Here is a 54,223-nt window from a genome sequence, read left to right on the forward strand (position 1 = left end):
TCCGCTCATCAGCCTGCCCGCTGCGGCAAGCTGATCCGGCACAGTTCGGAAGGCACGGCGATCGCATAAGCTACACCACCTCTCGGGACATCATCCCACCTCGTGCATTGCGGCGTCACGGCTTCATTGCGAAGAAGGGTCTCTTCGGGAGCAGGTGGTTTGCCTGCGCCCGCTCTTTCTCGCGCGTGGGCTGTACCTGGCAGCTGCTCCCGGCGCAGTCGGTAGACGTTTTCCGGCGCGGTCGCCGATGCTATGCCTCGATATCAGGAATCATGTGAGGCGACGATGCGCGCTTATCTCGACCTGCTGCGTCGTGTGCTCGACGAGGGCGTGCGAAAGGACGATCGGACCGGCACGGGCACCCTGTCCGCCTTCGGTCACCAGATGCGGTTCGATCTCGCCGAGGGGTTTCCGCTCGTCACCACCAAGAAGCTGCATCTGCGCTCGATCATTCACGAGCTGCTGTGGTTCCTGAAGGGCGACACAAATGTGCGCTACCTGCAGGAGAACAAGGTCACCATCTGGGACGAGTGGGCTGACGAGAACGGCGACCTCGGCCCCGTCTACGGCAAGCAGTGGCGCGCGTGGGAGGGCGCCGACGGCCGGACCGTGGACCAGATCGCCTGGGTGGTGGACGAGATCCGCCGCAACCCCGATTCGCGACGCCTCGTGGTGTCGGCCTGGAACCCGGCCGAGCTCGACAGGATGGCGCTGGCGCCCTGCCACTGCCTCTTTCAGTTCCATGTGGCCAACGGGCGCCTGTCCTGCCAGCTCTACCAGCGATCGGCCGATGTCTTCCTCGGCGTGCCCTTCAATATCGCGAGCTATGCTCTGCTGACGCACATGATGGCGCAGGTCACGGGACTCGTGCCCGGTGACTTCGTCCATTCCTTCGGCGATGCGCATCTTTATCTCAACCATCTTGACCAGGCGCGCGAGCAGCTCTCGCGAGAGCCGAGGCCGCTGCCGCGTCTGGTGCTGAATCCGGCCGTGCGCTCGATCTTCGATTTCGCCTTCGAGGACATCCTGATCGAGGGCTACGATCCGCATCCCGCCATCAAGGCCCCCGTCGCCGTCTGAGGAGCCGCCCCGCGCGGTGCTGTCCGGAAGAAACCCCCATGTCTCTCGTCATCCGTCCTGCACGTCCGGCCGACGTCGGCCTCGTCACGGCGCTCGTGCGCGAGCTTGCCGAATACGAGAAGCTGGCCCACGAGGTCGAGGCGACGGAGGGCCATTTCGAGGCGGCCCTCTTCGGACCCACCCCCCGCGTCTTCTGCGACATTGCCGAATGGGGCGGGGAGCCGGCGGGCTTCGCGCTCTGGTTCTACAATTTCTCGACCTTCCTCGGTCGCCACGGCATTTATCTCGAAGACCTGTTCGTGCGCCCGGCCTTCCGCGGCATGGGCATCGGCAAGGCCCTCCTCGCGCATCTCGCCCGGCGCTGTGTCGCAGAGGGGTTGGGGCGCCTCGAGTGGTGGGTGCTCGACTGGAACGAGCCGGCCATAGGCTTCTACAAGCGACACGGCGCGCGCATGATGGACGAGTGGACCGTCTGCCGCGTCACCGGCGAGGCGCTGACGAAACTGGCGGAGGCGGCGCCGTGAGCACCTGCGCCCCCGTCTCGCTCGCCATCATTGTCGCGGCGGCGGACAACGGCGTCATCGGTCGGGACAACCGCCTTCTGTGGCGGCTGCGCACCGACATGCGCCGCTTCCGCAGCCTGACGATGGGCCATCCTGTCCTGATGGGGCGCAAGACGTTCGAATCGATCGGCAAGCCTCTCCCAGGCCGCGAGACGATCGTGCTCACGCGGGCGGGTGCGGACCTGCCGGCGGGCGTCATTCGGGCGTCCAGTCTCGAGGAGGCGCTGGCGCTCGGGCGCGAGGCGGCAGAGCGCCTCGGCGTCGGGCGGCTGATGGTGGCTGGCGGCGCGCAGGTCTATGCGGAGTGCCTGCCGCTGGCAGACGAGATCCTGCTCACCCGTGTCCATGCCTCGCCGGAGGGTGACGCCGTTTTCCCGGCGATCGACCCCGACCTCTTCGAGGAGACGGCCCGCGAGGCGCATCCGGCCGGCTCCGAGGACGAGCATGCGTTCACCTTCATCGATTACAAGCGCAAACGTGAACGGTCGCGGGAGGTTTCGGCCGCGGCGAACCGTTGACGTTTCGCTTTCCATTCCCCACTTCCGGCCTTGACAGGCCGGGGATGGACAACCCATCAACGCTGGCAGATCGTTGCAATGTTGCGGCTGCGGCCGCTCCCGGAAACAGGTGAGGAACGTCTCAGCATGCCTTGGAGCAACCAGAGCGGCGGTCCGTGGGGCCAGAGGCCCGGCGGTCCGTGGGGTACGGGACCGCAGGGCGGTGGGGGCAGTAACCCTCCGGACCTCGAGGAATTGCTCCGGCGCAGCCAGGACCGCCTGAAGACGATGCTGCCGGGTGGCGGCATGGGCGGACGGGGCATCGCGTTCATCGTGCTGGGTGCCGTCCTGCTCTGGCTGGCGACGGGCTTCTACACGGTGCGGCCCAACGAGGTGGGCCTCAACCTCATCTTCGGCAAGTATGTGGGCAAGACCAACGAGGGCCTGCGCTACAACCTGCCATATCCCATCGGTACGGTGCTGAAGCCCGAGGTCACCACCGTCAACACCATCGAGGTGGGCATGCGCACGGGCGACACCTCGCGCCGTGTCTCGGCCAGCCGTGAGGTGCCGGAAGAGAGCCTGATGCTGACGGGCGACGAGAACATCGTCGACATCAACTTCGCCGTTCAGTGGCAGATCGACCCGGCGCGGCCTGAGGACTACGTCTTCAACCTGCAGAACCCCGATGCCGCCATCAAGGCCGTGGCGGAGAGCGCCATGCGCGAGGTCGTGGGCCGGCGCAACATCCAGAGCGTTCTGACGACGGACCGTGTTGCCATCGAGGGCGAGGTCCGCCAGCTCATGCAGGAGACGCTCGACAGCTACGGCGCGGGTGTGCAGGTCCGCCTCGTGCAGCTTCAGAAGGTCGACCCGCCGCAGCAGGTCATCGATGCCTTTCGCGACGTGCAGGCGGCCCGGCAGGACCAGGACCGCATGCGCAACGAGGCCGAGACCTACGCGAGCCGCATCGTGCCCGAGGCCCGCGGCCAGGCGGCGCAGATCCTGCAGTCCGCCGAGGCCTATCGCGAGCGCGTCGTGGCCGAGGCGCAGGGCGCGGCCTCCCGCTTCATCCAGGTCTACGAGTCCTATCGCGCCGCGCCCGAGCTGACGCGTGAGCGCATCTTCCTCGAAACCATGGAGCGCGTGCTGGGCGGCATGGACAAGGTGATCATCGACCAGAAGGAGGGTGGCCAAGGCGTGCTGCCGTATCTGCCGCTGAACGAGCTCATGCGGTCGCAGCCGCAACAGCCGCAGACGCGCGGCAATTCGCAGCAGGGAGCGGCCCGATGAACGGTAACGTCTGGAAGATGGGCGGCCTCATCCTCGCCGTCGTCGCCGCCATTCTCGTCTACGCCTCGACTTTCGTCGTCTATCAGACGCAGTCGGCCCTGGTGCTGCGCTTCGGTGGCGTGCGCAACGTCATCACGGAGCCGGGGCTCTATTTCAAGGTCCCGCTGGTCGAGAACGTCGTCTACGTTGACAAGCGCGTGCTCGACCTCGACCTGTCGGAGCAGGAGGTCATCGCCGCTGACCAGAAGCGTCTCGTCGTCGATGCCTTCACGCGCTACCGCATCACCGACCCGGTGCGCTTCTACCAGACGGTGAACAACGTCGCAGGCGCCAACCTGCGCCTCGGCAACATCGTCAACTCCACGGCCCGTGCCGTGCTCGCGGATGCGACCTTCACCGACATCGTGCGCGAGAAGCGCGCCGCGCTGATGCGCGAGATCCGCGACGACGTGAATGCCCAGGCGCAGGGCTTCGGCATCAGCGTCGTCGACGTGCGTCTGCGCCGCGTGGACCTGCCGCAGGCCAACAGCCAGGCGGTGTACCAGCGCATGCAGACGGAGCGTCAGCGCGAGGCCGCGGACATCCGCGCCAACGGCTCGCAGATTGCACAGAGCATCCGCGCCCGCGCGGACCGCGACGTGGTGGTGATCAAGGCCGAGGCCGACCGCAAGGCGCAGGAGCTGCGCGGCCAGGGCGACGCCGAGAGCAACCGCATCTTCGCCGAGGCTTACGGGCGCGATCCGGACTTCTTCGCCTTCTACCGCTCGATGCAGGCCTACGAGACGAGCTTGCGGGCTTCGGACACGCGGCTCGTGCTGGCGCCGGAAACAGACTTTTTCCGCTACTTCGGCAACGCCTTCGGCCGCAATTCCACTCCGGCCCGGGGCGGTCAGTCGCCTGCGCCGCAGCAGCCCGCGCCCGGTCCGCAGTCGAGCCTGGCCACTCCCTGACGGTGCGAACGAGGGGGGCGCTGTGGCATGACGGATTTTCTCGCAGCGCTCGGCCTCGTGTTGGCTATCGAGGGACTCATCTTCGCGGCCTTCCCGAGCGCGGCCAAGCGGGCGCTGGCGGAGGCCGCCGAGGCGCCCGTCGAGCGCATGCGGATCGTCGGCATCGTCTCGGCGATCGTCGGGGTCATCGTCATCTGGTGTGTGCGGTGGGGCGGCTGGTAAGGCCGGTTCCTCCGCGCCGGACAGGTGGCGGTTGCCGAGGCCGGCCCTGCGCCGGAGCCTTGCGACGGAGGGCGCAATCACGCACAGTTGCGCGTGCGAGCCGCTGTTCCGCCGTAATTGAAGACTGAAACCTCGCAGACCGGAGGGGGCGGCGGTGCGGGCCGCCGCCGGGCAACCAGTGACGGGTGGCGCAGGCCAGCGCCCCCAGGGAACGAGGATCACAATGACATTTCTTCCGCCCATTCCACGCGCTCTCGGCGGCACGGGGCTGCGGCGCGCGTTCTCCGCCATCGCGGTGGCGGCCATCATGGCCGTGCAGCTTCCGGCCGCCGCTTTCGCTCGCGGACCGGAATCGCTGGCCGATGTCGCGCAGGAGGTCATCGACGCTGTGGTGAACATCTCGGCCTCGACGACCGTGGAGACGCGTGGCCCGACCTTTCCCCAGCTGCCGCCCGGTACGCCGTTCGAGGATCTGTTCGAGGAGTTCTTCAACCGGCGCGGCCAGGGTGACGCGCCGCGTCAGCAGCGCCGCTCCAACTCGCTCGGCTCCGGGTTCGTCATCGATCCCCAGGGCATCATCGTCACCAACAACCACGTCATCGGTGAGGCCAACGACATCACCGTCGTCTTCACCGACGGCAGCAAGCTGAAGGCGGAGATCGTCGGCAGGGACAGCAAGCTCGACCTCGCCGTGCTCAGGGTGAAGCCCGACAAGCCGCTGAAGGCCGTGCGCTTCGGTGATTCCGAGGCGCTGCGTATCGGCGATTGGGTGCTCGCCATCGGCAACCCCTTCGGTCTCGGCGGCTCCGTGTCGGCCGGCATCGTGTCCGCCAACAAGCGCGACATCGATTCCTCGGCCTTCGGCAACTACATCCAGACCGACGCCGCCATCAACAAGGGCAACTCGGGTGGCCCGCTGTTCAACATGAACGGCGAGGTCATCGGCATTAACACCGCCATCCTGTCGCCCACCGGCGGCTCGGTCGGCATCGGCTTCGCCGTGCCGTCGTCGCTCGCCGAACCCACGATCCGCCAGCTCATCGAGTTCGGCGAGACGCGCCGCGGCTGGCTCGGCGTGCGCATCCAGAACGTCGACGACGCCACGGCCGAGGCTCTGGGCCTCGACAAGGCGCGCGGCGCCCTCGTTGCGGGTGTCGACGAGAAGGGCCCGTCCAAATCCGCCGGCATCGAGGTCGGCGATGTGATCGTCTCCTTTGACGGCAAGCCGGTGGCCCAGTCGCGCGATCTGCCGCTGATGGTGGCGCAGACGCCGGTCGGCAAGGAAGTCGACGTGGTCGTCATCCGCAAGGGCAAGGAGGAGACCAGGCGCGTCAAGCTCGGCCGCCTCGAGGAGGCGACGGACGAGTCCTCCCCGAGCCAGGGCGGACAGAGCGAGAAGCCGGCCGTCAGCCAGGTGCTGGGCCTCGAGCTGTCGAGCCTCAACGGCATGCTGCGCCAGCGCTACAACATCAAGGAAGACGTCAAGGGCGTGGTCGTTACCCGCGTCGATCCCAACTCGGCCGCTGCCGACAAGCGCATCCAGCCCGGTGACGTGATCGTCGAGGTAAACCAGGAGCCGGTGGCGAGCCCGCGGGATGTGACCAAGCGCATCGAGGCCGTGAAGAAGGAGGGCAAGAAGTCGGTTCTTCTGCTCGTCTCTTCCGCCCAAGGAGAGGTGCGTTTCGTGGCGCTGAGCCTGCAGTGAGCCGGCCACGTTCTGAAGCAAAAGGGGCGGCCCTCGGGCCGCCCTTTCGTTTTGGCCTCAGTCCACGAACTCGTCGCGGCGGTAGCCCTGCAGATAGAGGAGGGCGCTGAGGTCGCCGTGGTCGATGCGGGCATGGGCGGCGGCGGCCACTGCGGGCTTCGCGTGGAAGGCGACGCCGAGCCCCGCTTCGCCGAGCATGGCGAGGTCGTTGGCGCCGTCACCCACGGCAAGCGTCTCGCTGTCGGCGAGGTTGAAGCGGGCCCGCAGCTCGCGCAGCGTCGCAAGCTTGGCCTCGCGCCCGAGGATGGGCTCCTCCACCCGGCCGGCGAGGATGCCGTTCTCCTCGACGAGGCGGTTGGAGCGATGCTCGTGAAAGCCGATGCGGGAGGCGATGGGGCCGGTGAACAGGGTGAAGCCGCCGGATACCAGGCAGGTGTAGGCTCCCTGCGCGCGCATGGTGCGCACAAGCGCGGTGCCGCCCGGCGTCAGCGTGATGCGCTCGGCAATGATGCGGTCGATGGCGGAGACGGGCAGGCCGCCGAGAAGCGCGACACGTTCGCGCAGGGCAGGCTCGAACGGCAGCTCGCCGCGCATGGCCCGCTCCGTGATGGCTGACACCTGGGCCTTGAGGCCCACCATGTCGGCAAGCTCGTCGATGCATTCCTGCCCGATCATGGTTGAATCCATGTCGGCCAGGAACAGGCGCTTGCGCCGTCCGGCGCGCGGCTGCACGACGATGTCGACGGGCGCATCGCCGAGCGCCTCGCGCAGGCTCGCCGCGGCATCGACGCCCTCGCGCGGGGAGAAGGGGATGTCGGCCGCCACGCCTTCGTCCAGCCAGACGGGCGCCGAGCCTGCCCCGAGGTGCCGGGCAGCCGCCTCGACGAGATCTTGGCTGAGGACGGGCGTGGCCGGATTGGTTATGAGAGTGGCGACGTGGGTCAGGGTCTCAGTCATTGCCGGAGAAGATCGTGACGGAAAGGATGCGAGCCGTCCTCATCGCAGGGCCGACGGCTTCCGGCAAGTCCGCATTGGCGATCGCCCTCGCGCAGGAGCACGGCGGCATCGTCGTCAATGCCGATTCGATGCAGGTCTACGAGGACCTCAGGATCATCACCGCCCGGCCGACCGAGGCCGAGGAGGCGATGGTGCCGCACCGGCTCTACGGCCATGTGGATGGCGCGGTGAACTATTCCGTCGGGCGCTATCTCGCCGACGCCGCGACGGTGCTGGCGGAGGCGCGGGCGAAGGGCAGAATGCCCATCTTCGTCGGCGGCACGGGGCTCTACTTCAAGGCCCTCTGCGAGGGGCTGTCGGAGATCCCGCCTGTGCCGGACGAGGTGCGGGCGGCGGTGCGCGCCGCGGCAGAGGGCAGGGAGACGCCGCTGCTCTATGCCGATCTTGCGGCGCGTGACCCCGTCACTGCCGCGCGCCTCAACCCGACCGACCGGCTGCGTATCCTGCGTGCCCTGGAGGTTTTTGCGGCGACGGGCCGGCCCATCGTGAGCTTCCATGGCCGGCGCGGACGTCCGCTCCTCTCGGGCTGGCGCCTCGGAAAGTACTTCCTCGCACCCGAGCGAGCGGCGCTCTTTGCGCGCATCGACCGCCGCTTCTCGGCGATGATGGAGGCGGGGGCGCTCGAGGAGGTGAGGGCGCTCGCCGCGCGCGGGCTCGATCCGGCCCTGCCGGTGATGCGGGCTCACGGCGTGCCCTGGCTGATCCGTCACATCCGCGGCGAAGTGAGCCTGGAGGAGGCAGTCGGCAAGGCGCAGGCGGACACGCGCCATTATGCCAAGCGGCAGTTCACTTGGGTGCGTCACCAGCTGCCGGATTTCGCCTGGCTCGCGCCGGAAGTGGCCGAGGACGCGATCGGCGAGGCTCTGCGGGGCGCAGATCCTGCCGATGAGCAGCGATCTTCTGCTTGACCGGCTGGCGAGCCTCGTTTAGCGTGCCCGCCACAGACGTGGAAGGAACGTGCGGCTTATGCGCGCAATTCTTATTGTAACGGGGGCGCCATCGACGGAGCGGAGATGATCCGCAGGTCCGGCTGGTGGCGCATGCAGGGTCCTTCGGGGCCCTTTTTTATTGCCCCCGGTCCGACCCGTCCGGCCACGCCGAGGAACGGAGAAGACGATGAGCGAGACGATGACCGGCGCCGAAATGGTGGTTCGTGCGCTGCAGGATCAAGGGGTGGAGTACATCTTCGGTTATCCTGGCGGTGCGGTGCTGCCGATCTATGATGCGCTGTTCCACCAGGACAAAATCCGGCATGTGCTCGTGCGCCACGAGCAGGGCGCCGTGCATGCGGCCGAGGGCTATGCACGCTCGTCGGGCAAGGTCGGCGTCGTGCTGGTGACGTCGGGCCCCGGCGCGACCAATGCGGTCACCGGCCTCACCGACGCGCTGATGGATTCGATCCCGATCGTCTGCCTCACCGGCCAGGTGCCGACGCATCTCATCGGTTCGGACGCCTTCCAGGAGGCCGACACCGTCGGCATCACGCGCCACTGCACGAAGCACAACTATCTCGTCAAGCGCATCGAGGACCTGCCGCGCATTCTGCACGAGGCCTTCTATGTGGCGGCGAACGGCCGGCCCGGCCCGGTGGTCATCGACCTGCCGAAGGACGTGCAGTTCGCCACCGGCACCTATGTGCGTCCGGCGAGCAACCAGCACAAGACCTATCGCCCGCAGGTGCAGGGCGACATGGACAAGATCAAGGCTGCCATCGAGCTGATGGCCTCGGCCAGGCGGCCCGTGTTCTACACCGGCGGCGGCGTCATCAACGCCGGGCCGCAGGCCTCGGCGCTGCTGCGCGAGCTGGTGCGCCTCACGGGCTTCCCCATCACGTCGACGCTCATGGGCCTCGGCGCCTATCCGGCTTCCGATCCGCAGTTCCTCGGCATGCTGGGGATGCACGGCACCTACGAGGCCAATCTGGCGATGCACGGCTGCGACGTGATGATCGCCATCGGCGCCCGCTTCGACGACCGCATCACGGGCCGGCTCGACGCCTTCTCGCCCAACTCGCGCAAGATCCACATCGACATCGACCCCTCGTCGATCAACAAGAACGTCAAGGTCGACATCGGCATCGTCGGCGACTGCGCCCACGTGCTGGAGGACATGGTGCGCCTGTGGCGCTCCTCGGCGCCGCAGGTGGACAAGGCGGCACTCAAGGCGTGGTGGGATGACATCGCCGGCTGGCGGGCCCGCAACTGCCTCGCCTATCGCCAGTCCGGCGACGTCATCAAGCCGCAGTACGCCATCGAGCGGCTCTACGAGCTGACGAAGGACCGGGACGTCTACGTCACCACCGAGGTGGGCCAGCACCAGATGTGGGCTGCCCAGTTCTTCAAGTTCGAGGAGCCGAACCGATGGATGACCTCCGGCGGGCTCGGCACCATGGGCTATGGCCTGCCGGCCGCCATCGGCGCGCAGCTTGCGCATCCGGGCTCGCTCGTCGTCGACATCGCGGGCGAGGCCTCGATCCTCATGAACATGCAGGAGATGTCGACCGCCCTGCAGTATCGGCTGCCCATCAAGATCTTCATCCTCAACAACCAGTACATGGGCATGGTGCGCCAGTGGCAGGAGCTGCTGCACGGCGGCCGCTATTCGGAGAGCTACTCGCATTCGCTGCCCGACTTCGTGAAGCTGGCCGAGGCCTACGGTGCCGTGGGCATCCGCTGCGAAAAGCCCGACCAGCTTGACGATGCCATTCGCCAGATGATCGACACGCCCCGTCCGGTCATCTTCGACTGCATCGTCGACCAGGCGGAGAACTGCTTCCCCATGATCCCGTCGGGCAAGGCGCACAACGAGATGATCCTGGGCGACGCGGCCGAGGACATCGGCTCCGTCATCGACGCCAAGGGCAAGATGCTCGTTTGAGCGGACGCGCGGGTCGCGGGAGGCGGCAGATGACGATCGGCCTGATCGGCGGCATGAGCTGGGAATCGACTGCGGTCTATTACCGGCTCATCAACGAGCGGGTCCGCGCCCTGCGCGGGGGCCTGCACTCGGCCGACGTGCTGCTGCATTCCCTCGACTTCGCGCCCATCGCCGAGATGCAGGCGAACGGCGACTGGGCGGCAGCGGGCGACATCCTGGCGGACAGCGCGGGCCGGCTGGAGCGGGCGGGTGCCGACTGCATCGTGCTGTGCACCAACACGATGCACAAGCTCGCTGACAGGATCACGTCCGCGACGCGGCTGCCCTTCCTCCACATCGCCGACGTCACCGCGGCGGCGATTCTGGAGAGCCCGTCGCGGCGGCCGCTGCTGCTTGCGACGCGTTTCACGATGGAGGAGGACTTCTACCGCGAGCGGCTCGCCAGCAGGGGCATCGACGCAATCATCCCCGGTCCGGCGCAGCGCGAGGATGTGCATCGCATTATCTACGAGGAGCTGTGCCGCGGCCGGATCGAGCCCGCCTCGAAGCAGCGCTACCTTGACATCGTCGCCGAGGCCGTCGCTGCCGAAGGTGCGGACGGGGTGATCCTCGGCTGCACGGAAATCACGCTGCTCGTATCGCAGGTCGACTTCGCCATTCCGGTCTTCGACACCACGGCGCTGCACGTGGAGGCTGCGGTCGCCTTTGCGGAAGCGCAAGAAAGTCGCGCGGCATGACGCCGGTCTGCCATCCGAGGGGGCTGCGCGGCGCCGCGCCGTCGCGGACGGCGAGCCGGCGGTTTGTGATCGTTCGCCTCACATCGCTTGATTGGACGGGCGCGGGGCGCCGCCCCAGTCTGGGCGCCCCACAGACGAAACCGGACGAAGGCCCATGAAGCTCGTCATCGCCAACAAGTGCTATTCCTCCTGGTCGCTGCGCCCGTGGCTCCTCATGCGGCACTTTGGAATCGCGTTCGAGGAGGTGCAGGTGCCCTTCGGCCCCACCTTCGACGATCCGGCGTGGAAGGCACAGATCGCGCGCTATACGCCGGCCGGCAAGGTGCCGGCGCTGGTCGACGGCGACATCACCGTCTGGGAATCGCTCGCCATCATCGACTATCTGGCTGACACGCACCCCGAGCTGCCCATCTGGCCGCGCGAGCGGGCGGCACGGGCCATGGCCCGTGCCATGGCGGCGGAGATGCACGCGGGCTTCGCGGCGCTGCGCGGGGCGTGCCCGATGAACCTCGGCAAGAAGTTCCCCGCCAGGGATTATGGCCCTGCGGTCGCGCGGGACGTGGTGCGCATCGCCGTCGCCTGGCGCGAGGCGCGGGAGCGCTTCGGCGCTGGCGGCCCCTTCCTGTTTGGCGCGTTTTCGGCGGCCGATGCGATGTACGCCCCGGTCGTCACGCGCCTGGAGACCTATTCCTTCCCGGTCGATGCGTCGACGCGCGCCTATATGGACGCGATCCTCGACCTTCCCGCCTTCCGCGCATGGCGCAAGGAGGCGCTGGCGGAGCCATGGATCGTCGCCGAGGACGAGGTGGACGCCGAGCCCATCGCCAATTATCGCAGTAGTGCGTGAGGACTATCATGCAGCACGTTCAGCCCCCTTTTGCAGGTCCGCCGATGAAGTCTCACTATTCAGATGCCCCCGCCGCCGAGCCCATCGCCCGCCACACGCTGGCGGTGATCGTCGACAACGAACCGGGCGTGCTGGCGCGCATCGCGGGCCTGTTCTCCGGCCGTGGCTACAACATCGAGAGCCTCACGGTTTCCGAGACCGAGCACGAGAAGCATCTCTCGCGCATCACCATCGTGACGACGGGCACGGCCAACGTCATCGAGCAGATCAAGGCGCAGCTCGCGCGCCTGGTGCCTGTGCACCGGGTGAACGATCTGACGGTCAGCGGCGACGCGATCGAGCGCGAGCTGGTGCTGGTCAAGGTGGTGGGCAAGGGTGAGACGCGCGTGGAGGCGATGCGCCTCGCGCAGGCCTTCGGCGCCCGCACTGTCGATGCGACGATGACGTCATTCGTCTTCGAGCTGACGGGCACGAGTGACGAGACGGAGCGCTTCATCAACCTGATGACAGGCTGCGGGCTGACGGAAGTGGCCCGCACGGGCATCGCGGCCATGGGCCGCGGCGCCGATCCGATGTGAGAGCGGGGCGCCGGCCGGGCCGTGGTGCCTGCTGGCGCCGACGCGGGCAGGGCGCTCGCCGGGCTTCCGGCGTGCGCTAGCCGGAAAAGCCGCCGCTCGTGAGGAAGGCGGCTTCCTCCTCCGTCATGGTACGGCCGAGGATGGGGTTGCGGTGCGGAAAGCGCCCGAAGCGGGCGATGATGTCGCGGTGCTCGACGGCGTGAGGTTGCCCCCGCTTGTCTCCCGCTGCCTCGTAGAGGGCGACGCAGCGCTCCTGGTCCGCGAGGCTCTCCGAATGCATGAACGGCAGGTAGAAGAAGCCCCGCATCTCGGGCGGCACCTGCCGATCAAAGCCGTTCGCCAGGGCGCGGTCGGCGATGGTGCGGGCCAGCGCATCCGTTGCGAAGGCGCGCGGCGTGCCGCGGAAGAGATTGCGCGGAAACTGGTCGAGCAGGATGAGCAGGGCGAGCGCCCCCTCTGCCGTTTCCTCCCAGCCGCTCACCGCACCGGCTGCGGCCGCCTCATGGGTGGCGAGAAAGCGCTGGCGGATCTCCTCGTCGAAGGCCTCGTCGCGCGTGAACCACCGTTCGTAGCCCGCGTCCCGCCAGAAGGAGACCACCTCGTCGGCCTTTGCGACAACCATGATGCGATCTCCCCTTCTCGTTGTTTCATATTGCGGACCGTCGGTGCGCGTTTCGGACCGCTCGCCGCCTTGGGCGCCGAATTTTACTTGACCCACAGCCCTTCTCGGGCTTTACCGCCGTCTCACAAACGTTCCACGACGCGACCCGTGACCTGACGACAGGCTGGGCCGACGTGCCATCATAACCACCTTGCCAAGGAAAGGGCCCAACATGCGTGTGTATTACGATCGCGATGCCGATCTCAATCTGATCAAGGGCAAGAAGGTGGCCATCGTCGGCTACGGCAGCCAGGGCCATGCCCACGCGCTCAACCTGCGCGACAGCGGCGTCAAGGAAGTGGCGGTCGCCCTGCGCAAGGGCTCCGGCTCGGTCAAGAAGGCCGAGGCCGAGGGCTTCAAGGTGATGGAGGTGGCCGAGGCCGCCAAGTGGGCCGACGTCGTCATGATGCTGACGCCGGATGAGCTGCAGGCTGACATCTACCGCGACCACCTGCACGACAACATGAAGCAGGGCGCCGCGCTGCTCTTCGCCCACGGTCTCAACGTGCACTTCAACCTCATCGAACCGCGCGCCGACCTCGACGTGCTCATGGTGGCGCCCAAGGGCCCCGGCCACACGGTGCGGTCGGAGTACCAGCGTGGCGGCGGCGTGCCGACGCTCATCGCCATCCACCGTGACGCCTCGGGCAACGCCCATGATCTCGGCCTGTCCTACGCCTGCGCCATCGGCGGCGGCCGCGCGGGCATCATCGAGACGACCTTCAAGGAAGAGTGCGAGACCGACCTCTTCGGCGAGCAGGTGGTGCTGTGCGGCGGCCTCGTCGAGCTCATCCGCGCCGGCTTTGAGACGCTGGTCGAGGCGGGCTACGCCCCCGAGATGGCCTATTTCGAGTGCCTGCACGAGGTGAAGCTGATCGTCGACCTCATCTACGAGGGCGGCATCGCCAACATGAACTACTCGATCTCGAACACGGCCGAGTACGGCGAGTACGTCACCGGCCCGCGCATCATCACGGCCGAGACGAAGGCCGAGATGAAGCGCGTGCTGGCCGACATCCAGTCCGGCAAGTTCACGCGCGACTGGATGCTCGAGAACAAGGTCAACCAGACCTCGTTCAAGGCCACCCGCGCCCGCGTCAACGCCCATCCGATCGAGGAGGTCGGCGAGAAGCTGCGCGCCATGATGCCCTGGATCAAGGCCAAGGCGCTGGTCGACAAGTCGCGGAACTGAGGTTCGACTGCCTTGCCCGCGTGGCCGCGACGCCGGCCACGCGGGTGTGGCGTGCGCAGCGAGGCGCGGGCTGGACAGGCTCGCGCCTTTGCCGTGTTGACCCCTTGCCGTTCTAGAAGAAAGGAAGGGCGAAGGCTCCGGGGGCGAGCAGCACGAAGGCCCACACCATGGCCGAGGCGATGTTCGCCATCTGGAACAGGAACTGCGGCATGGCGAAGATGCCGGCAATCAGCGGCACCACTGCCCTGAGCGGCCCGAAGAAGCGGCCGATGAAGATGCCCCAGGCCCCCCAGCGCATGAAGAAGCTGTGGCCGCGCTCCACCATCTGCGGGCGGCGCGACAGCGGCCACACCCGCGTCGCCGCGTCCTTGAAGTGAAAGCCGATGAGGTAGGACACCCAATCGCCGAGGCTCGCCCCCGCGGCGGCGCCGAGCCAGACCGGCCAGAATTCGAGGCCGCTGGCGCCGACGAGGGCGCCGATGCCGACGAGGATGCCCCAGGCCGGCACAAGCAGCGAGATGAAGGCGAAGGATTCGGCGAAGGCGAGCCCGAAGACGATGGCCGGGGCCCACTCGCCATGATCGCGCACGAAGGCCACCGTGCCGGAAACGATATTCTCGAAGGTCATCGTGCGCCCGGATGGAAAGAACGGCCCCCTTATGTCGGGTGCAGGCGGTAGAGTGCAAGAGAAAGAGCGGCGAAAGGCGGTGCCGGGCCGCAGTTGCGTCGCGGAGTGTATCGGGTAACGTCTGCTGCGCCCAACGAAGACAAAGGAATCGGAGGGGGTCGAGGATGGACGGGAATGCACGCTCCGGCTGAGGTAAGGGGAACGGATACCCCCGCGGTGCGGCTGTCACAGGTGGCGATCACCTTCGCCCTGAAGGGCGGAGGGACCTATCAGGCCGTGCGCGACATCAATCTCTCCGTTGGTGCCAACGAGTTCGTCGCCATCGTCGGCCCGACGGGTTGCGGCAAGTCGACCCTGCTCAACGCCGCAGCCGGGCTGCTCAAGCCGTCGGCTGGCGGAACGGAGATTTTCGGCGAGCGGCTGACGGGCCTCAACGCCCGCGCTGGCTATCTCTTCCAGCAGGATGCGCTCATGCCCTGGAAGACGGCCGTCGACAACGTGGCTGTGGCGCTGGAGCCCAAGGGCGTGCCGCGCGCCGAGGCGCTCGCGCGCGGGCGGGAGTGGCTCGGCCGCGTGGGCCTCGCTGCCTTCGCCGACCGCTACCCGCACATGCTCTCCGGCGGTCAGCGCAAGCGCGTCGCCCTGGCGCAAATGCTGATCCGCAACCCGCAGATCCTGCTGATGGACGAGCCGTTCGGACCGCTCGACGCCCAGACGCGGCAGATCATGGGCAACCTGCTGCTCGAGCTGTGGGCGCAGGACCGCAAGGCGGTGATGTTCGTCACGCACGACCTTGAGGAGGCCATCGCGCTGGCCGACCGGGTGGTGGTGATGTCCGCCGGGCCGGCGGCTCGCATCGTCGGTGATTATCCGGTCTCCCTGCCGCGGCCGCGTGACATCGCCGAGATCCGCCTCGATCCGGCCTTCCATGACATCCACAAGGCCATCTGGGCGACGCTGCGCGTCGAGGTGCAGAAGGCCTACGCCCAGGGAGAGGGGGGGAAGGCATGAGACGCGCGCCGCTCATCGCGATGCAGGTCGGCGTCGGGCTCGCCTTCCTCATCTTGTGGCATCTGCTCACCGCCGTGCCGATGGCCGGCGGCAAGCCGCTGTTCGACCCGTTCTTCTTCTCAACGCCGCTCGATGTCCTCCTGCGCACGTGGAAGGATCTCGTCTCGGGCGAGCTGTGGTATCACCTCGGCATCACGCTGACTGAGACGGTGCTCGCCTTCGCCTTCGGTGCCATCGGCGGCATCGCCTTCGGCTTCCTCTTCGCGCGGCGCGAGATCCTCGCCAATGTGTTCGACCCCTACATCAAGGCGGCGAACGCCCTGCCGCGCGTGGTTCTGGCGCCGATCTTCGCCCTGTGGTTCGGCCTGGGCATCTGGTCCAAGGTGGCGCTCGGCTTTACGCTCGTCTTCTTCATCGTCTTCTTCAACGTCTACCAGGGCGTGCGCGAGGTAAGCCCCGTGGTGCTCGCCAATGCCCGCATGCTGGGGATGAACGAACGTCAGCTCCTGCGCCACGTCTACTGGCCGGCGGCGCTGACCTGGATGTTCTCGTCGCTCCACACCTCGGTCGGCTTCGCGCTGGTGGGGGCCGTGGTGGGCGAGTATCTCGGCGCTTCGGCGGGGCTCGGCTACAAGATTCACGAGGCGGAGAGCGTCTTCGACGTCACCGGCGTGTTCTCGGGCATGCTGGTGCTCGCCATCTTCGTCATCGTGATAGACACTTTCGTCACGGCTATCGAGAAGCGGCTGACCGTCTGGCGGCCAAGCTCCGGTACGGCGACGGCGCAGGGGTAGGCGCGTAACAGCAGACAGAACGACGAGGGAGGAAAACAATGACATTCTGGAAGACGATCGCTGCAGCGGCCCTGATGGCTGTGGCCGGCAGCGCCGCACAGGCGGCGGACCTGGAGAAGCCGAAGCTTACGCTCGGCGTCGGTGGCAAGCCGCTGCTCTATTACCTGCCGCTGACCATTGCGGAGCGGAAGGGCTTCTTCAAGGAGGAGGGGCTCGACGTCGAGATCAATGATTTCGGCGGCGGCGCCAAGTCCCTGCAGGCCCTCGTCGGCGGGTCCGTCGATGTCGTGACGGGGGCCTACGAGCACACCATCCGCATGCAGGCGAAGGGCCAAAACATCCGGGCCGTCATCGAGCTCGGCCGCTTCCCCGGCATCGTGCTGGCGGTGAAGAAGGAGAAGGAAAACGCCATCCGCTCCCCGGCCGACCTTAAGGGCGCCAAGGTCGGCGTCACGGCGCCGGGCTCGTCCACCAACTTCTTCGTCAACTATCTCATCGCCAAGGCTGGCGGCAATCCGAAGGATGCGGCCTACATTGGCGTCGGCGGCGGTGCGGGCGCGGTCGCGGCCATGAAGAAGGGCGAGATCGACGCCATTTCGAATCTCGACCCGGTCATCTCCAAGCTCGAGGCGGACGGTGACGTTGTCATTCTCGCGGATTCGCGCACGGAGCAGGGGACCAAGGAGATCTTCGGTGGCTCCAACCCGGCCGCGGTGGTCTATCTCAAGCAGGACTTCATCGAGAAGAACCCCAAGACGGTGCAGGCCATCGTCAACGCCTTCTACAAGACGCTGAAGTGGCTGGAGACGGCGAGCACCGCCGACATCGTCGCCACCGTGCCGGAGGCCTACTACCTCGGCGACAAGGAGCTCTACGAGCGGGCCGTTGCCGCTTCGCGCGAGACCTATTCGCGCACGGGCATCATTCCCGAGAGCGGCATGAAGAGCGCGCTCGACATGCTCGTGCAGTTTGATGAGGAGCTCGCCAAGGCTAACATCGACCTGTCGAAAACCTTCACCGACACCTTCGTGAAGAAGGCAGCCAGCGGCAGCTGAGCCGGCTGCTGCGGGAAAGGAGGCGGCCATGGACGAAGAGAAGTTCAACATGGCGCTGCGCAAGTTCCTGAAGCAGGTGGGCGTCACCTCTCAGCGCGAGATCGAGCGCGTGGTGCGCGAGGGGGCTGTGCCCGGCGGCCGGCTGAAACTGCGCATGCAGCTCACGGCCGAGGGGGTGCCGCTCAACCATGTCGTCGAGGAAACGATCGAGCTGAAGTGAGGGCGCCTCGCTGCCTCACCGCCGCCGGCCGGGCGGAATCGCCCGCCGGCGGTGGGCCCGAGCAAGTCAACAGACGATCCATCGCGCAGGCGTGGGGCAACCCTCACGCCTTTTCATTTTTCCTCGCCGGCCGGTGCAGCTAAATCGGTGCTCTCCGCTCGGGAGGCATCCGCATGAACGTTCTTTCCATTCAGTCGCACGTTGCCTTCGGCCATGTCGGCAACGCCTCGGCCGTGTTTCCCATGCAGCGACTGGGCGTCGAGGTGTGGCCGATCCACACGGTGCAGTTCTCCAACCACACCGGCTACGGTGCCTGGAAGGGGCGGGTCTTCGATGCACCGATGATCGAGGAGATCGTCGACGGAATCGCGGAGCGGGGCGTGTTGCCCATCTGTGACGGCGTGCTGTCCGGCTACATGGGCTCCTCCGACATCGGCAACGGCATCCTCTCGGCCGTGCGACGGGTGAAGGAGGCCAATCCGGCCGCGCTCTACTGCTGCGACCCGGTGATCGGCGACGTGGGGCGCGGCGTCTTCGTGCGCCCCGGCATTCCCGAGTTCATGCGAGACCATGCCGTGCCGGCTGCGGACATCGTCACGCCGAATCAGTTCGAGCTCGACTTTCTCTCCGGCCGCAGCTCGGCGACGCTCGCCGAGGCGAAGGCGTCGGTGGCGGCGGTGCAGGCGATGGGGCCGCGTGTCGTGATGGTGACGTCCCTCCACACCGAGGAGACGCCGGCCGATGCCCTGGACCTGCTGGCTGCCGACGGCGAAGGCGTCTGGCGCGTGCGCACGCCACGCCTCTCCCTTGGCGTCAGCGGCGCGGGAGACGCCATCGCGGCGCTGTTCTTCGTCCACTTCCTGCGCAGCCGCTCGGCGGCGAAGGCGCTCGCGGCGGCGGCGGCCTCCGTCTACGGCCTGCTCAAGCGTACTCAGGAGGCCGGCTCGCGCGAGATCCTGACCGTGGCGGCGCAGGATGAATTCGTCACGCCGAGCCATAGTTTTCCCGTGGAGGCCGTCTAGAACCGGTTCCGTCGGCCAACCGGAGGCTTCACACTCCGGCGCGCGAGGCGCCTAATGGACGTTGCGGCTTCGCCGCGCGGGCCGGACGGGCGAGACTGGCAGGAGCGAGGGCTTGGGATGCGGCTGCGCGTGGCGACGTTCAATGTGGAAAATCTCATTGCGCGCCACCGCTTCGGGACGACGCCGCGTTTCGAGACAGCCGCTGCGATGTCCCTGTTCGACTTTCCCTCCAAGGAGCATCGTGAAGCCGTGGAGCGCTCGGTGGCGGTGGCACTGGAGGACGACAAGCGGCAGATGACGGCGCTTGCCATTGCCGAGGCCCATGCCGACATCCTGTGCCTGCAGGAGGTGGACAGCCTCTCGGTGCTGGAGGCGTTTTTTGCCAACTACGTGCACCGCCTCGCCGACAAGCGCTACGGCCATTTCCGGCTCAAGCATGGCAACGACGTGCGCGGCATCGACGTGGCCTGCGCCCTCCGGCGCGATCTGGTGTCCGGGTCGGGCGCGGTGCGCGCCACCTCGCATGCGGGCCTCACCTTCCGCGACCTCGATGTGTTCGATGACGACCTTGCCGCCATGGGGCGTCTGGAGACGGACCGGGTCTTCCAGCGTGACTGCCTGATGGTCGACATCGACCTCGGTGAGGCCACGCTGACGCTGTTTGTCTGCCACTTCAAGTCCATGAGTAACGGGCGTGAGGACGGCCGCGTCGCCACACTGCCGCTGCGCCGTGCCGAGGCGCGGGCGGTGCGGCGCCTGGTCGAGGCGCGCTTCGGCCCTGCCGTCGCCGAGGCGAACTGGCTCGTCGTCGGTGATCTCAACGGCTGCGAGGAGACGATCGGCCCCGGCGCCCGCGTGATCCCGGAAGGGGAGAGCGGCCTCGAGCCGTTGACGCACGGCTTCGCCGTCAACCCGCTGGCCGCCCTGCCGGCACACGAGCGGTGGACGCATTTCCGCCGCGCCTGGTCGGAGCGGGAGGGGCGCATCGTCGAGCGGCACATGCAGCTCGACTACATCCTGCTCTCGCCCGCGCTCGCCGCGGCCAATCCGGCTCCCGGGGTCGAGATCGTGCGCCGCGGGCTGCCCTATCGTGTGCCGCTCGACCCGCGGCAGGAAAATCGCTCGCTGGCGGCACTCGCAACCTCCGGCGATCGTTATCCCCGTGTTGGCTGGGACAGGCCGAAGGCGAGCGACCACTGCCCGCTCGTCGTCGAGCTCGACCTGCCGACCCGACGCAATCCGCCGCAAGCATAGGAATGGAAACGATGGGACGCCGCTTCTTCACGCTCGACGTCTTCACCGACACTGCGCTCGGTGGCAATCCACTCGCCGTCGTGCTCGACGGGCAGGGCCTCGGTGATGCCGGCATGCAGGCGATCGCCAAGGAGTTCAACCTGTCTGAGACGGTCTTCGTGCTGCCGCCTGACGATGCGAACCATCGCGCCCGTCTGCGTATCTTCACGCCGACGGCGGAACTGCCCTTCGCGGGCCATCCGACGGTCGGTACGGCGGTGTTGCTCGGCCTCATCGACCACGGGGCGAGCCCCGGGGCGCTCGCCTTCACGCTGGAGGAAAAGGTGGGGCTCGTGCCCTGCGCCGTGGAGGTCGTCGGCAAGGGCAAGGGGCGCGCCACCTTCACCCTGCCGCGCCTGCCGGAGCGGCTGAGCGACCTTGCCTCGCCGGCGGCCCTGGCCGCAGCGCTTGACCTCGCTGTGGACGAGATCGGCTTCGGCGTTCATCGGCCGGCCAAGTATTCGGCCGGCGTGCCCTTTGCCATCGTGCCGGTGGCGGGCCGGGCAGCGGTCGACCGGGCCCGGCGGCGCGTCGCCGCCTGGGATACGGCCTTTGGCGATGGGCCACGGGCAAACGCCTTCATCTATTGCCGCGAGCCGGTGGTCGAGGGGCACGCCTATTACGCGCGCATGTTTGCGCCGGATCTTGGCATCGGGGAGGACCCGGCCACGGGCTCGGCGGTGGCGGCTTTCGCCGGCGCTATCATGGACTACGACAAGCCCCCGGACGGGGAGCACACCCTCGTCATCGAGCAGGGCTATGCCATGGGGCGCCCCTCGCAGATCGAGCTGACGCTGACCGTCACGGACGGGGCGCTCGTCAAGGCCTCCATCGGAGGCTCGGCCGTGGTCGTCAGCGAGGGAGCGCTTTTCCTGTGAGCGAGGAGGCCGCCATCCTGCCGCTGGTCGGCGTCGAGGCCTGGTTCGATGCCGGGCCCTGGCCCTGGGCCGAGGAGCACAGGGCAGAGATCGATGCGCACTGGGCGCGCCGGAAGGCTGAGAGTCCGGCACTCTACAACGGCCGGGTGCTGGTCTGCTGCGAGCGGCGGGTGGAGGGCGGCATCCTCAAGGTGCGCTATCGGGAAGCAGACTATGCAAGCTTTCTCGCCATGCGCGACCTCGGCTTTCCGCCCGGCAGCGCCGGCAACTGCTTCGCCATAGCGGCGCTGCAGGCGGCCGACGGCGCCTATCTTCTCGGCATCATGGGCGGCCACACGGCCAATCCGGGGCGCATCTACTTTCCTGCCGGCACGCCGGACCCCGGCGATGTCCTGCCCGACGGGAGGGTGGATCTCGCCGGCAGCGTCAGCCGGGAGCTTCTGGAAGAGACGGGCCTCGGCGCGCGGGACGTCACCATCGAGGAGACGTGGACTGCCGTCATTGACGGCGCGCGCACCGCGCTGATGCGGCCGGTGCGCTCGCCCCTGCCGGCGGCGGTGCTGAAGGCGCGGATCGAGGCCTGGCTGGCGCAGCAGGATCAGCCGGAACTGTCGGGCATGCACATCGTGCGCACGCCGGCGGACATCGATGCCGAGCGGATGCCCTGTTTCACGCAGCTCTTCCTGCGGCACCTGCTGAGGGGCTGACGACGCAGGATTCGGCCAGCTGCCGTTTGGCCCGGTTGGCCCCGCCGCGGCGGCCGCAAGCGGCGCGCGGCGGGGAGGCGGTGCGATCAGCGATAGCCGTAGCGCGACTTGGTGGCGGCCAGCATCGCGCGCGCGTCGCGGTCAGCGCCGCTCATGCAGGTGCTGGCGGCCTTGTCCACCTCAGGCGTGAGCCTGGCGTAGACGCTGGGGTTGAGGTAACCGGTATCCACGTCGCGGCGGGTGATCTCACGGAAGGTGTTGATCTCGCGGGCGCAGGCACTGTCGCCCGGCAGCTGCGGCACGGCCGGGGTGGCGGCCGCCTGCTGCTGCGCCGGGCCCTCGCCTGTCGTGTTGCAGGCGGCGAGGGAAAGGGCCAGCACGGTTGCGCCGAAAAGCGTCGGCAGCGCGCGGATCGACATGTCTCAACCTCTCCAGATGGGTGAATCGTGAGTTGCAGCCTTGGCGGGCAATTGGGACGCGTCAATGGCAAGAGACGGCGCGAAGGGCGCTGCCGTGCATTCCCCGACAAAGTGTTGCTTGTCAGCACGTGGTCTCGTCGTTTAGAAGCAGTCTGGATATGTCGCCAGCGCGACGGGTGCGCTGGGCGAGCGCGAGGGGAACGGGCCGTGGTCATTTCCGGCTCCAGCACGACGATGGCAGGCGCGGCGTCCGCCGCCGCATCGCTGCGCGCGCTCGACGTGCTTCGTCTTTCGGGCCTTCTTCTTCTCCTTAGCCGCCCCTGAGAGCCGGCTGGGCACGCGTGCCTGGGCACTCAGGGGACGACGCAAAAGGCCAACCACCGACGAACCAGACGACACGCCGGCCGCAGTGCCGTGCCGCCCGAAGAGGACATTCACCATGACCAATCCCACCACCGACGCCGCGAAGAAGGACCGCGTCATCATCTTCGACACGACGCTGCGCGACGGCGAGCAGTGCCCCGGTGCCTCGATGACCTTCGAGGAGAAGCTGGAGGTCGCGGAACTCCTCGACAACATGGGCGTGGACGTGATCGAGGCGGGCTTCCCCATCGCGTCGGTCGGTGACTTCGAATCTGTCTCCGAGATCGCGCGTCGCACCAAGCGAGCCGTGGTCGCCGGCCTCGCCCGCGCCATTGCGGGCGACATCGACCGTGCAGGGGAGGCAGTGCGCCACGCCCAGCGCGGCCGCATCCACACCTTCGTATCCACCTCGCCGATTCACCTCGCGCACCAGATGCGCAAGAGCGAGGAGGAGGTGCTGGAGATCATTGCCGCGACGGTGGCCCGGGCGCGCAACCTCGTCGAGGACGTCGAGTGGTCGGCCATGGACGCCACGCGCACGCCCATCGAATATCTGTGCCGCTGCGTGGAAACCGCCATCAAGGCCGGCGCCAGCACCATCAACCTGCCCGACACGGTGGGTTACGCCACGCCGGACGAATACCGCAACATGTTCCAGACCATCCGCGAGCGGGTGCCGAACGCCGACAAGGCCATCTTCTCCGTGCACTGCCATGACGACCTCGGCCTGGCCGTGGCCAACTCGCTGGCCGGCGTCGAAGGTGGAGCGCGCCAGATCGAGTGCACGATCAACGGCCTTGGCGAGCGCGCCGGCAATGCCGCGCTCGAGGAGATTGTCATGGCCATCAAGACGCGCGGCGATGTCCTGCCCTACGAGACGGGCATCGAGACGACGATGCTGACGCGCGCCTCCAAGCTCGTCTCGGCCGTTACGTCCTTCCCGGTGCAGTACAACAAGGCGATTGTCGGGCGGAACGCTTTCGCGCACGAGAGCGGCATCCACCAGGACGGGATGCTGAAGAACGCCTCGACCTACGAGATCATGACGCCCGAATCGGTGGGCGTGACCAAGACCTCGCTGGTCATGGGCAAGCACTCCGGTCGCCATGCCTTCCGCGAGAAGCTGAAGGCGCTGGGCTACAACCTCGGCGAGAACGCGCTGGAGGACGCCTTCCGCCGCTTCAAGGACCTCGCAGACCGCAAGAAGCATGTCTACGACGAGGACATCGAGGCGCTCGTCGACGAGGAGATCCTGACGGCGCACGACCGGGTCAAGCTGGTGTCGCTGTCCATCATCGCCGGCACGCGGGGACCGCAGCGGGCGACGATGAAGCTCGATGTGGGCGGCGAGATCCGCACGCAGGAGGCAGAGGGCAACGGGCCCGTCGACGCCACCTTCAACGCCATCAAGGCACTGGTGCCGCACGAGGCGACGCTGGAGCTCTACCAGGTGCACGCGGTGACCGAGGGCACCGACGCCCAGGCCGAGGTCTCTGTGCGGCTCGCGATGAACGGTTCGTCCGTGACCGGCCGCGGGGCAGACCCGGACACGCTGGTGGCCTCGGCGCGGGCCTATCTCGCCGCGCTCAACAAGCTGCTGGTGCGCGGCGAGCGCCTGCACGCCCACGCCGCCGAATGATGAAAACGGCCCGGCAGCGCCGGGCCGCACCCCTTCGACCCGCGGCTATCCACAGCCGCGGGGCGGGACGGAAAAAAGTTCAGGACCTGCTGGACAAGCCGCACGGTCTTTGATACTTCCCCGCTCGTTCCGGCGGCGCTGGTCGCCGCAAGTTGATGGGCGCATAGCTCAGTTGGTAGAGCAGCTGACTCTTAATCAGCGGGTCCTAGGTTCGAGCCCTAGTGCGCCCACCATCAACTCGCTGATGTTGCTGGATTCCCATCGCTCGCGCTGACGGGCGATGATGTTTTCCGGTCTCACTGACCATTTTCCGATTCCCGTTCCGTCCCTGTTCTAGGCAACGTCGTCGGCAGTCCATCAGGCCGGCTCCCGTCAGCTTTCCACGGCTGTTTCGACTGGAAGCATCGTCCGCGCGGCGGCGGGCGCTGCGGGAACAATGCGCGGCAGGAGATGTTCGCTGGTCCTCGGCTGGGGTAGCTGAGGAGAGCCATCATGAAACGAATGCTCATTGGCGTCGCCGCGCTTGCACTCAGCGCCAGCGCCGTCCTGGCGCAGGATATCGTCTGCTATGATGCGCGCGCCGGCGCCGCGCCCTATCCGCCGACCCGGACGGCCGCCGGTGCGGCCTTCTACGACGAGCCGGTGGCTGCGCCAGCGCCGGTCGCGGATGTGGAGCGGGAGGCCGGCCCCTGGCGCCGGAACTGGGCGTGGGAAAGCTGCGCAGAGCTCTATCCCAGCTTCGATCCCGCCACCGGCACCTTCGTCGGCGAGGACGGTCTCGTCCATCTCTGCCAGTGAGCGTCTGTCGGGCGGTGGCGACACTCCCGCCGCCCAAGCCTGTGAGCGGAGCGGGCCCGCCAGCAACGGGCCCGCTTCGCTTGTGGGCCCACGATCGCACGGCAGTGCCGAGGCCATGTGACATTCGTGCAGTGGACAACGATTCAGTTGCCGCGACAGCACAACCCGCGCCTGCATCCGGCGAATGGCAATCGGCGCCGACATGTTCGATGTTAGAACCAGCGCTGCGACTACCGTAACGACACAAGAAGGCCGAAGCGCTGCAGCGCCGGGCGACGCGATGGAGGAAACATGACGGCAACGACACCGGGCGAGCGCCCGGCGATCACAAGGGCTTTCGCGGATGATCTCTTCGCCGGGCGGACCGTGCTGGTCACCGGAGGCACGAGCGGCATAGGCCTCGGCTGCGCCACGGCCTTTGCGGCAATCGGCGCGCGCGTCGTGGCGACCGGTGCGACGGCTGCCGAATGCGAGCGGGCAGCGGCGGCCGAGGGCGACAGAATCAGCTTTGTGCCGCTCGACGTGCGCGATGGCGATGGCATCGGTCGCGTCATCGCGGGTCTCGAGCGCCTCGACGTGCTGGTGAATGCGGCGGGTGTCATCCGGCGTGACGTCGAGTTCCAGCCCGAGACCTTTGCCGACGTGGTCGACATCAACCTCAACGGCACGATGCGCGTCTGCGCCGCGGCGAAGGCGAGGCTCGCGCAGGCCGGCGGTGGCGCTGTCGTCAACATCGCTTCGATGCTCTCCTTCTTTGGTGGCCCGCGCGTGCCGGCCTACAGCGCCTCGAAGGGCGGCATCGCCCAGCTCACCAAGAGCCTCGCGGCTGCCTGGGCAGCCGACGGTATCCGCGTCAACGCGGTGGCGCCGGGCTGGATCGCGACGCCGCTCACCGCCGAGCTGCAGAACGACGAGGCGCGCAGCAGCGCCATTCTTTCCCGCACGCCGATGGGGCGTTGGGGCACGCCAGAGGATGTGGCCGGAGGCGCCCTTTTCCTCGCGTCGCCGGCGGCCCGATTCATCACCGGCGCCATTCTCGCCATCGACGGCGGCTATCTGACAGTCTGACTTTCGGAGGAAACGACATGAACGGGCAAGGACCGGCCGCAGGCAGCATCGACGAGAAGTGGGTGCCCTACCGGCATCCTCAGCCGAAGGAATCACCGCCCGAGCTCGTCATCCCCAACGCCATCCCCACCGACGAGCGCATCTGGGTGCCGGTGGAGGAGAACGTCTGGTTCCGGCCGCTGCTGATGTCGGTCTCGCGCGGCTACTGGATGAACCTGCTCAGGGTGCGCAAGTCGGGCGTGCTCTCGCGCCACCGTCATCCGGCGCCGGTGCATGCCTTTGTACTGAAGGGCGAGTGGCGCTATCTGGAGCATGACTGGGTGGCGCGCGAGGGCACCTATGCCTACGAAGCGCCGGGCGAGACGCACACCCTCGTCGTCGATCCGCACGTGGAGGAGATGATCACCCTGTTCCAGGTCAACGGGGCGATGATCTACGTCGACCCCGATGGCAAGGCCGTGGGTTACGACGACGTCTTCACGCGCATCGACAAGTGCCGGGCCCATTATTCCAGGAACGGCCTCGGCGCCGACTACATCGACCAGTTCATCCGCTGAGAGCCGGAGCGAGGAAGGGACATGGATCTGGGTATCGCGGGGCGCAACGCCCTCGTCTGCGCGGCGAGCAAGGGCCTCGGCAAGGGCTGTGCCCTCGCACTGGCGCGCGAAGGCGTCAACGTCACGATCACGGCACGCACCGCATCGGAGCTCGAACGGACGGCGGAGGAGATCCGCCGTGCGGCACCGGGCGTGACGGTGCAGACGGTGGTGGGCGACATCACGACGGCCGAGGGGCGGCAGGCCGCCCTGGCGGCCTGTCCGGCGCCCGACATCCTCGTCAACAATGCCGGCGGGCCGCCGCCCGGCGATTTCCGCGACTGGACGCGCGAGGACTGGATCAAGGCGCTCGACGCCAACATGCTGACGCCGATCGAACTCATCAAGGCGACGGTCGACGGCATGATGGAGCGCGGCTTCGGCCGTATCGTCAACATCACTTCGAGCGCGGTGAAGGCGCCGATCGACATCCTCGGCCTTTCCAACGGCGCGCGCTCCGGCCTCACGGGCTTCATCGCCGGCCTGTCGCGCAAGACGGTCCGGCGCGGCGTGACCATCAACAACTTGCTGCCGGGTCCGTTCGACACGGACAGGCTGCGTGGCACGGCGACGGCGCGCGCCGCCCAGAGCGGCCGCACGCCGGACGAGGAGATCGCAGCCATCGCAGCGGCCAACCCGGCCGGTCGTCTCGGCACGCCGGAGGAGTTCGGCGCTGCCTGTGCTTTCCTGTGCAGCGTCCATGCCGGCTACATCACCGGCCAGAACTGGCTTCTGGACGGCGGCGCCTATCCGGGCACGTTCTGAGCCGCCTCGCACATTACGGGAGGGGCGGGGGCCGCAGCAGGGCGGCTGCCCGCCCTTCTCGCATCCACAGCTGAAGGCAAGGGGGCTGTCAGCCGGTGCGTTTCGGCCAAACGTCCCTCAGGCGCGGGCAGCGGCCTGGCAGGCCATCAGGATCGCCCCCTCGGTCGCGTCGGCTGCAGCCGGCACGATCCTGTCCGCAATGTAGGGGGGCAGCCAGGGTTGCAGGGCGCCGGCCACGCCGCCCAGAAGGCAGAGCCGCGGCGCCCCGGTGGCGAGCAGGCGCTCGGCGATGCGCGTGATGTCGCGGGCTGCTGTCTCCACGAGCTCGATGGCCAGCGGGTCGCGCCGGCCCGCATGGTCGAAGACGAGCGGCGCCAGACGCGCGAAGTCGGCCGGCCGGGCGGAGCGGGCCCAGTCGATGATCGCCTCGGGATTGTGGCCGAAGCCTTCAAGCAGCGTCTGCGCCAGCGCCGTCATCGGCGCGCGCCCGTCATAGGCCCACAGCGCCCGCCGGATCGCCTCGCGGCCGATGGCAAGCCCGCTGCCTTCGTCCGAGATCTCGGCTCCCCAGCCGCCCACATAGGTGCGCGCTCCGTCGACGACCGACAGGCCGCAGGAGCCGGTGCCGACGATGAGGATTGCCCCGTTCTCGCCGCCGAACGCGCCAAGCCAGGCGGCATAGGCGTCCGTATCGAGTGAGATCGAGCGGAAGGGCAGGTGGTTCGCCAGGAACTGCTCGCGCGCCGAGGTCTGTGCTGCACCGGCGAGGCCGAGGCCGGCGTGGATCAGCGACGTCGCCTCGCGCGGGAGGCCGGCACGGTCGAGGATCGAATGGCAGGCGTCGACGATGGACCGGGCCACCGTTCCCGGATCGAACCGGATGTTGGAGGGCCCGCCCCGCGCCTCGCCGACCAGGGTGCCGTCGCCGGAGCGAAGGCGCAGGCGGCACTGGGTGCCGCCGCCGTCGACGCCGAGAAGAAGGGTGTCTGCCGGGCCCGATACGCACATCCCGGAACTATAGACGGATTCGGGCGCTACGCGGGAAGTGGCATCGCGCCGCCGCCGTTGCCGTCAGGCGCCCTTCTTGCGGGCGTTGGGGAAGAAGAGCTGCTCGCCCTCGATCTTGTAGGAGGCGATGGCGGCCTGGCCCTCGGGCGAGAGGACCCAGTCGATGAAGGCGCGGGCTTCCTTCTCCTTCACGTGAGGATGGCGCGCCGGATTGACGAGGATGATGCCGTACTGGTTGAAGAGCCGGTCGTCACCCTCGACAAGGATGGCAAGATCGCCGCGGTTCTTGAAGCTCAGCCACGTGCCGCGGTCGGCCAGGATGTAGGCGTCCATGCCGGCTGCGGTGTTGAGCGCGGGGCCCATGCCCGAGCCCGTCTCGCGGTACCAGCTGCCGCCGGCCTTCGGATCGATCGCGGCGAGCTTCCACAGGGCGAGCTCGGCCTTGTGGGTGCCGCTGTCGTCTCCGCGCGAGACGAAGGGGGACTTCTTCTCAGCGATGGCCTGGAAGGCCTTGACGACGTCGCCGGTGCCCCTAACGCCGGCGGGGTCGCTCTTCGGCCCCACGAGGATGAAGTCGTTGTACATCACCTCCAGGCGCTCGACACCGAAGCCCTTGGCGACGAACTCCTCCTCCGCGCTCTTGGCGTGGACGAAGACGACGTCCGCATCGCCGCGCTCGCCGATCTTCAGCGCCTGGCCGGTGCCGACGGCGACGACGCGCACCTCGATGCCGGTCTTCTCCGTGAACTGCGGCAGCAGATGCTTGAAGAGGCCGGACTGCTCGGTGGATGTGGTGGAAGCCACCGTGATGAAGGGCTTTTCCGCCGTCTGAGCTCCGGCTGCACCGGCAGGTCCGAGGAAGGCGGCGCCCACGGCGATGGCCATGACGGCACGACGCGTCGTTTCGAACAGCTTCATGATAATCCTCCCATCCGTTCAGCCCACGATGTCACCGCGCAGGAAGGCGGCCGCCTGTGGCGTGCGCGGGCTTTCGAAGAATTCGTCCGCCGGCGTGTGTTCCAGCAGCCGGCCGTGGCAGAGAAACAGCACCTCGTCGGCGAGGCGCCGGGCCTGGCCGAGATCGTGCGTCGTCATGATGATCTTGGTGCCGGCGGCGTCGATGGCGCGGATGGCGTCCTCGATGGCGCGGCAGGCGCCGGGGTCGAGGCTGGCCGTTGGCTCGTCAAGAAAGAGCACGTCGGGCTTCAGCGCCGCCGCGCGGGCGATGGCGAGGCGCTGCTGCTCGCCCCCCGACAGCACGTGCGCCGGCCGCTGGGCGACGTGGGCGAGGCCGACGCCGGCGAGCGCCTCGTGCGCGCGCGCCAGGCGTTCGGCGCGCCCGAGGCGTCCCTGCAGCGACAGGGCATAGGTGATGTTGGCGAGCGCCGAACGGCGCAGCAGCACCGGCCGCTGGAACACCATGGCCTGCCGCCGGGCGACGTCGCTGCGCCCGAGGGTGTCAGCACCGGCCCAGCGCACGGCGCCGGCCGTCGGCGCGATGAGGCCGTGGCAAAGGCGCAGCAGCAGGCTTTTGCCGGCGCCGTTGGGGCCGAGGATGATTGTGCGGCTCGACGCGCCGATGACGGTCGAGATGCCGTCGATGAGGACCGTGCTGCCGTGTGCATAGGTCACGCGGTCGAGCGTGAGCGGAAGGATGGTCGCACGGGCGTGCATCGGACGCCTCATCCCGCAGCGCGGCGGGCCGTTGTGCCGAGGAGGTGGGCTGCGGCGTTGATGGCCAGCACGATGACGAGCAGCACGATGCCGAGGCCGAGCGCGAGGGGCAGGTCGCCCTTGCTCGTCTCGAGCGCGATGGCCGTCGTCATGGTGCGCGTGACGCCGGCGATGTTGCCGCCGACGACAAGGATGGCGCCGACCTCCGCCATCGCCCGGCCGAGCCCGGCGAGGACAGCGGTGACGAGGCTGAAGCGCGCGTCCCACAGCAGCGTCGGCACGGCCCTGAGCCGGCTGGCGCCAAGGGAGGTGAGCTGCTCCCGGTACTCCTGCCACAGGTCGGCGACCACCTGCCGCGTCAACGCCGCGATGATCGGCGTCACCAGCACCGTCTGGGCGATGATCATGGCCGTTGGCGTGAAGAGAAGGCCATAGGGGCCGAGCGGGCCGGCCCGCGAGAGAAGCAGATAGACGAGCAGGCCGGCGACCACCGGCGGCAGGCCCATCAGGGCGTTGATGGTAACGACGAGGGCGTTGCGTCCCGGGAAGCGGGCGAGCGCGAGCGCCGCGCCGAGCGGCAGGCCGATGAGGGCCGCGCAGACGACGGCGGTAAGGCTGACCTTCAGTGAAAGGGTGGCGATCTCGACGAGGGCTGTGTCGCCCGTGACAATCAGCCGCCACGCCGCCGCCAATGCTTCGTCGAACCCGTGCACTTTCGCCTCTCATCCGGCCACGGCCGCACTTCGCGCCCGGGCCCCACCGGCCATGTTGCACAACCGGCGCGGGAAACCGATATGAAAACTGATACATATCGGCGATAGGTGAGGCCTATCGTTGCCGCTTTCGGCAGCAGGCCCGTGAGACGCCAATGCGGCATGTCACAGGGCGAAAGAGACGGGATCATTCCTGCGGCGCATCGCGCATCATGGCGCGCAGTCCGGCGGCTTCCTCCGCGATCGATTGCAGAGCCTTGCGTTCCATCTCCTCGTAGAGTGCGAGGACGCGCAGGCCGGCATCGGTGAGGCGCGCACCTCCGCCGCCCGAGCCGCCCTTGGTGGCGTCGACGAGCGGCTCGCGAAAGCAGGTGTTCATGGTACGCACGAGGAGCCAGCTGCGCCTGTAGCTCATGTTCATGCGGCGGCCCGCGGCCGCGATGGAGCCCGTGTCGCGGATGCCGCGCAGCAGCTCCGCCTTGCCGGGGCCGATGGCGATGGACGAGCCCAGCAGGAGGCGCAGACGAATCTCGACTTGCTCCTCCATGACCGTATGGCTGCCTCCTCGCGCGGAATCGAGGAGGGATTATACGGCGACGAGCGGCGCTTTCACCTGCGTGCCGCGCTCGAGCCAGGCCGGCACGGGCAGGCCCTTCTCGCGCAGGAAGGCCGGGTTGAACAGCTTCGACTGGTAGCGGGTACCGTAGTCGGCGAGCACCGTCACGATGGTGTGGCCGGGGCCGAGATGGCGCGCGAGGCGGATGGCGCCGGCGACATTGACGCCGGACGAGCCGCCGAGGCAGAGCCCCTCGTGTTCCAGAAGCTCGAAGATGAGTGGAATCGCTTCCTCGTCCGGAATCTGGAAGGCGACGTCGATGGGCGCCCCCTCGAGGTTGCCGGTGATGCGTCCCTGGCCAATGCCTTCCGTGATCGACGAACCCTCGGCCTTCAGGCTGCCGTGCGTGTAGTAGTGGTAGAGTGCAGCGCCCATCGGGTCGGCGAGGCCGATGGTGATCTCGGGATTGCGCTCCTTGAGCGCCATGGCGACGCCGGCGAGCGTGCCGCCCGTACCGACGGCGCAGACGAAGCCGTCGATCTTTCCGCCCGTCTGCTCCCAGATCTCCGGGCCGGTGGTCTCGATGTGCGCCTGCCGGTTGGCGACGTTGTCGAACTGGTTGGCCCAGATGGCGCCCCTGGGGTCACTCGCGGCGATCTCCTCGGCAAGGCGGCCGGAGACCTTCACGTAGTTGTTCGGATTGGCGTAGGGGACGGCGGGCACCTCCACCAGCTCGGCCCCCAGCAGGCGCAGCGTGTCCTTCTTCTCCTGCGACTGCGTCTCGGGAATGACGATGACGGTGCGGAAGCCCATGGCGTTGCCGACAAGCGCCAGGCCAATGCCCGTGTTGCCCGCCGTGCCCTCGACGATGGTGCCGCCGGGCTTGAGCGTGCCCCTGGCCAGCGCATCGCGGATGATGAACAGCGCCGCACGGTCCTTCACGGACTGCCCGGGGTTCATGAACTCCGCCTTGCCCAGAATCTCGCAGCGCGTCAGCTCCGAGGCCCGCTTGAGGCGGATGAGGGGGGTGTTGCCGATGGCTTCCACAACGCTTGCCTTGATGCTCATGGGCGGGCTCCCGTTGCTGCTCCGACCGCTGACCGCAGGGAATAAGCCATGGCGGGTGAATTGTCCAACGATCCCGATGTGTTTGGATAAAAGTACATTTGTGGGTGTGTTTTGCGCGGTTGACGCACCCGGCGCCTTGCCGGAAAAATCACTCCGCAGGAGGAATCCATGGGGCGGCTGACTACGCATGTGCTCGACACTGCCGCCGGCCGGCCGGCTGAGGGCATCCGCATAGCACTCTTCCGTCTGGAAGACGGCGGCGCCCGGACGCTGGTCACCGAAGCTGTGACGAACGTTGACGGTCGGACGGACGCCCCGCTCCTTGCCGGCGAAAGCTACAGACCCGGACGCTACGAGCTCGTCTTCCGCGTGGGCGAGTACTTCAGGCGCGACGGGCGCGGCGGCGCTGACATTCCCTTTCTCGACGAGGTGCCCGTGCGTTGCGGGCTCGCCGAAACGGACGGGCACTACCACGTGCCGCTGCTCGTCTCCCCCTGGAGCTACGCTACCTACCGCGGCAGTTGACGCGGATTGCTTGGAGCGAGAGTTCGCCTGTTTGCAAAGAGGAGTGCTGTCATGGGTTTGTTCAGCTTCATCAAGGAAGCCGGTGAGAAGCTCTTCGGTGCCAGCGAGGCCAAGGCCGCGACGCCCGACGAGCTGAAGAAGGAAATCGCCAAGCACGGCCTCAAGGTCGACGGGCTCGACATCGCCGTTTCCGGCGACACCGTGAAGGTGTCCGGCAAGGCGCTGTCGACCGAGGAGGCTGAGAAGGTCATCCTCGCCCTCGGCAACACCGTCGGTGTCGCCGCCGTGGAGGACGCGCTCATCGTGGAGCAGGAGGCGCCCAAGGCGACCATGTACACTGTGGTGAAGGGCGACACGCTCTGGAAGATCGCCGAGAGCCACTACGGCAAGGGCAACGGTGCCAAGTACACCCTCATCTTCGAGGCCAACAAGCCGATGCTGACGCACCCGGACAAGATCTATCCGGGCCAGGTGCTGCGCATTCCGCCTCTCTCCTGAGGCGTGGTTGGCGCCCGCTGTCCGTCGGGGCGGGCGCTTCTGCGAGATGCACTTGTCTTGCGGGGCGGGGAACGACAATCTCCCGCCCTCGCGTTCGAATCGGCGAAGGCGGGATTGGCGACGGCGAGGGCAGGGCATGACGACGGTGATCGATCTGGACCGCGAGACCGTGGCGGCGGGGCTTGCCGACGGCTCCCTCGTGATCGTCGACGTGCGCGAGCCGCACGAGTTCGCCGCCGGGCACATCCCCGGCAGCGTCTCCCAGCCTCTTTCCCGGTTCGATCCGCGGGAGCTCGCCGCCTATGAGGGGCGGCGAATCGTTTTTTCCTGCGCGGCGGGAGTGCGCTCCCTGCAGGCGCTGATGCTCAGCCAGGCGGCTGGCCTTGATCTGGCGGAGCACTATCGGGGCGGTTTCAAGGACTGGGTCGCGAGCGGCGGCCCGGTCGAGACCTAGGCCGCCGTGGCGCCGTCCTGGCCGGAAGCGATACTCCCGCCGGCCGAAATGTATTATCATCAAAAAGATAGGCTGATTTTCCGCGTGGCGGAAACTCGTCCTTCTGGGGCAAGCAGGCCGCGTAAAAGGGGCTGAAACGCGGCGTAAAGACGGTTCACTGCCCGGAATTGTCAGTGTTGCATCGATGCAACCATGGCAATTCGGTGGCAATTGTTGCACCTGCTACCCTTGTTATTGCGATGCACACAATCGATATAGGCCCCTTGCACACGTCCCCGGGCGGTAGTGTCTCAAATCCCTTGCTGAACTGGTGGAATTCATGCGCGCGATGCGACCTCTTCTCCTTTCGCTCATCGTCGCTGGGCTGGCGGCATGTTCCGACTCTGGCCAGCAGCAGGCCGGGCAGAGCGCACCGCCGCCGCCGCCGGTGACAGTGGCCAAGCCCGTCGTCAAGGAAGTGGTTGAACGGGACGAGTTCACCGGCCGGTTCGCTGCGGTCGACATGGTCGAGGTGCGCTCGCGCGTGTCGGGCTACCTCGAGCGTGTGGACTTCGAGGACGGCGCCACCGTCAAGGCTGGCGACGTGCTGTTCGTCATCGACCGGCGCCAGTACAAGGCGCTGCTCGACCAGGCGCAGGCGACGCTCGTCTCCGCCCAGGCGCGGCTGAATTTTGCCGAGAGCGATCTGGAGCGCGCCGAATCCCTGCGCCGCACCGGCAACATCTCCGACCAGCTGCTCGACCAGCGGCGGCAGAACTACCTCACCGCCAAGGCTGAGCTCGACAGGGCCCAGGCCGCGCTGCGCGAGGCGAGCCTCAACTACGAGTTCAGCGAGGTAAGGGCGCCGATCTCCGGCCGCATCAGCCGGCGCTTCGTCAGCGTCGGCAACCTCGTCAACGCCAACGACACGCTGCTGACCACCATCGTCAGCCTCGACCCGATCTACTTCTACTTCGACGTCGATGAGCGGTCCTTCCTGGCCTACAACCGTGTCTTCAACCTCGGTGCGAACAGCGGCGCCGAGCCGGTTTCGGTGCTGATCTCGCTCACCGATGAGACGAAGCCGGCGCGCGAGGGCAAGCTCGATTTCGTCGACAACCGGCTTGATGAGGCGAGCGGCACGATGCGCCTGCGCGCCATCGTGCCGAACAAGGATCTTTTCATCACGCCGGGCCTGTTCGGCCGCGTCTTGGTGCCTGGCTCGCCACCCTACCAGGGTGTACTGGTGCCCGACGAGGCAATCGCGACCGACCAGGAGCGCCGTCTCGTCTGGGTGGTGGGCGAGGACAACAAGGTCACGGCTCGGCTCGTGCGCCCCGGTCCGCGCATCGACGGCTACCGCCTGATCCGTGACGGGCTGAAGGGCGACGAGACCATCGTCATCAACGGGTTGCAGCGCGTGCGTCCGGGCGCGACCGTGACGCCGCAGATGACGACGCTGCCACCGACGGCGGACTGACGCTTCCGTTCTGATCACTGCGGCCGCCGGCACGGCCGCCCGTATTGCCGCTGGAGTTCTCCGCGATGAAGTTCCCGCATTTCTTCGTCGACCGGCCGATTTTCGCCTCTGTGCTGTCGATCGTGACGTTGCTCGTCGGCTTCATCGCCTACGTCAACCTGCCGGTGGCGCAGTATCCGGACATTGCGCCGCCGACCATCGTCGTCAGCGCGCAATATCCGGGTGCCGACGCCAAGACCGTGGCCGAGACGGTGGCGACGCCGATCGAGCAGGAGGTCAATGGCGTCGAGGGCATGCTCTACATGTCGTCGTACTCGACGGCGGACGGGACAATGCAGCTCACGATCACGTTCGAGATCGGCACCGATCTCGACGAGGCGAACGTGCTCGTCCAGAACCGCGTCGCAGTGGCGTTGCCGCGCCTGCCGGAGGAGGTGCGCCAGCTCGGCGTGACGACGCGCAAGAGCTCGCCGAACTTCCTCATGGTGGTGCACCTCCTGTCGCCGGACAACACCTTCGACGAGCTCTATCTCTCGAACTACGCGCTCATTCGGGTGCGCGACCAGCTGCTGCGCCTCGAGGGCGTCGGCGACATCACCGTCTTCGGCGTGCGCGAATATTCGCTGCGTGTCTGGCTCGATCCCAACCGCCTCTCGTCCTACGGCCTGTCGGCCGGCGACATCGTCCAGGCCCTGCGCGAGCAGAACGTGCAGGTGTCGGGCGGTGCGCTTGGCCAGCAGCCGGCGCCGGCGGACCAGGCCTTCCAGATCACGGTGCAGACGCAGGGCCGTTTCAGCGACGTGCGCCAGTTCCGCGACATCATCGTCAAGGCGACTGAGGGCGGGCGGCTCGTGCGCCTGCAGGACGTGGCGCGGGTGGAGTTCGGTGCGCGCGACTACGTGACCAACTCCTACCTCGACAACAAGCAGGCGGTGGCCATCGGCGTGTTCCAGCGGCCGGGCACCAACGCCCTGCAGGCGTCGCGGGAAATCATCGCCAAGATGGAGGAGATCAAGAAGGATTTCCCCCCGGGCATCGACTACACCATCGTCTACAATCCGACGGAATACGTCGCGGCCTCGGTCGACGAGGTGTACAAGACGCTCTTTGAGGCGGTCATCCTTGTCGTCATCGTCGTCATCGTCTTCCTGCAGTCGTGGCGCACAGCGATCATCCCGATCGTCGCCATCCCGGTGTCGCTCGTCGGCACCTTCGCGGTGATGTCGGTGATGGGCTTCTCGCTCAACACGCTGACGCTGTTCGGTCTCGTGCTCGCCATCGGCATCGTGGTCGACGACGCCATCGTCGTGGTCGAGAACGTGGAGCGCAACATCGCCCTCGGCATGTCGCCGCGCGATGCGGCGCACGAGACGATGGACGAGGTGGGCACGGCGCTCATCTCCATCGCGCTGGTGCTGTCGGCGGTGTTCATCCCGACAGCTTTCATCCCGGGCATCTCCGGGCGCTTCTACCAGCAGTTCGCGCTGACCATCGCCGTCTCGACGATCATCTCGGCCTTCAATTCGCTGACGCTGTCGCCCGCGCTTTGCGCGCTGCTGCTGAAGCCGCACGATCCGCACCACCAGCCGCGCTCGCTGCTGGCGCGCATCGGCAAGGGGCTGGCGGGCGGCTTCAACCGCAGCTTCGACAGGGCCTCCAACAACTATGCGCGCTCTGTGCGCGGGCTCGTGGGGCGCAAGTCGCTGCTGGTGGTCGCGCTTGCCGTCTACGGTGGCCTCGTGGCCGCGACGGCGCACATCACGCAGCGCGTGCCGACGGGCTTCATCCCGGCGCAGGACCAGGGCTATCTCATCGTTGTGCTGCAACTTCCGGACGGCGCGTCGCTCTCGCGCACGGACGCGGTCACCAAACGCGCCAGCGAGATCGCCATGAAGGTGCCGGGTATCGCCCACGCCGTCGGCATCGTCGGCCTCAACGGTGCGACCTTCACGACCAACTCCAACTCGGCCGTGGTCTTTGCGACGCTGACGCCCTTCGAGGAGCGCCTGCCGCAGGGGCTGACCGCCAACGCCATCGCCGGCCGCCTCATGGGCGAGCTGCAGCAGATCCAGGAAGCCTTCACCATCGCCGTCCCGCCGCCGCCGGTGCAGGGCCTCGGCAACGCGGGCGGCTTCAAGATGCAGCTGCAGGATCGCACGGGCATCGGGCTCGAGCAGCTCCTTGCGGTGACGCAGGAGGTGATGATCGCGGCCAACCAGAACCCCAACGTGACCCAGGTATTCACGACTTTCGGGGCGAACACGCCGCAGATCTACCTCGACATCGACCGCACCAAGGCGCGCATGCTCGACGTGCCGCTGTCGAACGTGTTCGAGGCGCTGCAGATCAATCTCGGGTCGGCTTATGCGAACGACTTCAACGCCTTTGGTCGCGTCTACCAGGTGCGCGTGCAGGCGGACGAGCGCTTCCGCATCGAGCGGACGGACATCGAGCGGCTCAAGGTGCGCAGCGCGAGCGGCGCGCTCGTGCCCCTTGGCTCGCTGGTGCAGATCCGCGACGTGGCGGGCCCGGTGCTGATCCAGCGCTACAACATGTTCACCAGCGTGCCGCTGCAGGGCGAGGCGGCCCCCGGCGTGTCGACCGGCGCCGCCCTGGACGCCATGGAGCAGGTGACGAACGCCACGGTGCCGCCAGGCGTCGGCTTCGAGTGGACGGACCTCGCCTACCAGGAGAAGGCGACGGGCAATACCGCGATCTACATCTTCGCGCTCGCGGTGGTCTTCGTCTTCCTGGTGCTGGCCGCCCAGTACGAGAGCTGGGCCCTGCCGCTCGCGATCGTGCTCATCGTGCCGATGAGCGTGCTGGCGGCCATGATCGGCGTGATGCTGCGAGGGATGGACAACAACATCCTGACGCAGATCGGCCTCGTGGTGCTCATCGGCCTTGCCGCGAAGAACGCGATTCTCATCGTGGAGTTCGCCAAGCAGGCCGAGGAACAGGGCAAGCGGCCCGTGGAGGCGGTGGTGGAGGCGGCGCGCCTGCGCCTGCGTCCCATCCTGATGACGGCCTTCGCCTTCATTCTGGGCGTGGTGCCGCTCGTCATCGCCACCGGGCCGGGCGCCGAGATGCGCCAGGCTCTGGGCACGGCGGTTTTCTCGGGTATGCTCGGGGTGACCTTCTTCGGCCTCTTTCTGACCCCCGTCTTCTACGTTGCGCTGCGTTATCTCGTGATCGTGCTGCGCGGTGGACGCCGGGCCCTCAGGGAAGCCTCGCAGCCTGTGGGAGAGGAGGCCGGCAGAGCTTAACGACGGACGAAAGGGGCATGCGATGCGTGCGATGAAGTTCGGTGTAGGGCAGGCAGTGCGGCGCGTCGAGGATGCGCGCTTCGTGACAGGAACCGGACGCTACACGTCGGACATCTACGCCGAAGGCATGGCCCACGCCATCGTCGTGCGCAGCCCGCACGCCCACGCCCGCTTCACCATCGAGAATGCGGACGAGGTGCGCGCCATGCCCGGCGTGCTCGCGGTCTACACGGCGGAGGACGTCGCCCATCTCGGCGATATCCCCTGCCTCGGGGCCGTCAAGAACAGCGACGGCAAGCGCATGGTGCTGCCGCCCAACCCCGTGCTGCCGAAGGACACCGTGCGCCACGTCGGCGAGGCCGTGGCTTTCATCGTGGCGGAGACTGAGGCCGCCGGACGGGACGCGGCCGAGGCACTCGCCATCGACTGGGAGCCGCTGCCGGCCGTCGTCGGCATGGAGGCGGCGCTCGCCGATGGGGCCCCGCAGGTGTGGCCCGAGGTGCCGGGCAACGTCGCCTTCGACACCCGCCACGGCAACAAGGAGAAGACGGACAAGGCCTTCGCCAAGGCCCACCGCGTCGTCTCGCTGACGCTCGTCAACAACCGTCTCGTGGCCAACTTCCTCGAGACGCGGGCCTGCCTTGCGGAGTACGACGCCGATCAGGGGCGTTGGACGCTGACGCTCGGCAGCCAGGGCAGCCACGACATCCGCAACATCCTGGCGAAGCACATATTCAAGGTCGATCCGTCCAGCATTCGCGTCGTCACGCCGGATGTTGGCGGCGGCTTCGGCACCAAGATCTTCATGTATCGCGAGTATCCGCTGACGATGTTCGCGGCCAGGCAGCTCGGACGCCCCGTGCGCTGGGTGGCCGAGCGCTCCGAGCATTTCCTGGGCGACGCGCAGGGCCGTGACAACGTGACGACGCTGGAGATGGCGCTCGACCGGCGCGGCCGCTTCCTCGCCATGCGCGTCGACCTCAGGGCCGATCTTGGCGCCTATGCCTCTCAGTTCGGGCCCTACGTGCCTGCGGCCGGGGCGACCATGTCGCCAGGCTGCTACGCCATTCCGGCGATCGACGTGCGCGTGCGCGGCATCTACACCAACACCGTGCCGGTGGACGCCTATCGCGGCGCGGGCCGGCCGGAGGCCGCCTATGCCATCGAGCGCTTCGTGGATTACATCGCCCATACCATCGGCAAGGCGCCAGAGGAGCTGAGGGCACTCAACTTCATCAAGCCGGAGCAGATGCCGTACAAGACCGCGACGGGTCGGGTCTACGACACCGGTGAGTTCGAGGGGCACATGCGCCGGGCGCTCGAGTTGGCCGAATATGCGAGCTTCAGGGAGCGGCTGCGCGCCTCGCGCAAGAAGGGGCTGCTGCGTGGCATCGGCATGGCGTCCTACATCGAGGCGTGCGCCGGTGGCGGGCCGGAGGCCGCCGAGGTGCGGATCGAGGAGGACGGCTCTGCCACGGTGCTGATCGGCACCCAGTCAACGGGACAGGGGCACCTCACGGCCTATGCCCAGCTCGCCTCCCAGCAGCTCGACCTGCCGATGGACAAGATTCGCGTGCTGCAGGGCGATACGGACGCCATCGCGACGGGCAGCGGCACGGGCGGCTCGCGTTCCATTCCCGTCGGTGGAGCGGCTGTGCAGAAGGCGTCCGTCAGCCTCGCCGAGAAGCTCAAGCAGCTTGCCTCCGAGGCGCTGGAGGCGGCGACTGCGGATCTGGAGATCGCGAACGGCGGCGTGCGCATCGCCGGCACCGACCGCAGCATCTCCTTCGCCGATCTCGCCAGGCTGCCGGGCGCGACGCCGGACATGCTCAAGGCGCGCGAGGACTGGACACCCCCGGCCGACACCTATCCCAACGGCACCCATGTCGCCGAGGTGGAGATCGACCCGCAGACCGGCACGGTTGACATCGTCCGCTACACGGTGGTCGACGATTTCGGCGTCACGCTCAATCCGCTGCTGCTGGCGGGGCAGGTGCATGGCGGCACGGTCCAGGGCATCGGCCAGGCGCTGCACGAGCGCGTGGTCTATGATGAAGGCGGCCAGCTCGTTACGGCCTCGCTCACCGACTACTGCCTGCCACGGGCTGATGACGTGCCGTCCTTCACCTTCGAGACGCGCAACGTGCCCTCCACCACAAACGTGATGGGTATGAAGGGGGCGGGCGAGGCCGGCGCCATTGGCGCAACGCCCGCGACGATGAACGCAGTGATCGACGCGCTGCATCGGGCCTACGGCGTCATGCACATCGACATGCCGGCGACGCCCGCCCGCATTTTCGCGGCCATCCGCGCGGCAGAGGCGAAGCGGGCGGCATAAGCGGCATTTGCCGGAACGGGCGGTGGGAATCACCGCCCGTTCACGAGCTCGTCATTGGAACGACTCCAGATCATGCGCTTTGTATCCGCCCAGCCCGGCCGTGGAAGCGGCCGGCGAATCGTTTCGACGAGGGAGAAAGGACGCATGAAGCGGATCGTTACGGCTGTCGCCGTTGCCGTCATTGGGGCCACGGCCGCGCTGGCGCAGGAGAACGTCATCGGCCAGCGCCAGCAGCTCATGAAGGATGCGGGGGCCGCAACGCGCACCGGTGCTGCCATGGTCAAGGGCGAGGCGCCTTTCGAGCTCGAGAAGGCACGCCAGGTGCTGTCGACCTACGTCACCGTCGCCGAGAAGGGGGTGACGCTGTTCCCTGCGGGCAGCAACGTGGGCGAAACGACGGCGGCTCCGGCGGTCTGGCAGGACGAGGCCGGCTTCAAGGCGGCCTTCGCCAAGTTCGAGGCAGACGCGAAGCAGGGCCTCGAGACGACCAAGGATCTCGACAGCTTCAAGGTCGCTTTCGGCACCGTCACCAAGAACTGCGGCGGGTGCCACGAGACGTTCCGCGTCAAGAAGAACTGAGGCTGCCATGCGGCGGGCACTCATGGCCGTCCTCGGGCTCGCTGTCGTCGGGGCCGGGGCGTTCTGGATCGCCACGAGCCCGGCGCTGACCGCTTCCGGGGCCGACGAGGCCCCGGGCGGAGTGCCCGATCTCGCCAACGGCGAGCTGATGTTCTATGCCGGCGGCTGCTCGTCCTGTCACGCGACGGAGGGGCAGGACGACAAGCTGAAGCTCGGCGGCGGCCACGCGCTGGAGACGGCCTTCGGCACCTTCCACGTGCCGAACATCTCACCGCATCCGCGCGACGGCATCGGGGCGTGGAGCGAGGCGGACTTCATCCGCGCGATGCGCCACGGCGTTTCGCCGGACGGCGAGCACTACTATCCGGCCTTTCCCTACACCTCATACCAGCGCATGACGGCGCAGGACCTGCGCGACATGTTCGCCTTCATCCGCACGCTCCCGCCAGTGGAGGGGAAGGCGCCGCCCCACAACCTTTCCTTCCCCTTCAACATCCGCCGTGGCCTCGGCCTGTGGAAGCTCGCCTTCCTGGATGGCAAGGAGTTCCGGCCAGATCCTTCAAAGAGTGAGGCATGGAACCGGGGCGCCTATCTCGTCGAGGGGCCGGGCCACTGCGCCGAGTGCCACAGCCCGCGCAACGCCCTGGGTGCCATCATTGAGGAGGCGCGCTTTGCCGGCGGGCGCTCGCCCGATGGCAAGGGCAGCGTGCCCAACATCACGCCGTCGCCCGACGGTATCGGCAGCTGGTCGAAGGATGAGGTGGTGGAGCTCCTGACGAGCGGGTTCACGCCGGAGTTCGACTCCGTCGGCTCCACCATGGCGCCCGTGATTGGCAATACATCAAAGCTGCCGCAGGCCGACCGCGAGGCGATGGCGGAATATCTCCTGTCCCTGCCTCCGCGGCCGAAGGCGACGCAGTAGGTGCCGCTGCCGCTTTCCCGGCGTCGTTCCGGGAAGCCGCGTTAGTCCATCACGGCGGCTTTGAGGATGCAGACCATCACCGCCCGGCCGGGGGTGCTGCCGACGCAGCGCACCGTGTGCGGACGGTCGCAGCGGTAGCGAAGGCTCTCGCCGGTCTTCGCCTGCTGCACGACGCCGCCGACCTCGACCTCAAATTCGCCCTCGAGCACGGACAGACACTCCACGGAGCCGCGCTGGTGGCTGTCCGATTCCAGGACGGCGCCGGGCTCGGCCTGTACGTCGTACCATTGCAGCCATTCCACCGTCTTGATCCAGCCGATGATGGCAAGCCGCATCTTGCCGTCCTCGGAGACAAGAATAGGTGTGTCCGCCCGCGACGCCTTCTCGATAAAGGGCTCATCATCGGCGCTCGACAGCACCCGGTCGATGGAGATGTCGAGCGCCTGGCTGAGACGCCAGATGGTGGCGAGCGTCGGATTGGTCTCGTTGCGTTCGATCTGGCTGATGATCGACTTGGCGACGCCGGACTGCTCGGCGAGTTCCGACAGTGACAGATTGTAGGCCTTGCGCAGGCGCTGCACCGTCTTGCCGAGCTGGCCAGAGAGCATCTGGGCGCCCGCCTCCAGAGCCTTGCTGCGATCCTTGCCTTCGACGGCCATGCGACAGATCCTTGCGGTCCGCTAAAGCGGACGGATGTTTGAAACGTCGGACGCAATGTGGCCGACCGGATGCGCCGGATCAAGCGCCGACTGCAACTGGCTCTCGCCTGTGTGTGACGGGAGGCGCTCAGTGGGTGGCCAGTGCCGCCGCCATGCCGGCGGCGAGGCCGGCCCAGGCGCGGCCACCTTCCTGCGCCTCGCGGTAGCTCCGGGCAATCCGTTCCGCGAGGGGACTGGTCGCGGCGATGCTTGCCAGGATCTCCTCTGCCGCGGCGCGCGCGGCATCGAGCACCGGCCTGGGGAACAGGGGCGTGCGCACGCCGTGCCGCTCGATCAGCACCTTGAGCGCCTCGCCGTTGAGGCGGGCTGCATCTGCGAGGGCTTCCGCATGTTCGGCGCGGCAGGCGTCGCGGACGACGGCCTTGAGGTCGTCGGGCAGGTCGTTCCACGCCTTAAGGGAAATGAGGCACTCGCCCGCGCCGTTCGGCTTGTTGAAGCCGGGCGCGTAATAGAGCTGCGTGGCGCGGTGGAGGCCGAGGGCGAGGTCGCTTGACGGGGCGAGGAATTCCACCGCGTCGATGGCGCCGGTCGACAGACTGGTGGCGATCTCGCCGGGCGGCAGCGTCACGGGCGTTGCGCCGAGGCGGCGGAATACCTCGCCGCCGAGACCCTGGACACGGATGCGCAGGCCGTGCAGATCATCCGGGGTCTCGATCGGCCTGCGGAACCAGCCGCCCATCGAAGGGCCCGTGTTGCCGGCGAGGAAGGCGCGCACGCCGGAGGGGGCGTAGAGTTCGTCCCACAGCGCCTGGCCGCCGCCGATCTCGATCCAGGCCAGATGCTCAATGGGCCCGAGGCCGAAGGGGACGCTCGTGAAGAACACGGCGGCCGGCATCTTGCCCTGCCAGTAGAAGGCCGCGGTATGGGCCATCTCCACCACGCCGCCTGCTACGGCATCGAAGACCTCGAAGGCGGGCACGATCTCGCCGGCAGCGAAGACGTCGATGACGAGGCGCCCGCCGCTGGCGGCGCCGATGCGGTCGGCGAGCCGCTGGGCCGAGACGCCGGGCCCCGGCAGGTTGCGCGGCCAGGAGGTGGCCATGCGCCAGTGCAGACCCGTCTGCGCCCGCACGATCGCCGGCGCCGAGAACAGGCCGGCGGCCGCGAGTCCTCCGCCCGCGAGCAGCCGGCGACGGTCGGTCGGCGTGTCGGTGACCTTTCTCCTGCCCATCTCAGCCGACCCACCACTGATGGAAATGGTGCACGGGGCCGTGGCCGGCGCCGATGGAGAGCCGTTCGCTGGCGGCGATGGCAGCGCTGACATAGGCCTTGCCGCCGGCCACCGCCTCCTCGAGTGTCGCGCCGCGCGCGAGCAGGGCGGCGATGGCGGAAGAGAGGGTGCAGCCCGTGCCGTGCGTGTTCTTGGTTGCCACGCGCGGCGCCGAGAAGCGCCGGATGCCCTCCGGCGTGACGAGCAGGTCGGTGCTTTCCGGCCCGTGTCCGTGACCGCCCTTGACGAGCACCGCCTTGGGGCCGAGCGTCAGGATCCGCTCTGCCACGGCCTGCATCGCCGCCTCGTCGTGCGGCACCGGCATGTCGACGAGCGCGGCGGCCTCGGGCAGGTTCGGCGTGACGATGACAGCGCGGGGCAGGAGCAGATTGCGCAGGTTGTCGACGGCGGCGGGCGCGAGCAGCCTGTCGCCGCTGGTTGCCACCATGACGGGATCGACGACGACGCGCGTCGCGCCGTGGCGGTCGAGCCCCTCGGCGACCGCGGCGATCACGTCCGGCTGCGAGAGCATGCCGATCTTCACCGCGCGCACCGAAAGGTCGGAGAAGACGGAATCGATCTGCTGGGCCACGAAGCCTGCCGGCACGTCGTGGATCGCCTGCACACCGAGCGTGTTCTGTGCCGTCAGCGCCGTGATCACGCTCGCGCCATAGACGCCGAGTGCCGAGAAGGTCTTGAGATCGGCCTGGATGCCGGCGCCGCCGCTCGAGTCGGAGCCGGCGATGGTTACAGCGATCGCCGTCATGGTTCCCTTGGTTTCCTTCTCTCAGCGTTCCGTGCCGGACGCGCGACGCGCAAGCGACGCGTCGACGATGCCGCGCAGGTTGCGCGTGGCGGCCTTCACGTCCTGCGCCATGAAGATTGCGGAGATGACGGCGATGCCGTCGGCACCCGCGCCGATGACGGCCGCGGCATTGGACGCATCGATGCCGGCAATCGCGCCGACGGGCAGGCCGGGGCGGGTCGTGCGGGCGCTGCTGGCGAGATGCGCGAGGCCCGAGAGGCCGACCGGCGGGTCCGGGTTGTCCTTGCTCGCGGTGGCGAAGACGCCGCCGATGCAGCCGTAATCGACCGGCAGGGCCGCGAGTTCCGCGACATGCTCGGGCTTCTTCAGCGTAATGCCGATGATGGCCTGCGGACCGAGCAGGCGGCGGGCATCGTCGGCGTGCATGTCGTTCTGACCCACGTGCACGCCGTCCGCGCCTGCGGCAAGCGCGACATCGACCCGGTCGTTGACGAGCAGGGGCACGCCGGTGCCTGCGAGCGCCGCCTTGATAGCCCGGGCACGGGCGACGAGGTCGCGCGTGTCCGCGTACTTGTCGCGATACTGGAGAAGGGTCGCACCACCCGCCGCTGCGGCCCGCGCAAGCTCGGCGAGGTCGCGGCCGTGTGTCCGTTCCGGATCGAGGATGGCATAGAGCCGAAGGTCGACTTTCATTACTCGCACCTCAGGCGGGCGGCGATGGTCGGCTCGTCGAGGGCATGGAGCGCGTCGAGCAGCAGCGGGGGGAATGTGCCCGGCCCGCCCGCCTTCTCGCCGGCCATCTCGCCGGCGATGCCGACGAGAGCGAGGCCGGAGGCGGTGGCAAGGAGGGCGTCATCGCCCACGGCGACACAGGCGGCCACCACGGCGGTTGCGGCGCAGCCCATGGCCGTGATCCTCGCCATGAGGCCGTGGCCGTTGGCGATGGCGATGGTGCGCCTGCCGTCGGTGACGATGTCCGTCGCCCCGGTCAGCGCAACGACGCAGCCGCTCTCGCGGGCGAACGCCATGGCGCTCTTGCGATCGGCAGGCCGGCGCGTCAGAGCCGCGAATTCGGTGGCGTTGGTGCGCAGCACGTTCGGCTTGCGGGAGAGGAGCTGCTGGGCGACCGCGAGGCGGCGTGGCGACCGCTCGACGAAGACCGGATCGAGCAGCCAGGGCACGGCCGCATCCTGGGCGGCCGCGATGGCGAGCGGGATGGCGGCGCGACGCTCCGTATCGAGCGTGCCCAGGTTCACGAGCAGCGCATCAGCGTGGCGTGTGAAGTCGGCCACCTCGTCGGCCACGATGGTCATCGACGGGACGGCGCCGGCCGCCAGCAGCATGTTGGCGGTGAAGTTCTTCGCCACTGCATTGGTAATGGCGTGGACGCGGGGCTGGCGCTCGCGCAGCCGCACGAGAAAGTCGTGGGCGATGCGGGCGGAAAAGTCGTCGGATCGCGTGGTCCTGTCGGCTTGTCCGGGCGGGGGCCCGTCGTTTCGCATCTCGCATTCCTCCGCCGGCACGACCCGGTTCAGGTTCGATGGGTTGGCGCGTCGCGCCTCTCAGCCCGCCTTGCGGGCACCCCAAGGAGATCATTGAGGCTTTAAGGCCGCCCGCCCCGCAATGCAAGGGCGGCTCAGGTGGCGCGCGGCGGGGCGGCGGCGTTGGCCCGGCGGCGCTCGAGGCCGAGGCGATGCTCGCGCCAGATGACGAAGAGGCCGGAGCCGATGACGATGGACGAGCCGATGAGGACGGCCGGCACCGGCAGCTCGCCGAAGACGAACCAGCCGATGAGGATGGCCCAGACCATCGTCGTGTACTCGAAGGGCGCGACGAGCGAGGCATCCGCATAGCGGTAGCTCTGCGTCAGCAGGATCTGGCCGAGGCCCCCCATGATGCCGACACCGACAAGGATGCAGAAGTCCGTGAGCGTCGGAACGTTCCAGCCGAGCACGATGGTCGAGAGACCGAGCAGCGTCGTCAGCATGGAGAAGTAGAAAACGACCGCGCCCGTCTTCTCCGTCGTGATGAGCCGGCGCACCTCCACCGTCGCTCCGGCCGCGCAGCAGGCGCCCACCAGCGCGAAGATGGCGCCGATGGCCGCACTGTCGCCGGCGAAGCCGTTGACGAGCATGCTCGACTTGAAATGGGGGGAGAGCATGATGAGCACGCCGACGAAGCCGATGGCGACAGCGGTCCAGCGGTAGACGCGTACAGTTTCCTTCAGCACGAGCGCCGCCAGGATGACGACGATGAGCGGTGCCGTGTAGCCGATCGAGATGGCATCGGGCAGGGGCAGGTAGGACAGGCCGACGAAGCCGCAGAACATGCCCGTGGAGCCGATGACGCCGCGGCGGGCATGGCCGAGGATGTTGTTCGTCCGCACGGCGTCGATCAGCTCACCGCGCCAGCCGAGCCACAGCAGGAGGGGCACCAGGGCGAAGGCAGAGCGGAAGAAGACCAGCTCGCCGGTCGGAAACTTCGCGCTGACCAGCTTGATGCCGGCCGACATCAGCGTGAACGACAGGGACGAGAGGACTTTAAGGCCGATGCCTAGGAGGGGATTCACGACAACTCTGCCGCCATGGATGCAAATGCAACCAAATCATGAAACACATGCGCGCCCAAGTTCATCCTGGGCAAGTCTGTCATGCATCGGCGGCACGGGACGGCGCCTGGCCTCCCTCACGTGAACCGGCGCAGCTTTTCCTGCCAGCTCAGGGCATCGAAGGCGGCGAGCACGGAGGGCTCGAAGGCGGGGCCATCGCCCTTGACGGTCGCTTCCTGCGGCTGCGGGGCAGGGAGCGGGGCCTCCTCCCGGGCGAGCGCTGCACTGCCGCGGCGCACGTGGGCGGGATCGACGAAGACGACATTGCCGGCATAGCGCCGCGGGGCGGGCGCGGTTTGCATCTCTCCAGGGCCTGGCGCTGCACGCGCAACGGGGGGCTCGCCTGGCGACGGCCCGTCCGGTGCCGCCGGCTGGGACGGCGGGCTCGCGTTATCGTCCGCGCGCACAGGCGAGGGGGCTGCCGGACCGGCCGCAGGAGCAGGCGTGTCGGTGCGCCGGCGGCGCAGGCCGTTGTCGCCGGGCAGGCTCACGACGACATCGGGCTTGTCGCGTTCCGCGCGCGGTGCCTCCTCGCGGGGGGCGAGGCTGCGCAGGCGCTGTTCCACGCTGGCGATCAGGGCGAGCGCCTGGCTGAGCCGGCGCACGATGATGTCCTGCCTCTCGCTGATGGTGTGCAGGTTGCCGGCCTGCTTCTCGAGGGCTGCGCACAGGGATTCCTCGGCGCCGCGCTCGCGCAGTGTCCAGGCGAGATCATGGAGCTGCTCGGTGGCGTTCGCCAAGTCGTCGGCGGTGTCGCGGGCGGTTCGCAGGACGGGATCAGCGCCTTCACCTGCCTCGGGCAGGGGATCGTCCCGCCGGGTGGCCTTGATAGCCGCCTGTCCCGAGGCGAGGAGGGCGAGCAGGTCCGCGATTTCGGATTCGAGATAGGCGAGTCGGGGCGAGCGCCCGGGAATGGCACTCTGCATCTTCTCGATGGCGCGCAGCACGGACAGCGTGTCGCTGTTGCGGTTGCGGCGCGCGAACTCGTTGAGGAACCAGCGGCCGCGCTCGCTCTCCATCACCGCGGCTTCGATGGCCTCGTAGCTCGCATCGTCGAGCGGCTTGTCGCTTCCGGTCATGCGGCCCGTCCGTACTCGTGTCACCCGTTTCATGCCGCCGCTCGCGCAGCGACGATGCCACAGGCTAGTGCAAGCATCTGAACGATCTCTTACGGCTCGGGGTGCGGCGGATGCCGCGATTCGCCGTTTGACGCGCCGGACGCGGCGCGGGGAGCCTCCCGATGGATGGCCTCGTTCGCCTGTGCCTGCTCAACGCTGTCATCTTCGTCGGCACCGGCCTCTATCTGCCGTTCTTCCCGGTCTGGCTGGAGAGCCGCGGGCTCGATGCGGCGGCGATCGGCCTTGTCCTGTCCGTGCCGATGGTCGTCCGCATCCTTGCGACGCCCTTCATCACCGGGCTCGCGGACCGGCATCTGCCGGCCAGCGTGCTGGTCACCATTGTAAACGCGGGGCTGCTCGCTGCCTACGCCCTGCTCACGCTGGTGGACGGGCTTGCCGCCATCATGGCCGTGATGGTCCTCGTCGGCCTTGCCATGGCGCCGCTCGTTCCGCTGACCGACGTTACCACCACAGCCTATCTGCGCGGGCGGCAGGGGCTGAGCTACGGCGGTATCCGGCTCTGGGGCTCGGTGGCCTTTCTCGTCACCAATCTCGTCGGCGGAGTCCTGCTGACGGTGATGAAGGCCGATGCATTTGTCTGGCTGCTCGCCGCCGTTGCCGGGCTCGGCGCCGTGGTGGCGCTCGCCGCGCCGGCGGGCGGGCAGGAGGTGGCTGCCGACCACCGCCGTGCAGTTGCCGATGCCGTGCGCCGGCAGCGCATGGCGCTGCTGGCGCTCGTCGCGGCTGCAGCCAGCGTGCAGGCCAGCCACGGCATGATCTACGCCTTCGGCACCCTCCACTGGCGCGGGCAGGGCCTGTCTGGCAACGCCATCGGCCTGCTGTGGTCGCTGGGCGTCCTAGCCGAGATCGTCCTCTTCGCCCGCGTCGGGCCGCTCGTCGGGACGGTGGGGAGGGGGCTCGCCTTCGTTGTGCTGGGCGGCGGCTCTGCCCTGGTCCGCTTCGCGCTGATGGCGCTCGACCCCGGCTTCGCCGCCACGCTGGCGCTGCAGCTCCTGCACGGCCTCAGCTTCGGCGCCAGCCATCTCGGCACCATCGCGGCACTCACCGGGCTTGCGCCACCGGGTGCGCGGGCGCGCTGGCAGGGCATCCTCACGGCCTGCAACGCGGGTGCCATGGCCGCCGCGACCATGGCGAGCGGACCGCTCTACGGCAGTTTCGGTGCGGGAGGCTATGCCGCCATGGCCGGGCTCGGCGCGCTCGGCATGCTGTTCGCCTTCCTCGCCTTGCGGGGAACGTCTCAGCCCCAGAGCAGCGGGGAGGGCGGCGCGACAGTGCTGCCTTCGTAGACCAGGCCGTGCGGCCGGTCGCGCGCCAGCAGCAGTGGACCGTCGAGATCGACGAAACGGGCGCGCGGCGTCAGCAGCATTGCAGGCGCCATGGCCAGCGACGTGCCAACCATGCAGCCGACCATGATCGCGAAGCCCTGTGCCTCTGCCTCGGCTGCGAGCTTCAGCGCCTCCGTCAGCCCGCCCGTCTTGTCGAGCTTGATGTTGATGGCGTCGTAGAGTGGCTTGAGGCGGGGCAGGTCAGCGCGCGTGTGGAGGCTCTCGTCGGCGCAGACCGGCACCAGGCGGTCGATGTCGGCAAGCGCCTCGTCCGCGCCCGCTGGCAGCGGCTGCTCGACGAGGGCGACGCCGTTGTCGGCGCAGGCCCGCATCAGGTCCCTCATCAGCTCCGGCCGCCAGCCCTCGTTGGCATCGACGATGAGCGTGGCATCCGGCGCAGCAGCCCGTACCGCCTCGAGGCGGCGGATGTCGCCCTCGGGCTTGCCGAGCTTGATCTTCAGGATGGCTCGCTCCCGCGCTGCGTGTGCCGCCTCTGCCATCGCATCCGGCTCGGCGAGGCTGATGGTGTAGGCCGTCGTCGCCCGGCCGAGGCGGTCGATGCCGGCCAGAACATGGGCCGGCACGCCAGCGCGTTTCGCGTCGAGATCCCACAGCGCGCAGTCGAGGGCGTTGCGGGCCGCTCCGGGCGGTAATGCCTCCTGCAGCCCGTCGCGGTCGAGCCCCTTCTCGACCATCGGGCCGAGCGCCTCGATGGCGGCGGCGACGCCTTCGACCGTCTCGCCATAGCGGGCGTAGGGCACGCATTCGCCGCGGCCGGTGACACCGCCGTCGCTGACCGTGGCGGTGACGACCACCGCTTCGGTGCGGCTGCCGCGGGAGATTGAGAAGACCCCGGCGATGGGAAAACGCTCGATCGAGACGGAGAGTTTGCGGTCGGTGGTGGACATTTCTCATCCCCTGCGAGAACCCGGCAGGGTTGCGATAAAGCCACAACCGCCGTCGCAAGGCACGTCCGGCGACCTGCGGGCTGGAATTCGGCGGTGCATTTGTCGACAGTCACCGTTCCGGCGCGGTATCACGGCCCCGGATTCAACGGGAATGCACCCTGGGCGAGGCATGGCAGGCATCGAGGCGATGAATTCCGGTCCGGCGATCACTGTCGAGGAGCACGGCGGCGACGTGCTTCTCGTCGTGTCCGGGCGCTGGACAGCCCCCCATGCCGCCGAGGTCGAGCGGCTCGCTGCCATGATCCTCGAGGCGACCCGCGGCGGCGGCAGCGTGCGCATCGACCTAGCTGCGGTCGAGCGGCTCGACACGCTCGGTGCCTGGGTTCTCGACCGCACGCGGCACGAGCTGGGCGACCGGGGGCAACCGGCCGATTTCGTCGGCGCCCGGCCGGAGCATCAGACGCTGCTCGACGAGATCGCCTATCGTGGCTTCCAGGAGCCCACGCGCGTGAAGACTTCGCGCGTTGTCGACTTTCTCGCCGATGTCGGCCGCGCGGTCGTCGACGCGGGCAAGGATTTCGTGCGCGGCGTGAGCTTTCTCGGCGAGGTCATGGTGGCGCTGTTCGCGGTGCTCATCAACCCGCGCCGCTTCCGCTTCCCCGCGCTGGTGCACCAGCTGGAGTTCATCGCCTTCCGCGGCGTGCCCATCATCGCGCTGATCTCGTTCCTCGTCGGCGCCATCGTTGCCCAGCAGGGCATCTTCCAGTTGCAGCGCTTCGGCGCGACTCCCTTTGTCGTCGACCTCATCGGCATCCTCGTGCTGCGCGAGCTGGCGGTGCTCCTCACCTCCATCATGATCGCCGGCCGCTCGGGCAGCGCCTTCACGGCCGAGATTGGCTCGATGAAGATGCGCGAGGAGGTGGACGCGCTGCGTGTGATGGGGCTCGACCCCGTGCAGGTGCTGATCGTGCCCCGCATCCTGGCGCTCATCGTCAGCCTGCCGCTGCTGACCTTCCTGTCGATGATGTCGGCGCTGCTCGGCGGCGGGCTCGTCTCCTGGTTCTACGGCGGCATCAGCCCGGAGATCTTCCTCGCCCGCTTGCAGGGCGCGATCGCGCTCTCCACCTTCCTCGTCGGCATCATCAAGGCGCCCTTCATGGCGCTGGTGATCGGCCTCATTGCCTCGCTCGAGGGGTTGGCGGTGCAGGGCTCCGCCGAGTCGCTCGGCCGGCAGGTCACCTCCTCGGTGGTGAAATCCATCTTCATGGTGATCGTGGTCGACGGCCTCTTCGCCATGTTCTTCGCGGCCATCAATTACTGACCATGGACGACGCACCCCACACACCGCTCAGAAGCGCGGACGAGCGCGAGGTTGTCATTCGCGTGCGCGGGCTTGAGGTCGGCTTCGGTGAGAGGACGATCATGAAGGGGCTCGATCTCGACGTCTATCGCGGCGAGATCCTCGGTTTCGTCGGTGCTTCCGGCACGGGCAAGTCGGTCCTGACGCGCGCCATTCTCGGCCTTGTGCCGAAGCGGGCCGGCACCATCGAGGTATTCGGCGAGGATCTCGACGGTCTCAACCCCGCCTCGCGCAGGGCGATCGAGCGGCGCTGGGGCGTGCTGTTCCAGCACGGAGCGCTGTTCTCCTCGCTGACGGTGAAGCAGAACGTTCAGGTGCCGATGCGCGAGTACCTCGACATGTCCGACCGGCTGCTCGAGGAGCTCGCCATGCTCAAGATCGAGATGGTGGGCCTCAGCCCCGACGCGGCGGACAAGTATCCCTCGGATCTGTCGGGCGGTATGATCAAGCGTGCGGCGCTCGCGCGCGCGCTCGCCCTCGATCCCGAGATCGTCTTCCTCGACGAGCCGACCTCCGGCCTCGATCCGATCGGGGCGGGCGACTTCGACGACCTCATCGCCACCCTGCAGAAGACTTTGGGGCTTACGGTTTTCATGGTAACCCACGACCTCGACAGCCTTCATTCGGTCTGCGACCGTATCGCGGCTCTCGGGGAGGGCCGAATCATCGCGTCGGGCACGATCGAGGACATGCTCGCCTCCGATCATCCCTGGGTGAAAGCCTATTTCCACGGCAAGAGAGCCCGCGCCGTGATGGCCGAGTGAGAAAGAGACAACAGGCGGCATGGAGACACGGGCGAACTATGCTCTGATCGGTTTGTTCACGCTGGCGGTGATCGCTGGCGCGTTCCTGTTCGTCTACTGGTTCGCCGGGGCGGACGTGCGCGCCAACCGCGTGAGCTACCGCGTCATCTTCTCCGGCTCCGTCTCCGGCCTGTCGCGGGGCTCGCTCGTGCTCTTCAACGGCCTCAGGGTCGGTGAGGTGTCCACTATCGAGCTCCTGCCCGAGGATCCGCGCCGCGTCGTGGCGCTCATCGACGTCGACCGCTCGACTCCGATCAACACTGACACGAAGGCCCGGCTTGAGTACCAGGGCCTGACTGGTGTCGCCAACATCCAGCTCACCGGCGGCAACCCCGACGCGCCGCGGCTGGAGGCTGGGCCCGGCCAGCCGCTGCCGACGATCTTCGCGGATCGCTCGGATTTCCAGGATCTCCTGGAGACGGCGCAGCGCCTCGCGGGCAAGGCGGACGACGTGCTGACGAAGTTCGACCGTATCGTGGGCCAGGCCGAGGACCCGATCACCCGCACGGTGCAGAATGTCGAGCGGTTCTCCAAGGCTCTCGCCGACAATGCGCCGGGCATTGAGCGGCTGCTCGCCAACGCGGCCGACCTGTCGAAGAGGCTGGAGACTCTCGCGGCCGATCTCGACGAGGTGGTGAAGGCGGTTCCCCCGGAGAGGGTCACGCGCATTGTCGACAATGTCGACCGCTTCACGGCGGCGCTCGGCAACTCCAGCGGCGACATCGAGTCGACGCTGAAGGACATCGCTTCCATCTCCAGGCAGCTCGAAGCGGCAGCCGGCCGTGTCGACGGTGTCCTTGCCGCCGCCGAGGGCTTCCTGTCCTCGCCCGAAGGCAAGGGGGCGTTCCAG

Annotated in this window: 56 protein-coding genes, 1 tRNA gene and 1 riboswitch (1 of these 58 cut by a window edge); of the genes, 39 read left to right on the forward strand and 18 right to left on the reverse strand. The window is 68.0% G+C overall.

Annotated elements, in window-relative coordinates; genetic code table 11:
- The first annotated feature begins 285 nt into the window (after positions 1–285).
- From HNQ73_RS00005 to HNQ73_RS00035, 7 genes are all read left to right on the forward strand, one after another.
- Positions 286–1,080 carry a thymidylate synthase gene (locus HNQ73_RS00005; protein ID WP_183331006.1) on the forward strand — a complete coding sequence of 265 codons (795 nt, stop codon included), beginning with the start codon at positions 286–288 and terminating at the stop codon, positions 1,078–1,080.
- Between the two features lie 38 nt (positions 1,081–1,118).
- Positions 1,119–1,604, forward strand: a complete 486-nt coding sequence (locus HNQ73_RS00010; RefSeq protein WP_183331008.1) for a GNAT family N-acetyltransferase — start codon at positions 1,119–1,121, stop codon at positions 1,602–1,604.
- Positions 1,601–2,161: a dihydrofolate reductase gene (locus tag HNQ73_RS00015; protein WP_183331010.1), complete on the forward strand. Its 561-nt coding sequence runs from the start codon at positions 1,601–1,603 to the stop codon at positions 2,159–2,161. Before HNQ73_RS00010 ends, HNQ73_RS00015 begins: the two co-directional genes overlap by 4 nt.
- Before the next feature lie 126 nt (positions 2,162–2,287).
- Entirely contained in the window at positions 2,288–3,433 is a 1,146-nt protein-coding gene (gene hflK / locus HNQ73_RS00020) for an FtsH protease activity modulator HflK (RefSeq protein WP_183331011.1), read from the forward strand.
- Entirely contained in the window at positions 3,430–4,383 is a 954-nt protein-coding gene (gene hflC / locus HNQ73_RS00025) for a protease modulator HflC (RefSeq protein WP_183331014.1), read from the forward strand. Before hflK ends, hflC begins: the two co-directional genes overlap by 4 nt.
- Before the next feature lie 27 nt (positions 4,384–4,410).
- Positions 4,411–4,605 (forward strand): DUF2065 domain-containing protein, encoded by a 195-nt coding sequence (locus HNQ73_RS00030; protein ID WP_183331016.1) that lies wholly within the window; start codon positions 4,411–4,413, stop codon positions 4,603–4,605.
- A 223-nt stretch (positions 4,606–4,828) separates the two neighbouring features.
- Positions 4,829–6,310, forward strand: a complete 1,482-nt coding sequence (locus HNQ73_RS00035; RefSeq protein ID WP_183331017.1) for a DegQ family serine endoprotease — start codon at positions 4,829–4,831, stop codon at positions 6,308–6,310.
- 57 nt (positions 6,311–6,367) lie between these two features.
- Here the strand turns inward: HNQ73_RS00035 and serB are convergent, their stop codons facing one another.
- Positions 6,368–7,267, reverse strand: coding sequence for a phosphoserine phosphatase SerB (gene serB / locus HNQ73_RS00040; RefSeq protein WP_373284838.1), 900 nt, complete (start codon positions 7,265–7,267; stop codon positions 6,368–6,370).
- A 26-nt stretch (positions 7,268–7,293) separates the two neighbouring features.
- Here serB and miaA point away from each other — a divergent pair, with 26 nt between their 5' ends.
- From miaA to ilvN, 5 genes are all read left to right on the forward strand, one after another.
- Positions 7,294–8,235 (forward strand): tRNA (adenosine(37)-N6)-dimethylallyltransferase MiaA, encoded by a 942-nt coding sequence (gene miaA, locus HNQ73_RS00045; protein WP_183332152.1) that lies wholly within the window; start codon positions 7,294–7,296, stop codon positions 8,233–8,235.
- Positions 8,236–8,443: 208 nt separating this feature from the next.
- Positions 8,444–10,204, forward strand: coding sequence for an acetolactate synthase 3 large subunit (locus tag HNQ73_RS00050; protein WP_183331019.1), 1,761 nt, complete (start codon positions 8,444–8,446; stop codon positions 10,202–10,204).
- A 29-nt stretch (positions 10,205–10,233) separates the two neighbouring features.
- Positions 10,234–10,941, forward strand: a complete 708-nt coding sequence (locus HNQ73_RS00055; protein ID WP_183331021.1) for an aspartate/glutamate racemase family protein — start codon at positions 10,234–10,236, stop codon at positions 10,939–10,941.
- 154 nt (positions 10,942–11,095) lie between these two features.
- Positions 11,096–11,788 (forward strand): glutathione S-transferase family protein, encoded by a 693-nt coding sequence (locus tag HNQ73_RS00060; RefSeq protein WP_183331023.1) that lies wholly within the window; start codon positions 11,096–11,098, stop codon positions 11,786–11,788.
- Between the two features lie 44 nt (positions 11,789–11,832).
- Complete coding sequence (gene ilvN / locus HNQ73_RS00065; RefSeq protein WP_183331031.1) at positions 11,833–12,366, forward strand: acetolactate synthase small subunit; 534 nt, start codon at positions 11,833–11,835, stop codon at positions 12,364–12,366.
- 76 nt (positions 12,367–12,442) lie between these two features.
- On the opposite strand, the gene HNQ73_RS00070 is transcribed toward ilvN, so the two are convergent.
- On the reverse strand, positions 12,443–12,988 hold the full coding sequence (locus tag HNQ73_RS00070) for a DUF924 family protein (protein WP_183331033.1): 546 nt from the start codon (positions 12,986–12,988) through the stop codon (positions 12,443–12,445).
- A 211-nt stretch (positions 12,989–13,199) separates the two neighbouring features.
- Between HNQ73_RS00070 and ilvC the strand changes: the two genes are divergently transcribed.
- Positions 13,200–14,219, forward strand: coding sequence for a ketol-acid reductoisomerase (gene ilvC, locus HNQ73_RS00075; RefSeq protein ID WP_183331035.1), 1,020 nt, complete (start codon positions 13,200–13,202; stop codon positions 14,217–14,219).
- Positions 14,220–14,331: 112 nt separating this feature from the next.
- Here ilvC and HNQ73_RS00080 read toward each other — a convergent pair whose 3' ends face one another.
- A complete protein-coding gene (locus HNQ73_RS00080) occupies positions 14,332–14,847 on the reverse strand; it encodes a DedA family protein (protein WP_183331037.1) in 516 nt (171 codons plus the stop codon).
- Positions 14,848–15,021: 174 nt separating this feature from the next.
- Between HNQ73_RS00080 and HNQ73_RS00085 the strand changes: the two genes are divergently transcribed.
- From HNQ73_RS00085 to HNQ73_RS00120, 8 genes are all read left to right on the forward strand, one after another.
- A complete protein-coding gene (locus tag HNQ73_RS00085; protein WP_183331039.1) occupies positions 15,022–15,858 on the forward strand; it encodes an ABC transporter ATP-binding protein in 837 nt (278 codons plus the stop codon).
- The gene (locus HNQ73_RS00090; protein WP_183331041.1) at positions 15,855–16,652 is read left to right on the forward strand and encodes an ABC transporter permease; all 798 of its coding nucleotides are present in this window, start codon (positions 15,855–15,857) and stop codon (positions 16,650–16,652) included. Before HNQ73_RS00085 ends, HNQ73_RS00090 begins: the two co-directional genes overlap by 4 nt.
- 38 nt (positions 16,653–16,690) lie before the next feature.
- Positions 16,691–17,707, forward strand: coding sequence for an ABC transporter substrate-binding protein (locus tag HNQ73_RS00095; RefSeq protein ID WP_183331043.1), 1,017 nt, complete (start codon positions 16,691–16,693; stop codon positions 17,705–17,707).
- A 28-nt stretch (positions 17,708–17,735) separates the two neighbouring features.
- The gene (locus tag HNQ73_RS00100) at positions 17,736–17,927 is read left to right on the forward strand and encodes a DUF6494 family protein (protein WP_183331045.1); all 192 of its coding nucleotides are present in this window, start codon (positions 17,736–17,738) and stop codon (positions 17,925–17,927) included.
- A gap of 173 nt (positions 17,928–18,100) precedes the next feature.
- On the forward strand, positions 18,101–18,949 hold the full coding sequence (gene pdxY, locus HNQ73_RS00105; RefSeq protein ID WP_183331047.1) for a pyridoxal kinase PdxY: 849 nt from the start codon (positions 18,101–18,103) through the stop codon (positions 18,947–18,949).
- Positions 18,950–19,003: 54 nt separating this feature from the next.
- On the forward strand, positions 19,004–20,203 hold the full coding sequence (locus HNQ73_RS00110) for an endonuclease/exonuclease/phosphatase family protein (RefSeq protein ID WP_183331049.1): 1,200 nt from the start codon (positions 19,004–19,006) through the stop codon (positions 20,201–20,203).
- An 11-nt stretch (positions 20,204–20,214) separates the two neighbouring features.
- A complete protein-coding gene (locus tag HNQ73_RS00115; RefSeq protein WP_183331051.1) occupies positions 20,215–21,120 on the forward strand; it encodes a PhzF family phenazine biosynthesis protein in 906 nt (301 codons plus the stop codon).
- Positions 21,117–21,827, forward strand: coding sequence for an NUDIX hydrolase (locus tag HNQ73_RS00120; RefSeq protein ID WP_244649835.1), 711 nt, complete (start codon positions 21,117–21,119; stop codon positions 21,825–21,827). Before HNQ73_RS00115 ends, HNQ73_RS00120 begins: the two co-directional genes overlap by 4 nt.
- A gap of 86 nt (positions 21,828–21,913) precedes the next feature.
- Here the strand turns inward: HNQ73_RS00120 and HNQ73_RS00125 are convergent, their stop codons facing one another.
- On the reverse strand, positions 21,914–22,246 hold the full coding sequence (locus HNQ73_RS00125; protein WP_183331053.1) for a hypothetical protein: 333 nt from the start codon (positions 22,244–22,246) through the stop codon (positions 21,914–21,916).
- A gap of 439 nt (positions 22,247–22,685) precedes the next feature.
- On the opposite strand from HNQ73_RS00125, the gene HNQ73_RS00130 reads away from it, so the two are divergent.
- The 6 genes from HNQ73_RS00130 to HNQ73_RS00155 all read left to right on the forward strand — a co-directional run bounded on the left by HNQ73_RS00130 (position 22,686) and on the right by HNQ73_RS00155 (position 27,475).
- Positions 22,686–24,248, forward strand: coding sequence for a 2-isopropylmalate synthase (locus HNQ73_RS00130; RefSeq protein ID WP_183331055.1), 1,563 nt, complete (start codon positions 22,686–22,688; stop codon positions 24,246–24,248).
- Between the two features lie 157 nt (positions 24,249–24,405).
- A tRNA-Lys gene (locus HNQ73_RS00135) sits at positions 24,406–24,481 on the forward strand.
- A gap of 259 nt (positions 24,482–24,740) precedes the next feature.
- A complete protein-coding gene (locus tag HNQ73_RS00140) occupies positions 24,741–25,046 on the forward strand; it encodes a BA14K family protein (protein WP_183331057.1) in 306 nt (101 codons plus the stop codon).
- Between the two features lie 291 nt (positions 25,047–25,337).
- Positions 25,338–26,114 (forward strand): SDR family NAD(P)-dependent oxidoreductase, encoded by a 777-nt coding sequence (locus HNQ73_RS00145; protein ID WP_183331059.1) that lies wholly within the window; start codon positions 25,338–25,340, stop codon positions 26,112–26,114.
- 17 nt (positions 26,115–26,131) lie between these two features.
- Positions 26,132–26,671 (forward strand): 2,4'-dihydroxyacetophenone dioxygenase family protein, encoded by a 540-nt coding sequence (locus tag HNQ73_RS00150; protein ID WP_183331061.1) that lies wholly within the window; start codon positions 26,132–26,134, stop codon positions 26,669–26,671.
- 21 nt (positions 26,672–26,692) lie between these two features.
- Positions 26,693–27,475 carry an SDR family oxidoreductase gene (locus HNQ73_RS00155; RefSeq protein WP_183331063.1) on the forward strand — a complete coding sequence of 261 codons (783 nt, stop codon included), beginning with the start codon at positions 26,693–26,695 and terminating at the stop codon, positions 27,473–27,475.
- 117 nt (positions 27,476–27,592) lie between these two features.
- On the opposite strand, the gene HNQ73_RS00160 is transcribed toward HNQ73_RS00155, so the two are convergent.
- The 6 genes from HNQ73_RS00160 to HNQ73_RS00185 form a co-directional block, all read right to left on the reverse strand.
- On the reverse strand, positions 27,593–28,483 hold the full coding sequence (locus HNQ73_RS00160; RefSeq protein ID WP_183331065.1) for a glucosamine kinase nucleotide-binding domain-containing protein: 891 nt from the start codon (positions 28,481–28,483) through the stop codon (positions 27,593–27,595).
- Between the two features lie 63 nt (positions 28,484–28,546).
- A complete protein-coding gene (locus tag HNQ73_RS00165; protein ID WP_244649833.1) occupies positions 28,547–29,401 on the reverse strand; it encodes an ABC transporter substrate-binding protein in 855 nt (284 codons plus the stop codon).
- 18 nt (positions 29,402–29,419) lie between these two features.
- Positions 29,420–30,157: an ATP-binding cassette domain-containing protein gene (locus HNQ73_RS00170; protein ID WP_183331066.1), complete on the reverse strand. Its 738-nt coding sequence runs from the start codon at positions 30,155–30,157 to the stop codon at positions 29,420–29,422.
- Positions 30,158–30,165: 8 nt separating this feature from the next.
- Entirely contained in the window at positions 30,166–30,870 is a 705-nt protein-coding gene (locus HNQ73_RS00175) for an ABC transporter permease (RefSeq protein ID WP_244649831.1), read from the reverse strand.
- Positions 30,871–31,057: 187 nt separating this feature from the next.
- Positions 31,058–31,417: a winged helix-turn-helix domain-containing protein gene (locus HNQ73_RS00180; protein WP_183331068.1), complete on the reverse strand. Its 360-nt coding sequence runs from the start codon at positions 31,415–31,417 to the stop codon at positions 31,058–31,060.
- A gap of 39 nt (positions 31,418–31,456) precedes the next feature.
- A complete protein-coding gene (locus tag HNQ73_RS00185) occupies positions 31,457–32,494 on the reverse strand; it encodes a cysteine synthase A (protein WP_183331070.1) in 1,038 nt (345 codons plus the stop codon).
- A 168-nt stretch (positions 32,495–32,662) separates the two neighbouring features.
- On the opposite strand from HNQ73_RS00185, the gene uraH reads away from it, so the two are divergent.
- From uraH to HNQ73_RS00225, 8 genes are all read left to right on the forward strand, one after another.
- On the forward strand, positions 32,663–33,019 hold the full coding sequence (uraH, locus tag HNQ73_RS00190) for a hydroxyisourate hydrolase (RefSeq protein WP_183331072.1): 357 nt from the start codon (positions 32,663–32,665) through the stop codon (positions 33,017–33,019).
- Positions 33,020–33,070: 51 nt separating this feature from the next.
- Positions 33,071–33,517, forward strand: coding sequence for a peptidoglycan-binding protein LysM (gene lysM / locus HNQ73_RS00195; RefSeq protein ID WP_183331074.1), 447 nt, complete (start codon positions 33,071–33,073; stop codon positions 33,515–33,517).
- A 136-nt stretch (positions 33,518–33,653) separates the two neighbouring features.
- The gene (locus tag HNQ73_RS00200; protein ID WP_183331077.1) at positions 33,654–33,971 is read left to right on the forward strand and encodes a rhodanese-like domain-containing protein; all 318 of its coding nucleotides are present in this window, start codon (positions 33,654–33,656) and stop codon (positions 33,969–33,971) included.
- A 319-nt stretch (positions 33,972–34,290) separates the two neighbouring features.
- A complete protein-coding gene (locus HNQ73_RS00205; protein ID WP_183331079.1) occupies positions 34,291–35,430 on the forward strand; it encodes an efflux RND transporter periplasmic adaptor subunit in 1,140 nt (379 codons plus the stop codon).
- Positions 35,431–35,495: 65 nt separating this feature from the next.
- On the forward strand, positions 35,496–38,696 hold the full coding sequence (locus HNQ73_RS00210) for an efflux RND transporter permease subunit (protein WP_183331081.1): 3,201 nt from the start codon (positions 35,496–35,498) through the stop codon (positions 38,694–38,696).
- A 22-nt stretch (positions 38,697–38,718) separates the two neighbouring features.
- Positions 38,719–41,034 carry a xanthine dehydrogenase family protein molybdopterin-binding subunit gene (locus HNQ73_RS00215; protein ID WP_183331083.1) on the forward strand — a complete coding sequence of 772 codons (2,316 nt, stop codon included), beginning with the start codon at positions 38,719–38,721 and terminating at the stop codon, positions 41,032–41,034.
- Positions 41,035–41,178: 144 nt separating this feature from the next.
- Positions 41,179–41,613, forward strand: a complete 435-nt coding sequence (locus tag HNQ73_RS00220; RefSeq protein ID WP_183331085.1) for a c-type cytochrome — start codon at positions 41,179–41,181, stop codon at positions 41,611–41,613.
- Positions 41,614–41,620: 7 nt separating this feature from the next.
- Positions 41,621–42,535: a cytochrome c gene (locus tag HNQ73_RS00225; RefSeq protein WP_183331087.1), complete on the forward strand. Its 915-nt coding sequence runs from the start codon at positions 41,621–41,623 to the stop codon at positions 42,533–42,535.
- A gap of 41 nt (positions 42,536–42,576) precedes the next feature.
- Here the strand turns inward: HNQ73_RS00225 and HNQ73_RS00230 are convergent, their stop codons facing one another.
- The 7 genes from HNQ73_RS00230 to HNQ73_RS00260 all read right to left on the reverse strand — a co-directional run bounded on the left by HNQ73_RS00230 (position 42,577) and on the right by HNQ73_RS00260 (position 48,917).
- Positions 42,577–43,194 (reverse strand): helix-turn-helix domain-containing protein, encoded by a 618-nt coding sequence (locus HNQ73_RS00230; RefSeq protein WP_183331088.1) that lies wholly within the window; start codon positions 43,192–43,194, stop codon positions 42,577–42,579.
- A 127-nt stretch (positions 43,195–43,321) separates the two neighbouring features.
- A complete protein-coding gene (locus tag HNQ73_RS00235) occupies positions 43,322–44,425 on the reverse strand; it encodes a TRAP transporter substrate-binding protein (protein ID WP_183331090.1) in 1,104 nt (367 codons plus the stop codon).
- A gap of 1 nt (position 44,426) precedes the next feature.
- Positions 44,427–45,230 carry a bifunctional hydroxymethylpyrimidine kinase/phosphomethylpyrimidine kinase gene (thiD, locus tag HNQ73_RS00240; protein WP_183331092.1) on the reverse strand — a complete coding sequence of 268 codons (804 nt, stop codon included), beginning with the start codon at positions 45,228–45,230 and terminating at the stop codon, positions 44,427–44,429.
- Between the two features lie 21 nt (positions 45,231–45,251).
- The gene (thiE, locus tag HNQ73_RS00245) at positions 45,252–45,923 is read right to left on the reverse strand and encodes a thiamine phosphate synthase (protein ID WP_183331094.1); all 672 of its coding nucleotides are present in this window, start codon (positions 45,921–45,923) and stop codon (positions 45,252–45,254) included.
- Positions 45,923–46,732 (reverse strand): hydroxyethylthiazole kinase, encoded by an 810-nt coding sequence (gene thiM, locus HNQ73_RS00250; RefSeq protein WP_183331096.1) that lies wholly within the window; start codon positions 46,730–46,732, stop codon positions 45,923–45,925. The genes thiE and thiM overlap by 1 nt, the downstream gene beginning before the upstream one ends.
- A riboswitch (TPP riboswitch) is annotated at positions 46,721–46,826 on the reverse strand. It overlaps the preceding gene by 12 nt.
- 40 nt (positions 46,827–46,866) lie before the next feature.
- Entirely contained in the window at positions 46,867–47,799 is a 933-nt protein-coding gene (locus HNQ73_RS00255) for a DMT family transporter (protein WP_183331098.1), read from the reverse strand.
- Positions 47,800–47,915: 116 nt separating this feature from the next.
- Positions 47,916–48,917, reverse strand: a complete 1,002-nt coding sequence (locus tag HNQ73_RS00260) for a hypothetical protein (RefSeq protein WP_183331100.1) — start codon at positions 48,915–48,917, stop codon at positions 47,916–47,918.
- Positions 48,918–49,078: 161 nt separating this feature from the next.
- On the opposite strand from HNQ73_RS00260, the gene HNQ73_RS00265 reads away from it, so the two are divergent.
- The gene (locus HNQ73_RS00265) at positions 49,079–50,263 is read left to right on the forward strand and encodes an MFS transporter (protein ID WP_183331102.1); all 1,185 of its coding nucleotides are present in this window, start codon (positions 49,079–49,081) and stop codon (positions 50,261–50,263) included.
- On the opposite strand, the gene dgcA is transcribed toward HNQ73_RS00265, so the two are convergent.
- On the reverse strand, positions 50,215–51,210 hold the full coding sequence (gene dgcA / locus HNQ73_RS00270) for an N-acetyl-D-Glu racemase DgcA (RefSeq protein WP_183331104.1): 996 nt from the start codon (positions 51,208–51,210) through the stop codon (positions 50,215–50,217). The genes HNQ73_RS00265 and dgcA overlap by 49 nt on opposite strands.
- Before the next feature lie 169 nt (positions 51,211–51,379).
- On the opposite strand from dgcA, the gene HNQ73_RS00275 reads away from it, so the two are divergent.
- The 3 genes in view from HNQ73_RS00275 to HNQ73_RS00285 are tightly spaced (at most 19 nt apart) and all read left to right on the forward strand, a layout consistent with a single transcriptional unit that may run on beyond the window.
- Positions 51,380–52,531: an ABC transporter permease gene (locus HNQ73_RS00275; RefSeq protein WP_244649829.1), complete on the forward strand. Its 1,152-nt coding sequence runs from the start codon at positions 51,380–51,382 to the stop codon at positions 52,529–52,531.
- Positions 52,532–52,533: 2 nt separating this feature from the next.
- Positions 52,534–53,334: an ABC transporter ATP-binding protein gene (locus tag HNQ73_RS00280; protein ID WP_183331106.1), complete on the forward strand. Its 801-nt coding sequence runs from the start codon at positions 52,534–52,536 to the stop codon at positions 53,332–53,334.
- Between the two features lie 19 nt (positions 53,335–53,353).
- Positions 53,354–54,223, forward strand: partial view of an MlaD family protein gene (locus HNQ73_RS00285; protein WP_183331108.1) — the 5' portion only. It continues 243 nt past the right edge of the window; the window shows 870 of its 1,113 coding nt (coding positions 1–870); it begins with the start codon at positions 53,354–53,356; its stop codon lies off the right edge, out of view.

This window comes from Chelatococcus composti, from assembly GCF_014201415.1.
GTDB classification, from domain to species: domain Bacteria; phylum Pseudomonadota; class Alphaproteobacteria; order Rhizobiales; family Beijerinckiaceae; genus Chelatococcus_A; species Chelatococcus_A composti.

Coding starts and splice junctions, on each gene's coding strand:
- serB (WP_373284838.1), bottom strand. CDS start 7,267: ATGACTGAGACCCTGACCCACGTCGCCACTCTCATAACCAATCCGGCC.
- HNQ73_RS00010 (WP_183331008.1), top strand. CDS start 1,119: ATGTCTCTCGTCATCCGTCCTGCACGTCCGGCCGACGTCGGCCTCGTC.
- HNQ73_RS00140 (WP_183331057.1), top strand. CDS start 24,741: ATGAAACGAATGCTCATTGGCGTCGCCGCGCTTGCACTCAGCGCCAGC.
- miaA (WP_183332152.1), top strand. CDS start 7,294: ATGCGAGCCGTCCTCATCGCAGGGCCGACGGCTTCCGGCAAGTCCGCA.
- lysM (WP_183331074.1), top strand. CDS start 33,071: ATGGGTTTGTTCAGCTTCATCAAGGAAGCCGGTGAGAAGCTCTTCGGT.
- HNQ73_RS00260 (WP_183331100.1), bottom strand. CDS start 48,917: ATGACCGGAAGCGACAAGCCGCTCGACGATGCGAGCTACGAGGCCATC.
- HNQ73_RS00220 (WP_183331085.1), top strand. CDS start 41,179: ATGAAGCGGATCGTTACGGCTGTCGCCGTTGCCGTCATTGGGGCCACG.
- HNQ73_RS00050 (WP_183331019.1), top strand. CDS start 8,444: ATGAGCGAGACGATGACCGGCGCCGAAATGGTGGTTCGTGCGCTGCAG.
- hflK (WP_183331011.1), top strand. CDS start 2,288: ATGCCTTGGAGCAACCAGAGCGGCGGTCCGTGGGGCCAGAGGCCCGGC.
- HNQ73_RS00200 (WP_183331077.1), top strand. CDS start 33,654: ATGACGACGGTGATCGATCTGGACCGCGAGACCGTGGCGGCGGGGCTT.
- HNQ73_RS00155 (WP_183331063.1), top strand. CDS start 26,693: ATGGATCTGGGTATCGCGGGGCGCAACGCCCTCGTCTGCGCGGCGAGC.
- pdxY (WP_183331047.1), top strand. CDS start 18,101: ATGAACGTTCTTTCCATTCAGTCGCACGTTGCCTTCGGCCATGTCGGC.
- HNQ73_RS00225 (WP_183331087.1), top strand. CDS start 41,621: ATGCGGCGGGCACTCATGGCCGTCCTCGGGCTCGCTGTCGTCGGGGCC.
- HNQ73_RS00280 (WP_183331106.1), top strand. CDS start 52,534: ATGGACGACGCACCCCACACACCGCTCAGAAGCGCGGACGAGCGCGAG.
- HNQ73_RS00070 (WP_183331033.1), bottom strand. CDS start 12,988: ATGGTTGTCGCAAAGGCCGACGAGGTGGTCTCCTTCTGGCGGGACGCG.
- thiM (WP_183331096.1), bottom strand. CDS start 46,732: ATGCGAAACGACGGGCCCCCGCCCGGACAAGCCGACAGGACCACGCGA.
- HNQ73_RS00085 (WP_183331039.1), top strand. CDS start 15,022: ATGCACGCTCCGGCTGAGGTAAGGGGAACGGATACCCCCGCGGTGCGG.
- HNQ73_RS00265 (WP_183331102.1), top strand. CDS start 49,079: ATGGATGGCCTCGTTCGCCTGTGCCTGCTCAACGCTGTCATCTTCGTC.
- HNQ73_RS00145 (WP_183331059.1), top strand. CDS start 25,338: ATGACGGCAACGACACCGGGCGAGCGCCCGGCGATCACAAGGGCTTTC.
- ilvC (WP_183331035.1), top strand. CDS start 13,200: ATGCGTGTGTATTACGATCGCGATGCCGATCTCAATCTGATCAAGGGC.
- HNQ73_RS00210 (WP_183331081.1), top strand. CDS start 35,496: ATGAAGTTCCCGCATTTCTTCGTCGACCGGCCGATTTTCGCCTCTGTG.
- thiD (WP_183331092.1), bottom strand. CDS start 45,230: ATGACGGCGATCGCTGTAACCATCGCCGGCTCCGACTCGAGCGGCGGC.
- hflC (WP_183331014.1), top strand. CDS start 3,430: ATGAACGGTAACGTCTGGAAGATGGGCGGCCTCATCCTCGCCGTCGTC.
- uraH (WP_183331072.1), top strand. CDS start 32,663: ATGGGGCGGCTGACTACGCATGTGCTCGACACTGCCGCCGGCCGGCCG.
- HNQ73_RS00150 (WP_183331061.1), top strand. CDS start 26,132: ATGAACGGGCAAGGACCGGCCGCAGGCAGCATCGACGAGAAGTGGGTG.
- HNQ73_RS00170 (WP_183331066.1), bottom strand. CDS start 30,157: ATGCACGCCCGTGCGACCATCCTTCCGCTCACGCTCGACCGCGTGACC.
- HNQ73_RS00230 (WP_183331088.1), bottom strand. CDS start 43,194: ATGGCCGTCGAAGGCAAGGATCGCAGCAAGGCTCTGGAGGCGGGCGCC.
- HNQ73_RS00030 (WP_183331016.1), top strand. CDS start 4,411: ATGACGGATTTTCTCGCAGCGCTCGGCCTCGTGTTGGCTATCGAGGGA.
- HNQ73_RS00055 (WP_183331021.1), top strand. CDS start 10,234: ATGACGATCGGCCTGATCGGCGGCATGAGCTGGGAATCGACTGCGGTC.
- HNQ73_RS00095 (WP_183331043.1), top strand. CDS start 16,691: ATGACATTCTGGAAGACGATCGCTGCAGCGGCCCTGATGGCTGTGGCC.
- HNQ73_RS00180 (WP_183331068.1), bottom strand. CDS start 31,417: ATGGAGGAGCAAGTCGAGATTCGTCTGCGCCTCCTGCTGGGCTCGTCC.
- HNQ73_RS00130 (WP_183331055.1), top strand. CDS start 22,686: ATGACCAATCCCACCACCGACGCCGCGAAGAAGGACCGCGTCATCATC.
- HNQ73_RS00060 (WP_183331023.1), top strand. CDS start 11,096: ATGAAGCTCGTCATCGCCAACAAGTGCTATTCCTCCTGGTCGCTGCGC.
- HNQ73_RS00115 (WP_183331051.1), top strand. CDS start 20,215: ATGGGACGCCGCTTCTTCACGCTCGACGTCTTCACCGACACTGCGCTC.
- HNQ73_RS00275 (WP_244649829.1), top strand. CDS start 51,380: ATGGCAGGCATCGAGGCGATGAATTCCGGTCCGGCGATCACTGTCGAG.
- HNQ73_RS00165 (WP_244649833.1), bottom strand. CDS start 29,401: ATGAAGCTGTTCGAAACGACGCGTCGTGCCGTCATGGCCATCGCCGTG.
- HNQ73_RS00185 (WP_183331070.1), bottom strand. CDS start 32,494: ATGAGCATCAAGGCAAGCGTTGTGGAAGCCATCGGCAACACCCCCCTC.
- HNQ73_RS00005 (WP_183331006.1), top strand. CDS start 286: ATGCGCGCTTATCTCGACCTGCTGCGTCGTGTGCTCGACGAGGGCGTG.
- ilvN (WP_183331031.1), top strand. CDS start 11,833: ATGAAGTCTCACTATTCAGATGCCCCCGCCGCCGAGCCCATCGCCCGC.
- HNQ73_RS00160 (WP_183331065.1), bottom strand. CDS start 28,483: ATGTGCGTATCGGGCCCGGCAGACACCCTTCTTCTCGGCGTCGACGGC.
- HNQ73_RS00110 (WP_183331049.1), top strand. CDS start 19,004: ATGGACGTTGCGGCTTCGCCGCGCGGGCCGGACGGGCGAGACTGGCAG.
- HNQ73_RS00100 (WP_183331045.1), top strand. CDS start 17,736: ATGGACGAAGAGAAGTTCAACATGGCGCTGCGCAAGTTCCTGAAGCAG.
- dgcA (WP_183331104.1), bottom strand. CDS start 51,210: ATGTCCACCACCGACCGCAAACTCTCCGTCTCGATCGAGCGTTTTCCC.
- HNQ73_RS00235 (WP_183331090.1), bottom strand. CDS start 44,425: ATGGGCAGGAGAAAGGTCACCGACACGCCGACCGACCGTCGCCGGCTG.
- HNQ73_RS00205 (WP_183331079.1), top strand. CDS start 34,291: ATGCGCGCGATGCGACCTCTTCTCCTTTCGCTCATCGTCGCTGGGCTG.
- thiE (WP_183331094.1), bottom strand. CDS start 45,923: ATGAAAGTCGACCTTCGGCTCTATGCCATCCTCGATCCGGAACGGACA.
- HNQ73_RS00215 (WP_183331083.1), top strand. CDS start 38,719: ATGCGTGCGATGAAGTTCGGTGTAGGGCAGGCAGTGCGGCGCGTCGAG.
- HNQ73_RS00035 (WP_183331017.1), top strand. CDS start 4,829: ATGACATTTCTTCCGCCCATTCCACGCGCTCTCGGCGGCACGGGGCTG.
- HNQ73_RS00080 (WP_183331037.1), bottom strand. CDS start 14,847: ATGACCTTCGAGAATATCGTTTCCGGCACGGTGGCCTTCGTGCGCGAT.
- HNQ73_RS00125 (WP_183331053.1), bottom strand. CDS start 22,246: ATGTCGATCCGCGCGCTGCCGACGCTTTTCGGCGCAACCGTGCTGGCC.
- HNQ73_RS00090 (WP_183331041.1), top strand. CDS start 15,855: ATGAGACGCGCGCCGCTCATCGCGATGCAGGTCGGCGTCGGGCTCGCC.